50 protein-coding genes (2 of these 50 only partly in view) are annotated in these 57,671 nt (G+C 51.1%); 18 read left to right on the top strand and 32 right to left on the bottom strand.

The features are described from left to right. The 3 genes from PsAD5_RS13055 to PsAD5_RS13045 form a co-directional block, all read left to right on the top strand. Window positions 1–457, top strand: partial view of a ferritin-like domain-containing protein gene (locus PsAD5_RS13055; RefSeq protein WP_063292436.1) — the 3' portion only. The gene continues 431 nt to the left of window position 1, outside the view; 457 of the gene's 888 nt are visible here — the last part of the coding sequence; its start codon lies beyond the left edge, outside the window; it ends in the stop codon at window positions 455–457. A 154-nt stretch (window positions 458–611) separates the two neighbouring features. After that, window positions 612–1,832 carry a M23 family metallopeptidase gene (locus PsAD5_RS13050; protein WP_063292435.1) on the top strand — a complete coding sequence of 407 codons (1,221 nt, stop codon included), beginning with the start codon at window positions 612–614 and terminating at the stop codon, window positions 1,830–1,832. 111 nt (window positions 1,833–1,943) lie between these two features. Continuing rightward, window positions 1,944–2,429 (top strand): hypothetical protein, encoded by a 486-nt coding sequence (locus PsAD5_RS13045; RefSeq protein WP_063289048.1) that lies wholly within the window; start codon window positions 1,944–1,946, stop codon window positions 2,427–2,429. A gap of 38 nt (window positions 2,430–2,467) precedes the next feature. On the opposite strand, the gene prfB is transcribed toward PsAD5_RS13045, so the two are convergent. The 3 genes from prfB to PsAD5_RS13030 form a co-directional block, all read right to left on the bottom strand. Beyond that, window positions 2,468–3,599 (bottom strand): peptide chain release factor 2 gene (gene prfB / locus PsAD5_RS13040; RefSeq protein WP_153040788.1). Its coding sequence is split into 2 segments (ribosomal slippage): window positions 2,468–3,529 and window positions 3,531–3,599, totalling 1,131 coding nucleotides; the frame shifts between segments, so codons are not numbered across the junction. Window positions 3,600–3,748: 149 nt separating this feature from the next. Beyond that, the gene (locus tag PsAD5_RS13035) at window positions 3,749–6,199 is read right to left on the bottom strand and encodes a penicillin-binding protein 1A (protein ID WP_063292433.1); all 2,451 of its coding nucleotides are present in this window, start codon (window positions 6,197–6,199) and stop codon (window positions 3,749–3,751) included. Window positions 6,200–6,467: 268 nt separating this feature from the next. After that, window positions 6,468–7,721, bottom strand: coding sequence for an N-acetylmuramoyl-L-alanine amidase (locus PsAD5_RS13030; RefSeq protein ID WP_063292432.1), 1,254 nt, complete (start codon window positions 7,719–7,721; stop codon window positions 6,468–6,470). 803 nt (window positions 7,722–8,524) lie between these two features. Here PsAD5_RS13030 and PsAD5_RS13020 point away from each other — a divergent pair. Beyond that, window positions 8,525–11,545 (top strand): ribonuclease E/G, encoded by a 3,021-nt coding sequence (locus PsAD5_RS13020; RefSeq protein ID WP_063292431.1) that lies wholly within the window; start codon window positions 8,525–8,527, stop codon window positions 11,543–11,545. 55 nt (window positions 11,546–11,600) lie between these two features. Here PsAD5_RS13020 and PsAD5_RS13015 read toward each other — a convergent pair whose 3' ends face one another. Then, window positions 11,601–12,743 (bottom strand): pyridoxal phosphate-dependent aminotransferase, encoded by a 1,143-nt coding sequence (locus tag PsAD5_RS13015; RefSeq protein WP_063292430.1) that lies wholly within the window; start codon window positions 12,741–12,743, stop codon window positions 11,601–11,603. 185 nt (window positions 12,744–12,928) lie between these two features. Here PsAD5_RS13015 and PsAD5_RS13010 point away from each other — a divergent pair, with 185 nt between their 5' ends. The 5 genes from PsAD5_RS13010 (at window position 12,929) to aat (ending at window position 18,269) form a co-directional block, all read left to right on the top strand. Further along, complete coding sequence (locus PsAD5_RS13010) at window positions 12,929–14,371, top strand: M48 family metalloprotease (protein WP_057464437.1); 1,443 nt, start codon at window positions 12,929–12,931, stop codon at window positions 14,369–14,371. Window positions 14,372–14,422: 51 nt separating this feature from the next. Continuing rightward, on the top strand, window positions 14,423–15,166 hold the full coding sequence (locus PsAD5_RS13005; RefSeq protein WP_063292429.1) for a DsbA family protein: 744 nt from the start codon (window positions 14,423–14,425) through the stop codon (window positions 15,164–15,166). 523 nt (window positions 15,167–15,689) lie between these two features. Further along, entirely contained in the window at window positions 15,690–16,166 is a 477-nt protein-coding gene (gene accB, locus PsAD5_RS13000; RefSeq protein ID WP_063292428.1) for an acetyl-CoA carboxylase biotin carboxyl carrier protein, read from the top strand. 14 nt (window positions 16,167–16,180) lie between these two features. Then, window positions 16,181–17,548, top strand: a complete 1,368-nt coding sequence (accC, locus tag PsAD5_RS12995; protein WP_063289054.1) for an acetyl-CoA carboxylase biotin carboxylase subunit — start codon at window positions 16,181–16,183, stop codon at window positions 17,546–17,548. Between the two features lie 31 nt (window positions 17,549–17,579). After that, window positions 17,580–18,269, top strand: a complete 690-nt coding sequence (aat, locus tag PsAD5_RS12990) for a leucyl/phenylalanyl-tRNA--protein transferase (RefSeq protein ID WP_063292427.1) — start codon at window positions 17,580–17,582, stop codon at window positions 18,267–18,269. A 13-nt stretch (window positions 18,270–18,282) separates the two neighbouring features. On the opposite strand, the gene PsAD5_RS12985 is transcribed toward aat, so the two are convergent. Beyond that, window positions 18,283–18,828: a DUF2155 domain-containing protein gene (locus tag PsAD5_RS12985; RefSeq protein WP_063292426.1), complete on the bottom strand. Its 546-nt coding sequence runs from the start codon at window positions 18,826–18,828 to the stop codon at window positions 18,283–18,285. Between the two features lie 378 nt (window positions 18,829–19,206). On the opposite strand from PsAD5_RS12985, the gene PsAD5_RS12980 reads away from it, so the two are divergent. Continuing rightward, entirely contained in the window at window positions 19,207–21,168 is a 1,962-nt protein-coding gene (locus PsAD5_RS12980; RefSeq protein ID WP_063292525.1) for a mechanosensitive ion channel family protein, read from the top strand. A 57-nt stretch (window positions 21,169–21,225) separates the two neighbouring features. Here PsAD5_RS12980 and PsAD5_RS12975 read toward each other — a convergent pair whose 3' ends face one another. From PsAD5_RS12975 to PsAD5_RS12940, 8 genes are all read right to left on the bottom strand, one after another. Then, window positions 21,226–24,063: a valine--tRNA ligase gene (locus tag PsAD5_RS12975; protein WP_063292425.1), complete on the bottom strand. Its 2,838-nt coding sequence runs from the start codon at window positions 24,061–24,063 to the stop codon at window positions 21,226–21,228. A 208-nt stretch (window positions 24,064–24,271) separates the two neighbouring features. Beyond that, on the bottom strand, window positions 24,272–24,919 hold the full coding sequence (locus PsAD5_RS12970; RefSeq protein ID WP_063292424.1) for a PopZ family protein: 648 nt from the start codon (window positions 24,917–24,919) through the stop codon (window positions 24,272–24,274). Between the two features lie 221 nt (window positions 24,920–25,140). Continuing rightward, window positions 25,141–26,508: a TolC family outer membrane protein gene (locus PsAD5_RS12965; RefSeq protein ID WP_063292423.1), complete on the bottom strand. Its 1,368-nt coding sequence runs from the start codon at window positions 26,506–26,508 to the stop codon at window positions 25,141–25,143. 458 nt (window positions 26,509–26,966) lie between these two features. Further along, window positions 26,967–27,626 carry a protein-L-isoaspartate O-methyltransferase family protein gene (locus PsAD5_RS12960; protein WP_057464431.1) on the bottom strand — a complete coding sequence of 220 codons (660 nt, stop codon included), beginning with the start codon at window positions 27,624–27,626 and terminating at the stop codon, window positions 26,967–26,969. A gap of 1,077 nt (window positions 27,627–28,703) precedes the next feature. After that, entirely contained in the window at window positions 28,704–28,928 is a 225-nt protein-coding gene (locus PsAD5_RS12955) for a hypothetical protein (protein ID WP_063292422.1), read from the bottom strand. Between the two features lie 132 nt (window positions 28,929–29,060). Beyond that, window positions 29,061–29,384, bottom strand: a complete 324-nt coding sequence (locus PsAD5_RS12950) for a hypothetical protein (protein WP_063292421.1) — start codon at window positions 29,382–29,384, stop codon at window positions 29,061–29,063. Between the two features lie 102 nt (window positions 29,385–29,486). Then, window positions 29,487–29,780 (bottom strand): hypothetical protein, encoded by a 294-nt coding sequence (locus tag PsAD5_RS12945; RefSeq protein ID WP_063292420.1) that lies wholly within the window; start codon window positions 29,778–29,780, stop codon window positions 29,487–29,489. A 1-nt stretch (window position 29,781) separates the two neighbouring features. Then, window positions 29,782–30,558 carry a glycoside hydrolase family 108 protein gene (locus tag PsAD5_RS12940; RefSeq protein ID WP_063292419.1) on the bottom strand — a complete coding sequence of 259 codons (777 nt, stop codon included), beginning with the start codon at window positions 30,556–30,558 and terminating at the stop codon, window positions 29,782–29,784. 185 nt (window positions 30,559–30,743) lie between these two features. On the opposite strand from PsAD5_RS12940, the gene PsAD5_RS12935 reads away from it, so the two are divergent. Further along, window positions 30,744–31,199 (top strand): hypothetical protein, encoded by a 456-nt coding sequence (locus tag PsAD5_RS12935; RefSeq protein WP_063292418.1) that lies wholly within the window; start codon window positions 30,744–30,746, stop codon window positions 31,197–31,199. Here the strand turns inward: PsAD5_RS12935 and PsAD5_RS12930 are convergent. Continuing rightward, window positions 31,183–31,950, bottom strand: coding sequence for a DUF2793 domain-containing protein (locus PsAD5_RS12930; protein ID WP_063292524.1), 768 nt, complete (start codon window positions 31,948–31,950; stop codon window positions 31,183–31,185). The two genes, PsAD5_RS12935 and PsAD5_RS12930, sit on opposite strands and share 17 nt — an antisense overlap. 10 nt (window positions 31,951–31,960) lie before the next feature. Then, window positions 31,961–35,890, bottom strand: a complete 3,930-nt coding sequence (locus PsAD5_RS12925; protein WP_063292417.1) for a baseplate multidomain protein megatron — start codon at window positions 35,888–35,890, stop codon at window positions 31,961–31,963. Between the two features lie 61 nt (window positions 35,891–35,951). Here PsAD5_RS12925 and PsAD5_RS12920 point away from each other — a divergent pair, with 61 nt between their 5' ends. Next, window positions 35,952–36,311 (top strand): hypothetical protein, encoded by a 360-nt coding sequence (locus tag PsAD5_RS12920; RefSeq protein ID WP_153041381.1) that lies wholly within the window; start codon window positions 35,952–35,954, stop codon window positions 36,309–36,311. Between the two features lie 13 nt (window positions 36,312–36,324). On the opposite strand, the gene PsAD5_RS12915 is transcribed toward PsAD5_RS12920, so the two are convergent. From PsAD5_RS12915 to PsAD5_RS12890, 6 genes are all read right to left on the bottom strand, one after another. Further along, window positions 36,325–36,756 (bottom strand): NlpC/P60 family protein, encoded by a 432-nt coding sequence (locus PsAD5_RS12915; protein ID WP_063292415.1) that lies wholly within the window; start codon window positions 36,754–36,756, stop codon window positions 36,325–36,327. Next, on the bottom strand, window positions 36,731–37,624 hold the full coding sequence (locus PsAD5_RS12910) for a DUF2163 domain-containing protein (RefSeq protein ID WP_063292414.1): 894 nt from the start codon (window positions 37,622–37,624) through the stop codon (window positions 36,731–36,733). Before PsAD5_RS12910 ends, PsAD5_RS12915 begins: the two co-directional genes overlap by 26 nt. Continuing rightward, window positions 37,621–38,253, bottom strand: a complete 633-nt coding sequence (locus tag PsAD5_RS12905) for a DUF2460 domain-containing protein (protein ID WP_063292413.1) — start codon at window positions 38,251–38,253, stop codon at window positions 37,621–37,623. The genes PsAD5_RS12910 and PsAD5_RS12905 overlap by 4 nt, the downstream gene beginning before the upstream one ends. A gap of 44 nt (window positions 38,254–38,297) precedes the next feature. Next, on the bottom strand, window positions 38,298–38,783 hold the full coding sequence (locus PsAD5_RS12900; RefSeq protein ID WP_153041380.1) for a hypothetical protein: 486 nt from the start codon (window positions 38,781–38,783) through the stop codon (window positions 38,298–38,300). An 84-nt stretch (window positions 38,784–38,867) separates the two neighbouring features. Continuing rightward, a complete protein-coding gene (locus tag PsAD5_RS12895; RefSeq protein WP_063292411.1) occupies window positions 38,868–40,595 on the bottom strand; it encodes a hypothetical protein in 1,728 nt (575 codons plus the stop codon). Window positions 40,596–40,731: 136 nt separating this feature from the next. After that, a complete protein-coding gene (locus PsAD5_RS12890; protein ID WP_063292410.1) occupies window positions 40,732–41,067 on the bottom strand; it encodes a hypothetical protein in 336 nt (111 codons plus the stop codon). 270 nt (window positions 41,068–41,337) lie between these two features. On the opposite strand from PsAD5_RS12890, the gene PsAD5_RS12885 reads away from it, so the two are divergent. After that, window positions 41,338–41,703 carry a hypothetical protein gene (locus PsAD5_RS12885; protein WP_153041379.1) on the top strand — a complete coding sequence of 122 codons (366 nt, stop codon included), beginning with the start codon at window positions 41,338–41,340 and terminating at the stop codon, window positions 41,701–41,703. 335 nt (window positions 41,704–42,038) lie between these two features. Here PsAD5_RS12885 and PsAD5_RS12880 read toward each other — a convergent pair whose 3' ends face one another. The 9 genes from PsAD5_RS12880 to PsAD5_RS12845 form a co-directional block, all read right to left on the bottom strand. Beyond that, on the bottom strand, window positions 42,039–42,431 hold the full coding sequence (locus tag PsAD5_RS12880; RefSeq protein ID WP_063292408.1) for a hypothetical protein: 393 nt from the start codon (window positions 42,429–42,431) through the stop codon (window positions 42,039–42,041). 115 nt (window positions 42,432–42,546) lie between these two features. Further along, a complete protein-coding gene (locus PsAD5_RS12875) occupies window positions 42,547–42,996 on the bottom strand; it encodes a hypothetical protein (RefSeq protein WP_063292407.1) in 450 nt (149 codons plus the stop codon). An 8-nt stretch (window positions 42,997–43,004) separates the two neighbouring features. Further along, window positions 43,005–43,316: a head-tail joining protein gene (locus tag PsAD5_RS12870; RefSeq protein WP_063289075.1), complete on the bottom strand. Its 312-nt coding sequence runs from the start codon at window positions 43,314–43,316 to the stop codon at window positions 43,005–43,007. Continuing rightward, entirely contained in the window at window positions 43,313–43,456 is a 144-nt protein-coding gene (locus PsAD5_RS28040) for a hypothetical protein (protein WP_193778151.1), read from the bottom strand. Before PsAD5_RS28040 ends, PsAD5_RS12870 begins: the two co-directional genes overlap by 4 nt. Before the next feature lie 130 nt (window positions 43,457–43,586). Continuing rightward, a complete protein-coding gene (locus PsAD5_RS12865; RefSeq protein WP_063292406.1) occupies window positions 43,587–43,790 on the bottom strand; it encodes a hypothetical protein in 204 nt (67 codons plus the stop codon). An 85-nt stretch (window positions 43,791–43,875) separates the two neighbouring features. Continuing rightward, window positions 43,876–45,723 (bottom strand): phage major capsid protein, encoded by a 1,848-nt coding sequence (locus PsAD5_RS12860; RefSeq protein WP_063292405.1) that lies wholly within the window; start codon window positions 45,721–45,723, stop codon window positions 43,876–43,878. 7 nt (window positions 45,724–45,730) lie between these two features. Beyond that, window positions 45,731–47,293, bottom strand: coding sequence for a phage portal protein (locus PsAD5_RS12855; RefSeq protein ID WP_063292404.1), 1,563 nt, complete (start codon window positions 47,291–47,293; stop codon window positions 45,731–45,733). Beyond that, window positions 47,290–47,868 carry a hypothetical protein gene (locus tag PsAD5_RS12850; protein ID WP_063292403.1) on the bottom strand — a complete coding sequence of 193 codons (579 nt, stop codon included), beginning with the start codon at window positions 47,866–47,868 and terminating at the stop codon, window positions 47,290–47,292. The genes PsAD5_RS12855 and PsAD5_RS12850 overlap by 4 nt, the downstream gene beginning before the upstream one ends. 3 nt (window positions 47,869–47,871) lie before the next feature. Further along, window positions 47,872–50,001, bottom strand: a complete 2,130-nt coding sequence (locus PsAD5_RS12845) for a terminase gpA endonuclease subunit (RefSeq protein ID WP_063292402.1) — start codon at window positions 49,999–50,001, stop codon at window positions 47,872–47,874. A 268-nt stretch (window positions 50,002–50,269) separates the two neighbouring features. On the opposite strand from PsAD5_RS12845, the gene PsAD5_RS12840 reads away from it, so the two are divergent. Next, window positions 50,270–50,653: a hypothetical protein gene (locus tag PsAD5_RS12840; RefSeq protein WP_153041378.1), complete on the top strand. Its 384-nt coding sequence runs from the start codon at window positions 50,270–50,272 to the stop codon at window positions 50,651–50,653. A gap of 171 nt (window positions 50,654–50,824) precedes the next feature. On the opposite strand, the gene PsAD5_RS12835 is transcribed toward PsAD5_RS12840, so the two are convergent. Both PsAD5_RS12835 and PsAD5_RS12830 read right to left on the bottom strand, forming a co-directional pair. After that, entirely contained in the window at window positions 50,825–51,448 is a 624-nt protein-coding gene (locus tag PsAD5_RS12835; RefSeq protein WP_063292400.1) for a DUF1441 family protein, read from the bottom strand. 160 nt (window positions 51,449–51,608) lie between these two features. Then, window positions 51,609–52,235, bottom strand: coding sequence for a hypothetical protein (locus PsAD5_RS12830; protein WP_063292399.1), 627 nt, complete (start codon window positions 52,233–52,235; stop codon window positions 51,609–51,611). Between the two features lie 490 nt (window positions 52,236–52,725). On the opposite strand from PsAD5_RS12830, the gene PsAD5_RS12825 reads away from it, so the two are divergent. The 4 genes in view from PsAD5_RS12825 to PsAD5_RS28820 are tightly spaced (at most 14 nt apart) and all read left to right on the top strand, a layout consistent with a single transcriptional unit that may run on beyond the window. Next, window positions 52,726–53,964 carry a DNA cytosine methyltransferase gene (locus tag PsAD5_RS12825; RefSeq protein ID WP_063292398.1) on the top strand — a complete coding sequence of 413 codons (1,239 nt, stop codon included), beginning with the start codon at window positions 52,726–52,728 and terminating at the stop codon, window positions 53,962–53,964. A gap of 14 nt (window positions 53,965–53,978) precedes the next feature. Further along, window positions 53,979–56,426: an ATP-binding protein gene (locus PsAD5_RS12820; RefSeq protein WP_063292397.1), complete on the top strand. Its 2,448-nt coding sequence runs from the start codon at window positions 53,979–53,981 to the stop codon at window positions 56,424–56,426. Continuing rightward, on the top strand, window positions 56,423–57,367 hold the full coding sequence (locus PsAD5_RS12815) for a response regulator (RefSeq protein ID WP_063292396.1): 945 nt from the start codon (window positions 56,423–56,425) through the stop codon (window positions 57,365–57,367). The genes PsAD5_RS12820 and PsAD5_RS12815 overlap by 4 nt, the downstream gene beginning before the upstream one ends. Then, window positions 57,364–57,671, top strand: partial view of a phosphatase domain-containing protein gene (locus tag PsAD5_RS28820; protein WP_063292395.1) — the 5' portion only. Its footprint extends 145 nt past the window's final position; only the first 308 of its 453 coding nucleotides appear in the window; it begins with the start codon at window positions 57,364–57,366; its stop codon lies off the right edge, out of view. Before PsAD5_RS12815 ends, PsAD5_RS28820 begins: the two co-directional genes overlap by 4 nt.

The raw sequence follows: 57,671 nt of genomic DNA, 5'->3' as shown, positions 1-57,671 counted from the left end.
CTTGGAAGAGGCAAAACATTTCACACTCATTCAAGAGCGCCTTGCAAAGCTTGGGCATGCCTATGGCGATCTGCCAGCCCATGACGGTCTCTGGCAAGCAGCCCAGTCAACCGGCAAGGACCTGATAGCACGTTTGGCAATTATTCCACTCGTGCTCGAAGCCAGAGGCCTCGACATCACCCCATCCATGATCGAGAAGGCCAACGCCACAGGCGATGAAGACACTGCCAGCGTGTTGCATGTGATCTACCACGACGAGAAAGGCCATGTTGCCTATGGAGCAAAATGGTTCCGCTTCATGTGTGACAGGCACCGTGTACGTCCTGAGCCTCGTTTTCAACAGCTCGTAAAACAACATTTTAAAGGACCACTGAAGCCCCCGTTTAATGACAGAGCAAGATCTGAAGCAGGTCTCACTCCGGGCTTCTATCGACCGCTCATCAAATTGACCCAATGATACACTGCACTTAGACTTTATTAACCATAACTAACTTTAATTGAATTTAACAAATCATTTCCAGTAGGCAAACTGAGCAAGTGGTCATCCGATGAAGCTTTCCAGGTGCAGTGAGTTTTCTAACAATTACAACCAATTGAAATTGGATGGCCCAATGTGGCTTTCGCGCATCACATCTGAGCTGCGCGTAATTCCTCCGATGGCCTATTGGATTTCCGGTCTTGCAGCAACGGCGGTCGTCTCCGCAGTATTGGCAAGCAGCTTTCAACAGTCTCTCAGCGAGATGCGGCTTAATTCAACATTATCCAGAGAATTGGCGCTCCGTGAAAACTATGAAAGCGAAATTCGGGATCTCAAATTTCAGCTCGGCGAGATGCGCGGACGGCTGGATCAGGACACATCAGGTCTCAACGCTCCCGCTCGCAAGCAGCAAGCGCAGCTATTGCGGCAGTTTCAGGAGATCGAAGCACTGGTTACGCTGGCGGAGCAATCAAACCTTGTCCTCTCCGCTATCCCGCCCTCTCCAAAGCGCAAACCGCTACAAAGAGACGTCAGCGCGACCAACACCCACAAACTATCGTTTGCATCACAAAAAAGCGGTGCGCCATTTGATATTCTGAAAACACTGTCAAGCAAGCAGTCCACCGCGCCACAGCCAGCTGCCCCTCACAAAGACTTCTACGCAAAGCAAGCGCAAGGGCAACTCTTGCTCACCGCTTACACACAAGCGGCTATGGACGACATAAAACGTGCAAACACGCTGCTTAAGAAAGCTGGCGTTGCACAGCCTGTCTTTGTCACCCCAAGTTCATCTGCTGGCGGCATCTATCAGGACATTGGGTCTGCGGATTTGGACAGCAGTATGATTGCAGCGCGCCGGATCATTGAACAACGCATTGAATTAAATACCAAAGTGGATGCCTTGCCATTTGGCCGCCCACTCTCCAGCTTCAATATATCCAGTGCGTACGGAGCCCGAACAGACCCGTTCCTCGGCAAACCTGCGATCCACACTGGTCTGGATTTCAAAGCACCTCGCGGAACCTCAGTCAAAGCAACCGGCACCGGCATTGTCTCACTCTCACGATACAACGGCGGCTATGGCCTTTCCGTGGAAATCGTACACGACAATGGTCTCGTCACCCGCTACGCCCACATGCACAAGCTACTCGTCAGCGAAGGCCAGCGCATCAACATGGGCGATATTATAGGTACTGTCGGCAATACGGGCCGCTCAACAGGCCCTCATCTCCACTATGAGGTGCGCCTCAACGGCACGCCAGTCAACCCAATGCGCTTCATCCGCACCGGCGACAGGCTAGCAGCGATTTTCAAGCCCAAAAAACAAACCAAAATCGCACTCAATCTGCCGTAATGCTCTAAAGCAACTCCTTTAATGTCGCTTCACTTGCAATACACATGAGCTAACATAGGTTAGGTCCATACTTAGCCTATTTCTTCAACCGTTACCTTGAGTGTATTTTTCATGAGATTTAAGTTTGCACTTTACCTTGCCCCTCTCCTAATACTCGCATTACCAAACAATAGTGACGCCCGCGCGATGGTCACAACCTTTTCTAAAGCTTCTCTAAAAGACCTAAAACCTCTAATAGAAGATGGAGTGCTAAAAGCAGAAGATGTGGGGTTCATCAAAGTTCATACGACCTACTCCCTACAACTTTTTCGCATCGAGGATACAGAAAGATGCGATGGTTACTTATGCGAAGGCATTCTGGTCGTTCCGCATGGAAAAGGTAATTTCTATATCAATCTTCCGGTTTCAAACCAGATACTCAAAAGCGATCATCTGCAAGAGAACGCAAGTATCTCTGGTATAATAGACACCATATATCTGATCAGCGAAGATGGCTGCTATAAAACAACGGTTAGCTACGCACCTCGACAACCACTTAAAGTTAGGCAAAACCTTCCAGACAAACATTGCTTGCAACACAAAAAGCCCCGAAACTGAGTTCCGGGGCTTTTCTAATTCATTGCAGAAGATAAGGCTTAGTCGAGATCTTCAACCGCGGCAGGCGCGTTGCCGAATGCACGGTGCGCCAGCGTTGCTTCCATGAACTTATCCAGATCGCCATCCAGAACGTCAGAAGGCGCAGTGCTTTCCACGCCAGTCCGCAGGTCCTTCACAAGCTGATATGGCTGCAGAACATAAGAGCGGATCTGATGCCCCCAACCGATATCGGTCTTGGAAGCAGCATCCTTGCTCGCCTGATCTTCACGGCGCTGCAACTCAGCCTCATAAAGACGTGCACGAAGCATATCCCACGCAGTTGCGCGGTTTTTATGCTGTGAACGCTCACTCTGACACTGCACGACAATACCTGTTGGATTGTGCGTAATACGAACAGCAGAGTCAGTCGTGTTCACGTGCTGACCACCAGCACCAGAGGCACGATAGGTATCAATGCGGCAATCGCTTTCGTTGATCTCGATATTGATGCTGTCATCAATAACCGGATAAACCCAGACGGACGCAAAGGACGTATGACGACGTGCATTGGAGTCATATGGCGAGATGCGAACAAGACGGTGAACGCCTGCTTCGGTCTTCATCCAGCCGTAAGCATTCTCACCTTTAACAAGCAAAGTTGCAGACTTGATGCCCGCTTCTTCGCCGTCATTGTATTCCATCAGCTCGACCTTATAGCCGTGCTGCTCACCCCAACGGCGATACATGCGCAGAAGCATGCTGGCCCAGTCCTGACTTTCAGTACCGCCCGCACCGGAATTGATCTCGATATACGTATCATTTCCGTCGGCTTCACCAGAAAGCAAGGACTGCAACTGCAGCTTATTGACCTGTTCCAGCATAGCTTTCAAAGCAGCTTCAGCCTCGTCAACAACGGACTGATCCTCTTCCATCTCGCCCATCTCAATCAGTTCCTGATTGTCAACGAGATCCTGCTCAAGCTTGCGAACACCGCCAATGCTGTCATCCAGTTGCTGACGTTCACGCATCAGTTTTTGCGCATTCGTCGGGTCATTCCAAAGATTTGGATCTTCAGAAAGCGCATTGAGTTCATCTAGACGGACAAGTGCAGTGTCCCAGTCAAAGATGCCTCCTCAGCAGGCTTATGGCCTGCTTGATTTCGTCGACGATGGCCTCCATTTCGGCGCGCATCGGATACCTCACTTTTTTGAAAAACAACTGTGCAGTCAATAACACTGCGTCGGGTGCGAACATAATCGCAGCAAACGATTTCCGCAATCAGCCAGACCACAGAAACTGTGGGCTGGTCATGCAGTTAGCAAGACCAGCCCATGAAGTTTTTAGTAAAGTCCGCCTGTACCGGACATAACGGCGCGCCCGGCTTCCGGAGACAGATCCTGGCGGATACCAATCTCATCCTGGAAGCCAATGACAGAGTAACTGTCTGGTGGCGATGTGCCTGGCTTGAAGGATTCCAGAATTGTACCCGGAGCCCCGGCACCGGCCCGCAGACCAGTACGGCGGTTGATAGATACCAGACGCAATCCGTTTGGAACACGGAACTCCAATGGAGGCGCATCCTTCAGAGCATCCTTCATGAAGGCCGTGAAGATTGGCGCAGCAACCTGACCGCCAGTCGCACCGCGGCCCATCTTGCGCGGAGTATCATATCCAACAAACACACCCACTGTCAGTTCTGGTGTAAAGCCAACGAACCATGCATCACGCTCATCATTGGTGGTACCAGTTTTACCAGCAACAGGACGGCCAACAGCTTTAACACTCGTCGCCGTACCGCGCTTGACCACACCTTCCATCATGGAGGTGATCTGGTAGGCGGTCATAGGATCAAGCACCTGCTCACGAGTATCAATAAGCTCAGGTTCTCCCTGATTGCTCCAATACTCTTCGGAGCAGTCTGTGCAAACAAGCTGATCGTTCTGATAGATAGTCTCACCATAACGGTTCTGGATACGGTCAATCAGAGTAGGCTGCACTCGGCGCCCGCCATTGGCCATCATGGAATAGGCCGCTGTCATGCGCATCACGGTGGTTTCGCCTGCACCAAGAGACATGGAGAGCACCGGCATCATATTGTCATCAATGCCAAAACTGCGTGCATATTCAGCAACCAGATCCATGCCCATGTCCTGAGCAAGACGAACAGTCATCACGTTACGGGACAGTTCAATACCCGTACGCAGAGTAGACGGACCATAGAACTTGCCACCATAGTTCTGTGGCTTCCAGGGGTCCTGCCCCGGTCCTTGCTCAATCTCAACAGGCGCATCGAGCACCACTGAAGACGGCGTATAGCCATTATCCAGCGCAGCCGCATAGACGAACGGTTTGAACACAGAGCCCGGCTGACGCCAAGCCTGCGTCGCGCGGTTAAACTGGCTTTCGGCGTAGCTGAAACCACCAACCAGCGCCACAACGCGGCCAGTATTCGGGTCCATAGCAACAATGGCGCCTGAAACCTCAGGCACCTGCCGCAGCACATACTTGCCACTCGCCTGACGCTGAACGTAAATGACATCACCCGGGCTTAATACTTCCTGCACATTGCGAGGAGCACGCCCATTGACGCGAGCCCATTTCATATCACTCAGAGAGAGATCTGCACGGACACGCTCAGTAGAAAGCTTCCGGTTTGCCATGCGCTTTGGACGAAGACCTACAACGGCTTTCTGATTACTCACAGACAGAACCACCGCACTCGTCCACTCAGGAACATCGTTCAGCGTCTGAACTTTGGCAAGCGCCGCGCCCCAGTCGCTGGAGGTGATTTCAATCGTGCTGATCGGACCGCGCCATTTCCCGCGCTTATGGTCAAAGTCAACCAGGCCGTCACGCAGTGCCTTACGCGCCTTCAGCTGCATGTCAGGATCAAGGGATGTACGAACGGACAGACCGTCCTCATAAAGCTTCTCTTCACCGTACTGACCGGCCAACTGGCGTCGCACAGCCTCAGAGAAGTACTCAGAGCCTTTCACGAGGTTACCGGTTGGACGCAGCTTAACATCAAGAGGCTTAGCCTTCGCTTCAATACCTTCCTGAACTGTCACGTAACCGTTCTCAACCATACGGTCGATAACCCAGTTCCGGCGCTCAATCGCACGGTCTCTGTAGCGGTATGGGTGATAGTTGGACGGGCCTTTAGGAACCGCAGCGAGATATGCAATCTCTTCAAGCTCAAGCTCGTGAACAGATTTATCAAAAAGGATCAGGGAAGCAGCGCCAACACCGTATGCGCCAACACCGAGATAAATCTCATTCAGATAAAGCTCAAGGATCTCTTCTTTCGTAAACGCTTGCTCGATACGCAAAGCAAGAAGCGCTTCTTTGATCTTGCGCTCATACTTCTGCTCACCGGTCAAAAGGAAGTTCTTTGCAACCTGCTGCGTAATCGTGGACGCACCAACAAGGCGGCGACCAGACCCACTGTTACGAACGTTGGTGATCACCGCACGGCCAATGCCCCACGGATCGATCCCGATGTGTTCATAAAAGTTCTTATCTTCAGCAGACAAGAAAGCTTGCTTCACACGGTCCGGAATAGCTTGAATCGGAATAAACAAACGCCGTTCACGCGCGAACTCATACATAAGATGACCATCAGCAGCATGCACACGTGTCATGACTGGCGGCTCATAATCCTTCAGCGCGGTGTAGTCCGGCAGATCCTTGGTTATGTCATTGAGATAAATCCACAATCCGGCGGCTGCAATCAGCCCCAGAACAACTGAAATCCCAAAGAGATATCCAATGAACTTTAAAAATAATCTCATATTCGGGCTCGTTTGCTTTCCCGCTAAGAATGTTCGTGTCGTGAAGCCAGCATTCCAGAGCCAGTTTCAAACGCCGTTCCTGATGCATTTCCCGTTAAGGGTCAAGAGGTCTCGCCCTGAATGAATGCAGCAGAATCGAATCCAGACTTCACTGTTACAGTTTGGCACCCAATCGCTTTTCATTATGGCAAAGCTGAGGCAGGAACTTAGTCTTTATCCCACTGCAGCAGCGACATATACGCACCCGAAAAACAATCACACCAAACAGCTATTGCTGCGCAATTCTAGCCCGAAAGAAACCGTTCGTCGCTTGAACAATCGCATCCGACACGCGTTCCCGCCACTCATCAGAACCTAACATTTTCTCATCCAGATTATTGGAAAGAAATCCAAGTTCAATCAAAACAGACGGAACATCGTGGCTTTTCAGCACTTGAAACCCCGCAGAACGAAGAGGATTTTTAATAACTGTTGTGGCGCTTTTAAGTTCTTCAACCACCAACCGTGCAAAATGAATGGAAAAATTCTTGGTCTCACGGCGGGTGAGTTCAACCAAAATATCCGTAACCTCTTCAGGTTCATCAGAAAAATCGACCCCGCCAATCACATCCGAATAGTTTTCACGGCGCGCCAGCGCAGCCGCCATCCGGTCAGACGCTCGCTCTGAAAGAGTGTAGATTGAGGCCCCACGCGTCGTCTCTGCCCCATTTGTGATCGAATCCGCATGAATGGAGATGAACAGATCAGCCCCTTTCCCACGCGCCAGCTTGGTCCGGTTCCCCAAAGAGATGAATTTATCATCATCACGGGTTAGATAGACCTGATAGTAGCCAAGTTTATCCAGTTTCTCTTTCAAAAACCGGCCAAAATTCAGAACGATCGCCTTTTCAAGCGTGCCATTACTGCCAACTGCACCAGAATCAACACCGCCGTGTCCCGGATCGATAATGATCACGGGCAGATCGTTTTCAGTCGCTGCAGCTGGCTCTTGAGTGTCTTGCTTTGGAACAGACGCCGTCGCCCCTACTGGCTGCGCATGAGAGGTGGCCTGACCAACCGCAGCTTCAAACTCATCAGGAGAAGATTCGGTCAGATCAATAACCAGCCGTGTTGGTTGATCTTGTACGCCAGGCAGCAAAAAGGTTTTATCCAGAGCGACTGGAGAATTGAGATCAAGAACTACCCTGGAACGCCCTTTGGAGATGGAGCCATACCGCCAGGACCGAACCAGCCCCCGCCCTTTTGGCACGAAATCTCTTGGAAACTGGAAGGTGACAGACGGCAGATCAATCACCAACCGATAAGGGTGAGACAAGAATGAAAGGTTATATCCAACCTCACCATCCATATCCAGAATGAAGCGCGTCCGTGCCAGATCTCCGGCAACACGTGCATCAGAAACGACCGAAACCGCGTTTTGCGCCGATACAGCATTACTCATGGCAACAGTTGCAATGAGAGAAAACGCGACACAATAAAAGCTGAGAGCACAGAACCTGAATGCATGACTGATGCGGCTCACCTTTTCACTCCCCTATAGAAACACTGGCAATTTAGTTTAAATCAAGTTGAACGATTAAAACACGATTAAGCGAAAGTCACCCCGCCAAACCTATCATTAAGCATTGATTAACAACTGCAGCTTTCGTAGCAAGACATCGCCAGATCGATTTTCCCAAGCTTGCCAAGCGTCTCGAGGGATCGTAAAAGGTTTACTAGGACTTCGATTTGGAATTGTTCCGTAAAGTTGTGAGCCATATTTTTTGAAGCTGATATCCTGAGATTTTCGCAGTTTTCAAACTGATCGAAATGTTTCAAAAAGCCCATATGAGCCATTTGTGCCGTTTCCGGTTTGTTGATGAGGATACGGTATAAACCAACTGGAAGAGCAGTCTGCTCGAGAGCCAAGACAGAGTTTTGCCGTGACATTTTCGGTCATGGCGGGTTGTGAACAGATTTTCTGTCGCTTTGGATAAGTGCTTTATCCCCGAATTTTCGGAGAGATACGGCAGCTAGGCGCAGGAACAGACGTTTACAGATTGGAAGCCTGAAGAAGCGCTTCCATTTCAAGCATACCGCCTTATGGCGGTCAAAAGAGATCATTAAGGGCGAACGGTTTGTCAAAGCTACGCGCAAATACAAATGAACATGAGTTAAGAAGCAGTGCGCCGACGTGTCAGTCGGTCCCTTCTTGCCGTGGTCATGCGCGCCGCCGTCTCTCCTTTTCTACTAGCAACTTACATAACAAGTTGACCGACCTGACGATGTACAAATCTCAGCGCCACTCGCGCCGTCTTCAGTGTTTGGTCCTAAGGAACTCACTTCATGGCAAACAAGATGCTGATAGATGCGACCCACCCGGAGGAGACCCGGGTTACGGTCGTGCGCGGGAATCGGGTTGAGGAATTTGACTTTGAAGCCGCAAACAGAAAGCAGCTTCGCGGAAATATCTACCTAGCTAAAGTCACGCGAGTAGAGCCATCACTTCAGGCCGCTTTTGTTGAATATGGTGGCAACAGACACGGGTTCCTCGCCTTCAGCGAAATCCATCCGGATTATTATCAGCTCCCGAAAGAAGATCGGGAGGCCCTTGAAGCTCAGCTTGCAGCCGAAGCAGCTGCAAACCAGCGTGAACGTGCCCGCAGAGAAAAAGAAGAAGCAAAGCGTGAAGCCGAAATTCAGAAGGTTGCTGCAGCGAAAGCCGCAGAAGCCTCTGAAGATGTTGTTGCTGAGCTGATCGAAGCTGAAACCAGTGCTCTGGAAGCAGAACACGAGGCCGAAGCTCTTGCCAGCATGGATGCTCCTTTCCAGGATGACAGCATCGAGGATATCGAGGCGGAAGCTGCGGAAGAAGACGAAGCTGGCAATTCTACAGCGCAAAAAGCAAGCGCTCGTGATGCAATGGCTGCCAAGCCTTCTTCAAAAGAGCCTGTAGCTGAGGCTGATACTGCTGAAGACACAGAAGCTTCCGACAAAGCCGCATCAGAAGACGCGACTGAGGAAACTGCAGAAGAGACATCTGAAGCTGAAGAGCAGGATGATAACGAAGAGGGAGCGGAAGAAGAAGTTACCGCACGCCCTCGCCGTCTGCGCGACAACTATAAGATTCAAGAAGTCATCAAACGCCGCCAGCTGCTGCTGGTACAGGTCGTGAAGGAAGAGCGCGGAAATAAAGGCGCTGCTCTGACAACATACTTGTCCCTCGCTGGCCGTTACTCTGTTCTGATGCCAAACACCGACCGTGGCGGCGGGATTTCCCGCAAGATCACGAAGCCAACAGACCGCAAGCGCTTGAAGCAGGTTGCTGGTGATCTGGATGTGCCGAACGGCATGGGCGTTATCCTGCGTACAGCAGGCGCAAGCAGAACCAAAGCAGAAATCAAGCGTGACTTCGAGTACCTCCTGCGTCTTTGGGAAAATGTCCGCGAACTGACCCTTGATTCAGCAGCCCCTACCCTCGTTTACGAGGAAGGCAGCCTGATCAAGCGCTCTATTCGCGACCTGTACAACAAAGACATTGATCAGGTTATGGTCTCTGGCGAAGAAGGCTACCGTGAAGCGAAAGACTTCATGCGCATGCTGATGCCAAGCCATTCCAAGAATGTTCAGCCTTATCGCGATGCAACGCCAATCTTCACCCGTTTTGGTGTAGAAGCCCAGCTCGACGCAATGTTCTCACCACAGGTGACGCTGAAGTCCGGTGGCTACATTGTCATCAACCAGACAGAAGCTCTTGTTGCGATCGATGTGAACTCCGGGAAAGCAACCCGCGAACAGAACATTGAAGACACAGCTCAGGCAACCAACCTGGAAGCCGCAGAAGAAATTGCACGTCAACTTCGCCTGCGCGACCTCGCCGGTCTTGTGGTTATCGATTTCATTGATATGGAAGAGAACCGCAACAACCGCGCTGTTGAACGTCGCCTGAAAGAATGCCTGAAGTCTGACCGCGCCCGCATTCAGGTTGGCCGCATCTCACATTTCGGCTTGCTCGAAATGTCACGTCAGCGCATCCGCACCGGCGTACTCGAAAGCTCATCAGTTGTTTGCCCGCACTGCCATGGTTCTGGCATCGTGCGCTCAGTAGAATCTGTTGCTCTGCACATCCTCCGCTCCCTGGAAGATCAGCTGCTGCGTGGCTCTACTCACAACTTGAACCTGAGCACGCCAAATGAAGTGGCGATGTACATTCTCAACCAGAAGCGCCATCACTTGATGGATCTGGAGCGTCGCTTCGGTCTGGAAATCTCTATTCTCGGAGACGACACCGTCACCGAACAGCACTTCACTTTGGAGCGCGGCGAGCTTGCAACACCAAGCGAGCGTACGCAGCCTCTGCCAGCTACAGTTCAGCCGGACACCATCTTCCCCGTTGAGGAGGAAGAAGAAGAAGACATCGTTGAAGAAGCTGTAGAGGAAGAGAAGCAAGAAGCAGCTGATGAGGACGGCAATGATCGTCGTCGTCGTCGTCGCCGTCGTCGTCGTCGCACTGGCAACGAGAAAGACGAAGCTGAGCAGCAGGAGACAACATCTGCGAGCGCTGAAGAGCCGTCCGCTGAAGAAGACGCATCCTCTGAAGAAAAGTCAGCTGACGCGGACTCTACTGAGCTAACAGACGAAGAAGAAGATCGCCGCCGCAAGCGTCGCCGTGGTCGCCGTGGTGGCCGCCGCTCTCGTCGCAGAAGCGCATCTGATGAAAACGGCGAGAACGGTGAAAGCTCCGAGGAAGCAGAAGGCTCAAAAGAAAGTTCTGCGGACAGCGTTGAAGAGATCATCGCAGAAGCAAAATCTGAGACCGCAGATGAGGCAGTAGCTGTAGAAGACACTGCTACTCCTGCAGAGCCGGTAACAGAGGCTGTAGCTGAAGAAGAGCGGAAGAAAGAAACCCGCAAGCCTCGCCGTCGTCGCAGAGTAAAACCTGCACCTGAGGAAACAGCTGAAAAGGAAGCTTCTACAGAAGTAACCGAAGCCCCTGCCCCTCAGGCAGAAGAAACTTCAGACGTCGCGGTGAAAGAAGCTCCAGCAGAAGTGGCAGTACAAGCAGAGCAACCTGCGGAAGCTCCGGCAGAACCAGTGAGCAAGCCTGCAGAACCGATTGCTGAGCAGCCTAAAGAAGAAAAGCCTGCGGAAGTCGCTAAGGTTGAAGTGAAGGAAGAAGCTCCGGCTGTCGAGGCCCCTAAAGCTGCAGAAGCAGAAGTTGAGGCCGAAGCACCAGCGAAACCGAAAGCGCCAACCAAACCGGTTGTGACATCGCATAAGGTTGTTGAAGGGGAAACCGTTGCCGTTGAAGGCGATGATGACTCGCCGCGCCGCACAGGTTGGTGGCAGCGCCGCTCTTTCTTCTAAGAAGAAACAAGTTCAAAAAAAGCCCGCTCAACTGAGCGGGCTTTTTTATTGCCTGTTACTTGAGCCAGTTTTCCAACCGCTCCACCGCAAGCTTGATATCAGGCCCCTTCCCCGCAAAGGAAAAGCGCATGTATTGTTTCCCGCGCGTCAGATCGAAATCTACGCCGGGTGTTGCCGCAATGTGTGTCTCTGCCAACATCTTCTGACAGAACTCCATAGAATCGTTGGTGAGCTTTGAAACACCCGCATACACATAGAACGCGCCGTCAACCGGCAGCACATCAAAACCAAGCTGAGGAAGATGATCAAGCAGCACCTGCCTGTTGGCAGCATACCCAGCCTTGATCTTCTCATAATCCTCCGTCGCATCAAAAGCAGCAGCTGCAGTCACCTGCGCCAGCTCTGGGGGCGAAATGTAAAGGCTCTGCGCAATCCGCTCAATCGGACGTACAAGCACTTCAGGCAACACCATCCAGCCAATACGCCAACCTGTCATGCAATAGTATTTGGAAAAGCTATTGACGATGATCGCTTTGTCCGTAAAACGGAGCGCCGTCTCCTCCTCCATATCATAGGCAAGCCCGTGGTAAATCTCATCGGAGATGAACCACAAATCCATAGCCTCGCAAGCCTCAACCAATGCCTTGAGAGCATCAGGAGACATCATGGTCCCGGTTGGATTCGCCGGGCTGGCCACAAGCACGCCCTTTAGCGGCTTCTCCTTATGCACTGCCTCAAGAATCTCAGGGGTAAGCGACCAGCGCGTTTCCGGGCCGACCTCAATCTCCACACACTCCAGCCCTAACACCTCAATAATATTGCGGTAGGCCGGATAGCCCGGAGATGTAATTGCAATGCGGTCCCCTCTGTCAAACCCGGCAAGAAACGCAAGGTTAATACCGGCAGAAGAACCCGTAGTTGCAAAGATGCGAGATTCTGGAACCTCTAATCCGAAGGTTTGCTTATAGTAGCGAGCAATGCTCTTCTTCAGCAACGGAATGCCCTGTGCTTCCGTGTATCCCAATCGGCCAGAAGACAGATGGTCATGTGCAACCTTCAAAACCGTGTCAGGAACAGGCGCTCCCGGCTGCCCCACTTCCATGTGCAGCACATGTTCTCCGCTTTGCTCAAGGCGGTTGGCAGCATTCAGCACTTCCATAGCTTGAAAAGGCAGGACTTCACTACGTTTTGATCCCATTAATACTGACAAATGCATTCCCTCTTATTTCTTCTTCTCAGAGCCTGTGCTTTAATTTTTCGGGCTACCTAGCAATTTTGCCTAATAACTGCCTATCTTGGGTGGTTAAGGCTTATTTGAAAGTCTATGTAGTACTTTAAGTGCGAACCGCTCTGCGCCTGCCAAGCCAATTAAGGGGACTTGACGTGCAATTTAAGAACAATGCATTGAAACGTGTGATTGAACCAGTCAAATCACAAGCAACAAAGTTTGCGCGCAAAATTCTTATAACAGCAACCGCACTTTCACTGGTTGTACCTAATGTGGCAATCACCACAGCTCAAGCTCAACAAAAGAAGGGGCTCCCCCTCGTTCGCGATGCAGAAACTGAAGATCTGCTGCGCGAATACGCCAAACCGATATTCCGGGCAGCTGGACTTCCTGCCAATCAGGTTGAGATCATTTTGGTCAACGACAAGAGCTTTAACGCCTTCGTTCCAGACAGCCGCAGGATGTTTATCAACCTCGGCGTCATTATGGATGCCAAAACGCCAAGCGAAGTGATCGGCGTGATCGCACACGAGACCGGCCATATTGCAGGCAACCATCTGGTTCGCATGCGCCAGGCAGCGTCAAACGCACAGATCATGTCTGTTATCGGCATGATCCTGGGTGCAGGCGCTATGGCAGCAGGTGCAACCACGGGCAACAGCTCTATAGCCCGCGGTGGTGCAGCAGCCGTCTCCGGCGGCGGAGCGCTCGCCCAACGAAGTTTCTTGTCCTATCGCAGATCTGAAGAATCGTCAGCTGACCAGGCAGCCCTGCGCTACCTCGATCGCATCGGCGTTTCTGCCAAGGGCATGCTCACAACATTTGAACGCATGGCGGATCAGGCCTTGTTCTCAGCTCAGTATGTAGATCCATACGCGCTCAGCCACCCCATGCCGCGCGCCCGTTTCAACGCCCTTCAAAACAGGGCTCAAAAGGCGAAGCACTTTAACAAGAAAGACCCTGAGCGCCTTCAGCTGAAGCATGACATGGTCAAAGCCAAACTACTTGCATTCACCAGTCACAGAAACTCAGTTTATCGTGCCTATCCGGAAAGAGACAAAAGCCTCCCTGCGCAGTATGCCCGTGCTATTGCCAGCATGAGGTCCGACAAAGCGTCAAAAGCTGTTAGAAAAATTGACGCCTTGATCTCAAAAGCGCCGGAATATCCGTATTTTTATGAAATCAAAGGACAGGCGCTGCTCGAAGGCGGCAAGCCGAAAGCCGCAATTGCGCCATTCCGTAAGGCGCTGGCGCTTTATCCTGGCAATCCGCATTTTGAAATCTGGCTGGGCTTCGCAATGGTCGCATCCGATGACAAGCGATACCTGAAAGAAGCAAAGAGCATTTTGACCAGAGCTCTGCGAAAAGACAGATATTCCATGAACGGCTATGCCCAGCTTGCAATCGCGAATGCCCGTCTGGGCGATATCGCTGGAGCAGATCTGGCAACCGCTCAAAGCCATATGACCCGCGGCGATGTTCGCAGCGCACAGCGCTACGCAAAACGCGCTCAGAAAAAATTGAAAGTCGGCTCACCCGCCTGGCAACAAGCTGACGATATACTGTCAGTCAAAGTGCCTCAGCTCAGACGCCGCTAACAAATTAGACTGATAAAAATCAAGCACCCGAACAGGGTTACAGGAGACGTCATGAACAAACTCATTCGCAGAGCTGCGATCACATGTGCAGCAACGTTCGCCCTGCTGCCAGCAACTTTTTCTGCACAAGCAGAAACAGTGAACCGCGCTGAAGTCGAAACAATCATCAAGGAATACCTTGTCGCAAATCCGGAAATCGTGCTGGAAGCGCTTCAGGAACTTGATAAGCGCCGCCTCGCAGAAGAAGAAAGCGCACGCAAAGGCGCTATCTCCAGCCTCTCTGATGAGATCTACAACAGCGACTACCAGATTGTCCTCGGTAACCCAGACGGCGACGTCACGCTCGTAGAGCTGTTTGACTACAACTGCGGTTACTGTAAGCGCGCACTGTCTGACCTTGTTCGCCTCGTAGACGAAGACAAGAACCTCCGCGTTGTCTTGAAAGAATTCCCTGTACTGGGCAAAGCATCTCAGGAAGCTGCACGCGTTGCGATCGCAGTTGCTGAAGTCGCACCAGAAAAATACGAGGACTTCCACCTCGCACTTCTGGGCCAGCCTGGCCGCGCAAACCTCGCGAGCAGCCTGAAAGTTGCGAAAGATCTCGGGATCTCTGATGCAGATCTGGAAAAATCAATGAAGTCCAACCGCGCCGCTGAAACCTTCCAGGAAGTATTCACGATTGCTGAACAGCTCGGCATCACCGGAACCCCTTCCTACATTTTGGGTGAAGAAGTGATTGTTGGAGCCGTCGGCTACGACACTTTGAAGGAAAAAATTGCAGCTGAACGCGAGTAGATTGGTCCCAATCGCGCATATCAACGCATTTTCGCAGCTTTATCCTTAAGAACTCAACTCAGAGCGGACAAAGGTCTTTTCCTTGGTCCGCTCTGACCATATAAGAGGGCCAGTTATGTTTATTTGCCTGGCTACGCTTTACCAATACGTCAAGTAAACCTAGCGTATTACACAGAGTTTTTGAGAACAGATTGGTTGCGTAGGCGCAACTACATTTGTGTACTTCTGAGTAAATCAAAGCGTTATGTGCCTTTCTGCGCTAATAAACATGATATTGCCTTATGCTCAGCCTAGGCACTCCGGATGCATACTTTTTAAAAGACAGCATCTCGCAAATAGAGAATTAATGGCTATCTAAGCAGTTAATAACCAACTGCTTGCGTAGTTCATTCAGTCAGAAAGTCCGCATTTGCTCTGAGCAATTGGATTTTCACAGATTATTAAAGGCCATCCTTGCTGCACAGTCGCTTTGGGGGCCAAACCGAAGGCTCCTGGCATTAGTCAGGGCATTTCGAACTGGACGATGAAAACGATGACGAAAGAAACTAAGTTTGATCAGGAAATGATCCGCCAGCTTGCAAATGTGCTGGACGAAACCAACCTGACCGAAATCGAAGTGGAACAAAAAGATCTCCGCGTTCGTGTCGCTCGTCAGCTGACAGTGGGTGCAGTGGCACCAGTAGCAGCACCTGCTCCTGTCGCTGCGCCGGCACCAGCAGCGGCTGCACCTGTAGAGATTGCAGTTTCTGCAGATGCTGCAAATCATCCGGGCGCAGTAACTTCTCCAATGGTTGGCACAGCCTATCTGGCACCAGAGCCAGGCGCGTCAGTCTTTATTGAAGTAGGCAAGTCCATCAAGAAGGGCGACACCATTCTGATCATTGAAGCGATGAAGACCATGAATCAGATCCCTTCACCAAAGTCAGGCACTGTGACTGCAATTCTGGTTGAAGATAGTCAGCCAGTTGAATTCGGCGAACCACTTATCATCATCGAATAACAGGCGAAGTCTCTATGTTCTCAAAGATCCTCATCGCAAACCGCGGCGAGATCGCACTCCGCATCCTTCGGGCATGTAAAGAGCTTGGCATTCGCACTGTTGCGGTCCACTCTACTGCTGACGAAGATGCGATGCATGTGCGCCTTGCTGACGAAAGTGTTTGTATTGGTCCGCCGGTAGCGCGCGACAGCTACCTCAACATCCCGCAGATTCTGGCAGCCTGTGAAATCACTGGCGCCGACGCTGTGCATCCCGGTTATGGTTTCCTGTCCGAGAATGCACGCTTTGCGGAAATTCTTGAGGCACACGGCATCACCTTTATCGGCCCTACCTCAGAGCACATCCGTGTGATGGGCGATAAAATTCAGGCGAAAACCACGGCAAAAGAACTGGGCATTCCAGTTGTGCCGGGTTCTGATGGTGGCATCACTCCTGAAGACGACGTCCATGCAATCGCTAAGGAAATCGGTTACCCGGTTCTCGTAAAAGCGGCAGCAGGCGGCGGTGGCCGCGGCATGAAGGTCGCCCTGACAGCTGAAGATCTGGATACTGCGATCTCAACCGCACGCTCCGAATCCAAAGCAGCCTTTGGCGATGATGCTCTGTACATGGAAAAGTACCTCGGCAAACCACGCCACATTGAGGTGCAGGTACTGGGTGATGGTCAGGGCAATGCAATCCACCTTGGTGAGCGCGACTGTTCTTTGCAGCGCCGCCACCAGAAGGTATTCGAAGAGTGCCCATCCCCTGCGCTCAATGAAGAGCAACGGATGGAAATCGGCGAAGTTTGTGCAGACGCTATGCGTAAGCTCAAGTATCGCGGTGCAGGTACAATCGAATTCCTCTATGAAAACGGTGAGTTCTACTTCATTGAAATGAACACCCGTTTGCAGGTGGAACATCCTGTAACCGAGATGGTAACCGGCATTGATCTTGTGATCGAACAGATCCGCATCGCTGGTGGTTCTACTCTGTCAATCAATCAGGAAGAAGTTCGCTTCTCTGGTCATGCGATTGAGTGCCGTATCAACGCAGAGCATCCTCTGACCTTCGCACCATCTCCGGGCACAATCACCTATTACCACCCACCGGGCGGTCTGGGTGTGCGCGTAGATTCAGGCGTTTATCAGGGCTACAAAATTCCTCCACATTATGACAGCCTGATCGGTAAGTTGATCGTTCATGGCCGGACCCGTGTGGAATGTATGATGCGCCTGCGTCGTGCTCTGAGCGAGTTTGTGGTTGATGGCATCAACACAACTGTTCCGCTCTTCACAGAGCTTCTGGACAATCAGGATATCGCCAACGGCGCCTATGATATCCATTGGCTTGAGAAGTTCCTGGAAGCGCACATCGCAGCACAGAACTCCGAAGAAAACTGAGGAGATTTAGGGAGGTCAAAAGCAGGCCAGCATGGAATTTAAGATTACCCCACAAATTCTGCTTAAAGCATACGCTTGTGGCATCTTTCCAATGGCTGAGACTGCTGACTCTCCTGATCTTTTCTGGATTGATCCCGAGCGGCGAGGTATCTTGCCGCTCGATTCATTTCACATCCCCAAACGGCTCGCCAGAACCGTCCGCTCCGACAAGTTTGTCGTTCGAGCCTCCCGTGATTTCAAAGCAGTAATCTCTCACTGCGCGACAACCACCTCAGAGCGCAAAGAGACATGGATCAACACTGAGATCCGCAAGCTCTACACTGCACTTTTTGCCATGGGGTATTGCCACACAATCGAGGTCTATAACGCCGCTGACGAGCTCGTTGGCGGCCTTTACGGTGTATCACTAGGCGGTGCCTTCTTTGGGGAGAGCATGTTCTCACTGGAGCGGGATGCCTCCAAGGTTGCCCTTGTGCATCTGTATGGCCGTCTGCTCTATGGAGGCTACAGGTTACTGGACGCTCAGTTCGTGACAGAACATCTGGAACAGTTCGGGGCGACAGAAGTTCCCAAAGAGCAGTATGGCAAGTTGCTGGAAAATGCGCTGATGGTACTCGGAGATTTTCACGCTCTACCGCAGGAAAGCTCTGGCAAATTAGTGCTGCAGATCATCGAGGATATGCGCCCTGCTCCACCTAAAACCAAAAACGGCCTCATCTGAGAGGCCGCATCATTTACCGCAGTGTTGCAACAACCTTCGGTCGTGGCACCGGAATTTCCCCTGAAGAAACAAAGTCTTTCCCAGCTAGATCATCCTCTTCGGAAACAAGATCAACAGCAGGACCAGCGTATCCTTCTGGTGGCGGTACAGAAGTCGTTTTCTTACAGTTGATCAGCCAGATGTCATAGACGCTGTGCTCAACAGCGTGCACACCAGGGTTACTTGCGAACATCCAGCCACTGAAAATCCGGCGAACTTTACTGTCAAGCGTAAGCTCGTCAACCTCAATAAACGCAGTGGTTTGAGAGGCTTCTGTCCGAGGCCGGGAATTACAAACGCGCGGCGTTACCTGAAGTGCGCCAAACTGAACTGTCTCATCAATATAGACATCAAACGTGGTAATGCGGCCGGTGATTTTATCCAGCCCTTTGAACACTGCAACCGGGTTTTTAATTGGTGTCTGAGCTTGTGCAGGCAATGCCAATGCTGCCCCACCGATCAACGCAGCAAGTGCGCAGGATGCAGCGCGCCCAAGATATTTACGCATTGTAAAACCCATAAAACTTTCCAGCAGCTAGTGATTCAAACGCCCAAGCTGTAAAGGGCTTAGCACTGGAATGCTACGGGGAAAAGGCCAGAACGAGGCAAACACGCGGCAATCGCTGAGGAATCTCAGCTAACCCACAGGCGTTGCGCGAAAGCCACGATAACCCACCGGCAAATTTTACTTAAATAACAAGGCGTGGATTGTCCAAATGGTCTTGAGTGGCTGGTTTCATAGAGCAGGAAGCAGCCAACAACCGAGACCTCAATGCAAGCAGAGCAATCGCACTCGATAACCCAGCAACAACAGCCACACCGGGCCTCCAGTGTACTATGCGTTGGTTTGCGTTATTTGTGCGTTACACGCGTTTTTGCTGCGTTTTTTTGCGTTCTTTTGTTCCTGGCACTCTCGAGCCAGGCTCCCGCCCAGTCCCTCTACCAGAAGTACATCAAACAGCAGCAAAAGGAGATCCTGAAAGCTCCCTCAGAAAAGCCAGAGATGCCATCTGACGAAAACGGCATGCCGGAGACACTACGCATGCCGGCAATGCCTTTGATGGAGTTTCGCGCAAAAGACATCATCGGCATGTTCCCTCTCGCACCTGCCGACACCAGCTCTCCAAGAGCAACGCTGGACAGCTTCCTCGATATCATGGAGGAAACAAACCACCTCATTCAGGAAGCTTACGAAGAAAACACAGGCATGGGTGCGTTCTCCATGGAAACGCTCGGTATGAGTAAAAATCATGAGCACATCCAGAACCAGATCCATCTCGCCGAGATTCTTCTGGAGCGTGCCAGAGGCTGCTTTGATCTTTCCGGCCTCCCGAGCGCAACACGCCAGCAAACGTCACTGGAACTGGTCCTGCAGCTCAAAGAGATTCTGGACCGCATCCCACTTCCCCCCTTCCCGGATATCCCCGGAACAGCAGCAGGCACCTACGACTTCAATCAGGCCGATTTGGAGAGCTCCTGGACGATCCCATTCACCCAAATCGTCATCACCAGGATGACTGAGGGGCCGCAGCAAGGAGACTATGTCTTCTCAGCAGAAACAGTGGACCGGATCCCGGAGTTTTATGAGGAAGTCAAAGCACTCCCGTCCCGCTCCTCCATTCCGCAAGACCTTTACCACTTCTTCGCCAGCAGTCCCGGGCACCTGCTTCCGCCAGCCTGGTTCTCGTTGATTGAAAGCCAACCTCCATGGCTACTGGAGCTGTATTATGGACAGGCCGTCTGGCAATGGTTCGCGCTGATCCTGATCACTGCAATTGCGGCAGTCATTCTTTTCTTCTTCGTCACCACCATGCGGCGCTTACCAGATCGCAAGAAGCCGGTTCGGCGGCAAGTACTCAGCATCATCACCTCCGGCGTCATTGTCGGCTCTCTCATTTTCCTGCGTTATCTGGCTGATTATCAAATCAACATCGGTGGCCCGGTTCTGCAAGTCTATGACCTGACCATCGAAACGCTCGTCTGGATTGGCGGCGCAGTCATCATATACAAGGTCCTCCGCCTCATGAGCGAGCTGGTGTTGCTCAAGAACCGCGGCGTTGCCTCCATCGACCGCAGCATCATCCGCACAGCAACGCAGTTCTTCGCCATCCTGTGCGCTCTCATTTTGCTCACGTACGGCGCGACCCGCCTGAACATCCCGCTCTACGGCATCATCGCAGGTATCAGTGTTGGCGGCCTCGCCATCGCCCTGGCCGCTCAACCCACGCTCGAAAACCTTCTCGGCGGCCTGATTCTCTATGCAGACGGCATTGTCCGTGTCGGAGATTATTGCGAGTTCAACAAGGTCCGCGGTCACGTAACATCCATCGGCATGCGCTCAACCCGCATCAGAACAACGGACAGAACGCTGGTCACCATCCCCAACGCCGACCTTGCCAAGATGAACTTCATGAACTTCACACTGAAGGACCATTTCCGCGTCGTTCTCAGATTTGCATTGAAGTACGACACCAGCGCCGAGCAACTGGAAAAGCTCATCTCCAAGATCAAACGGATGCTGGCCAAACATCCGCTGTCTCAACCCGATGCAGCAAAAGTGAGGCTGGAGAACATTGATGAAAACGGCATTGTGATCCAGATCGAAGACAGTGTTCAGGCAGCAACCCGGGATGAGTATCTCGCTATTCAGGAGAGCATCATCATCCGCACCCTGAAACTCATTTCAGATCAGAACATCGAAGTCGCCCACCCCTTCGTCACCAATTACGGTGAAAACAGCAGCCTCCAACCGCCCGAAACTCCAGTTGCCCCGGCTGTGAAACCTAAGCAAGAACCCAGCCCAAAAGCTGAGGACAAACCCAAAACTAAAGCCCGGAAAACAAAGAAAAAGAAGGCTTGAACAAAAAACGCGGCCCAGAAGAGCCGCGTTTTGCAAAATTCAAAAGATGAACAAGCCTTAGCCCAAAGCTGCGAGGCGCTCCAAAGCGGCATCCATCTTTTCCTTGCGCTCAGCAAGTTCAGCCACTTTTTCTTTCTCAGCAGCAACGACATCTTCCGGAGCTTTTGCAAGGAAGCGCTCGTTTTCAAGCTTCTTGGAGATCTTGGTGAGTTCACCAACGATCTTGTCCAAAGACTTGCCAAGACGTGCCTTTTCCGCATCCAGATCAATGACACCAGCAAGCAGCAGGCAAACGGTCGCTTCGCCAACAACAATCTGAGCAGAGCCCTGTGGGATCTCATCAGCAGTGGTGACCGTTTCAGCACGCGCGTTCTTCATGATCGCCGCTTCGTGGATTTCCAGACGGGCTTTGGTCTGCTCAGAAGCACCACACAGAACAACAGGAACCTTCGCTCCAGCTGGAACGTTCATTTCAGAACGAACAGAGCGGATCTGGACAATCATGTCGATCAGCCAGTTGATCTCAGCAGCAGCCTCGCCATCTTCACCAATGGAGGTCGGCCAGGCAGAAAGCGCCAGAAGCTTCTCGCGCTTGTTCTCGCCATCTTCAACCGTACGCATCCAAAGCTCTTCCGTGATGAACGGCATGAACGGGTGCAGAAGCTTCAGGATCTCATCACGAGCCCAGGCTGTTGTGGCACGAACTTCTTCCTTGGCCGCTTCATCATCGCTGTAGAAGATCGGCTTGGTCAGCTCAACATACCAGTCACAGAATGTATTCCAGACAAAGCGGTATGCACCACCAGCCGCATCGTTGAAGCGGTATGTATCAATCGCCTCAGAAACTTCGCGAATAGCGCGGCTGGTTTCAGTCACGATCCAGCGGTTCACGGTCTGCTTAACAAGCGCAGGGTCAAAGCCATCTACAGCATGACACTCGTTCATTTCCGCAAAGCGGCAAACGTTCCAGAGCTTGGTTGTAAAGTTGCGATAACCAGCAACACGAGACGTCGCCAGCTTGATATCGCGGCCCTGTGCAGCCATGGCAGCAAGCGTGAAGCGCAGCGCATCTGCACTGTATTCTTCAATCAGCGCCAGCGGATCAATCACATTGCCCTTGGACTTGGACATCTTCGCGCCCTTCTCGTCACGGACGAGGGCGTGAATGTAAACCGTGTCGAAAGGCTCAGTCTTCATGTAGTGCTTGCCCATCATCATCATACGGGCAACCCAGAAGAAGATGATATCAAAGCCGGTCACAAGAACAGACGTTGGGTAATAACGTGCAAGCTCAGCGGTTTTATCCGGCCAGCCCATAGTCGAGAACGGCCACAACGCAGAAGAGAACCAGGTATCCAGAACATCTTCATCGCGGTACATGGCAACAAAATCAGCGTCTCCGGCATCATGCGCAGCAAGAGCGTCGTTCTGTTCCATCAGCTTAACAGGCTTGCCGTAAAATTCTGCAGCAGCAGCCAAAGCTTCTTCTTCGCTCTTTTCAACGAAGAACTTACCTTCCGGGCCATACCACGCAGGAATACGGTGTCCCCACCACAACTGACGGGAAATACACCACGGCTGGATGTTTTCCATCCACTCGTAATAGGTCTTGTCCCAGTTGGCAGGAACGAACTTGGTACGACCTTCACGAACAGATGCAATAGCAGGCTGGGCCATGGTCTTGGCATCAACATACCACTGGTCAGTCAGCATAGGCTCAATCGGAACGCCGCCACGGTCCCCATGTGGAACCATGTTGACGTGATCAACAACCTCATCCAGCAGACCGCGCTCTTCCAGCATGGAAACAATCAGCTTGCGCGCCGCAAAGCGCTCAACACCTTCAAGTGTTTCCAGTGTTTTGCTCAGCTCATCGGTCAGTTCCAGACCATCCATAAAGCCTTCTGCTTCACGCAGAACAATGTTGGCTTCACGGTCCATGATGGAAATCTGACGCAAGGAATGACGCTTACCAATGTCAAAGTCATTGAAATCGTGCGCAGGCGTAACCTTCATCGCGCCTGTGCCGGTTTCAAGATCAACATAGTCATCAGCAAGGATTGGAATACGACGGCCAACCAGCGGCAGGATAATATCTTCGCCCTGCAGCTCTTTAAAGCGCTCATCATCCGGATGAACGATAACAGCCGTATCACCCAGCATGGTTTCCGGGCGAGTGGTCGCAATCACGATGTAATCACGCGTCTCAAACTCGGTCGCCTTGCCGTCTTCATCAAACGCAACAGGGTGCTGGTACGTCACACCATCCGCCAGCGGATAGCGGAAATGCCACATGTTGCCCTGCATTTCCTTCTGCTCAACTTCCAGATCAGAAATCGCAGTCAGAAGTTTAGGATCCCAGTTCACAAGGCGCTTGTCCTTGTAAATCAGATCCTCTTTGTAAAGAGAAACAAACACTTCCAGAACAGCCTTGGAAAGGCCTTCGTCCATGGTGAAACGCTCACGGGACCAGTCACAAGACGCACCAAGGCGCTTAAGCTGGTTAAAGATCATCCCGCCGGACTCACCTTTCCATTTCCACACACGTTCAATAAACGCTTCACGGCCAAGGTCACGACGCGTGACATTGCCGCCGTCAGCAGCCATCTGGCGCTCAACGACCATTTGTGTCGCAATACCTGCGTGGTCCATACCCGGCTGCCACAAAACGTCGCGACCACGCATACGCTGGTAGCGAACCATAATGTCCTGCAAAGTGTTGTTGAGAGCATGGCCCATATGCAGAGAGCCTGTCACATTCGGCGGCGGAATCACGATTGAGTAGGTCGCAGCTCCATCTTCTGCGCCCGCACCTGCCTTAAAGGCCCCTGCCTGTTCCCAAGCGTCGTAAATCCGCGGCTCAACAGAGGCCGCCTCATATGTTTTATCCAGCATACCTAAAAGCTCTTCCACTTATGGAGTTTGTCTGGTGTAAATCGGATGCACTCGCCTAAGTCAACCTTTCATGCAGTTACAGAGCATATTTGAGCGACAAATACCCAAACAGCCCACACCACAGATCAGTTTTGACACGGTTTTCTTAGAAAGAGTAGCAGAGAGCGGATGTGTGAAGGGGAGAGCTTCTCCCCTCACATCCAGAGGATTATTTGCGTGAGATGCGATCGATCTCTTGGCGCACAAGCCGCTCCACCACGCTTGGCAGATGCTGGTCGAGCCAGCCTTTCAGCATTGGGCGCAGCATCTCAGCCACAAGGTCTTCCAGTGTACGGGCGTTCTTGGACAGCACCGTGTTGGCAAGACCGTTAAAGGCGCTGGACACAACTTCGTCCGTCGCGCTTGAGATAAGTGTTTCCGCCGGACTTTTTGCAGCTGAAGGCTCAAGAATGTCATCTTGCCCCATGCTGCCCAGCCCAAACGCTTCAGGACCCGGCTGATCAAGAAAAGCGATGTCTCCATCCTCTTCCTTGTCTTCATCAGCAAGACCTTCGATAATTTTCAATGAGGAGGATTGCTCGTCGATCTGCTCTTTTTGCGTCAGCTCCAGAACGTCTGGTTCCGCATCCTTCACCACTTCTGGCTCAGGAGTTGGAGCAGGCTCCATTTCCGCTGGCGCATCATCAAAGAGTTTATCTAGATCGTCCTGTGATAATTCGCGACCCGCGTCCGCGTCACTCAATGCAGCATCTGTCATCTGTTCTGCGCCACTTGCTTCGTCATCCGAAATAATCTTGCGGATCGAGCTCAGGATATCCTCCATGGAAGGCTCGTTACCCTGTGAGACAGCTCCCATGTATGTGCTCCACTTCTAATCGCGTCTAATCCGCCGGCTTTCCGACTCAGTTCATTAATAAATACTTACTTAAATATAAGAGAAAAGCGGTCCCGCCTGACACCCGCATATTCTGCAAAATGCCAATTCCCACAAGGAAAACGAGCAATTTTGAAAATGCGGCAACAAAAAAGGGAGCCCGTGAGGCTCCCTTCTCCAAAATTTCATTATATCAGAGGAGCTTAACGCCCATCCGGGGTCCGCAGACCAATCCACTTATCACGTACCAGACGGTAGTGTTCAGTTGGGTCATAACGCGCACCGGTCAATGCCAGGCTGTTATAGTCGAGACGACCAACAGAGGAAAGAACCGCATAAGCAGCAACCACACGGTCACGCTGCGCTGTCACCAATGTTACACGCGCATCCACCAGATCACTCTGTGTATCCAGAACATCAAGCGTGGTCCGCTGACCAACACGCTGCTCTTCAATCACGCCTTCCAAAGCAAGACGAGCCGCAGCAACCTGTGCTTCAGCTGCCGTAATGGAAGCGATCGATGCATTCAGCTGCCCCCAGGAGGAGATCGCCTGAGCACGGATGCTATCACGGGACACATCAACCAAAATCTCGGTGCGACCCAGATCTTCTTTAGACTGGCGCACAACAGAGTATTCGCTACCATTCTGGTAGATAGGAACAGTCACACGACCAAAAATAGATGCTGTTCTGGTCGGCTTTCCAGACACGCCAGGAAGGTTGTTGTCGCTATAGGACAATGTTCCCTGAACATCAGCAGTCGGAAGCAATACACCCTCAGCAGTTTTCACTGCAAACTGAGCGGCATCAACCAGAAACTGAGAAGACTGGATCGCAGGATGCTCTTCCTGACCAATAGAGATTGCAGAAGAAACAGTCTTCGGCAACAAGCTTGTCACATTGGTGCGAGCGCTCAGGTTTTTGGGATCAATGCCAATCACCTGACGGAAAATCGCACGACTTGTGTTCAGGTTTGCCAGCGCTGTGTTCAGTGTGGACTGCGCACGAGCACGACCTGATTCAGCCTGAGAAACATCCGTCCGCGTACCTTCGCCCACATTAAAGCGATCTTTAGAGGCCCGAACCTGCTCTTCCTGGAATTTCAAATCACTCCGACGCAAAGACACAAGCGCGGTATCGCGAATGACGTCCATGTATGCGGTCGCAGCTTGGAAAAGCGCAGTCTGCTCTGCTGTACGCAAATCTTCACGCTGAGCACGAACAATAGCTTCAGCCTGACGGGTAGAGTTCACAGTCCGGAAACCACGGAACAGCGGCTGAGTAACCTGCAAGGATGCTGTATACTCATTACGGTTTCGGTTAGTGCCCTGTGTCTCCTGCCACTGGTAACCATAATTACCACTGGCAATAATGCTTGGGCGCCATCCGGCCAAAGCCTGTGGCACACCTTCATCTGTCGCACGAAGCTGAGCGCGTGATGCGTTTAATGTCGGGTTATTCTGATAGGTAGCAGCCAATGCCTCTTTAATTGAAAGAGCATTCGCGCCTTGAGCACTCACAAGCAAGCCGACTACTGCAACTGCACCCGTTAACGTTTTCCGAGAAACCACTTTATATGCCTCAAACAGGGTCAATCTTACGAACCGCAAACCCAACACACTCGCCGAAATGTATATCTTATTCGGCGTTTTCCGAAACCGGCGATCAAGCCGATTTTGGAAAAAAATAAATACTGCGACGAACAGGCAACATCTTATCGATACAATTACCTAGACCAATCACAGAATATCATTCCCCGGAGGCACACTAATAGAACCATTAAGTTTTTACTACCGTTTTTTCACCCAATGATTGAAACGTGGATATCTCTACATCATTGATAGAAAAGACAGCAGCAGCAACCAGTTCTCATTTTACCCCACCAGAGTCTGAAGTGCTTTAAACCAGCATTGGGACAAAACTGTAATTCACATCACGAAAACGGAAATTCATCACAACACTTCACAGAAAACAAAAAAAGGCGAAGGTTGCCCCTCGCCTCACATCTCAGTACCTGCATCGCAAGCGTTTAGAATTCAAAGACTTCCGGCTTCTCAAAACCTGGAAGCGCACATGCATGCGCATTAAACGCAAACACAGAACTCACATTGCCGCCAGACTTGGTGTAAAGCCGCGCAACGCCCGCATTGCTCTCCCCCTCAACCACAACAAGACGCCCCTCGTCTTTCAGCTGAGCAGTCAAGGCTTCCGGCAGCTCTTCAACGGAACCGTTCACCAGAATAACATCATAAGGCGCATCAGCCGCATAACCCTTGGCCAGATCGCCATCAATCACAGCAGCATTTTCAATGCCCAACTGTTCAAGATTCGCTGAAGCCGCCTCAGACAGCGCCACATCAACTTCCAGACCAACAACAGCCTCAGCAAGATAGGAAACGATCGCCACGCCATAACCAGAGGCAGCACCAACCACCAGAACTACATCCTTGGCAGTGATATCAGCCAGCTGAACAAGACGACCAAAGATGTGCGGCTTGAGCATTTTACGCTCGCCTTTTTCATCAACGGCTACATCTTCATCAATATAGGCCAGCTCCTGCAGGTTTTCCGGAACAAACTTTTCGCGAGGCACCTTGCCCATAGCACCAATAATGCGCAGGTCTGTAATATCATTGGTCCGCAGCTGATTGTCGACCATCAGTGTTCTTTGTTCCGCGAAGTTGACCATCCTGTCCTCACTGTCTCGCAAGATTCTTTGGCTGAGAAATATCGCTCATGCACCACAAACACAAGCTGCCAGATCCGTAAAAATAAACAGTTCCCTCTGTTGTTTTTCTATTTTTGAACTTTACGGTGCAAATACGAGCTTTTTCTCCATGCAGGAAGAAAAGCCGTGCCTCATCCAGAAAGCTACTCACTTAGGTAAACCCCATAGATTTCGGTGTTTTACACAAGAGTGATCGTGGAAAGTGAATTTGCCCGCTTGACTATCCGCCCCAAATATCAGAAAAGCCCCTCACACCACAGCGGGGCCTCTTGGCGGAGTGGTGGCGCAGCGGATTGCAAATCCAGCTCAAAAATCTCCCAACTAATTCAAATACATACTCTTTTTTAGTTACATCGTGTGTCTAAAGATGCATGAAATTTGTGCTTTTCAGAGTCTATTTGCCTAACTTTTATCACTCTCAATTTTCCAAGATATTCACCGCTTTCACGCCCATCATGGCCGGTAAACAGACACCACATCTGAATCGCGCAACCAACCTGTTTCTATTTGCATTCTAAAGTTGAAAAACACCGCCCTACATAGTAGCGCGCGAACACCAAGCTTATAAATGCCAAGAAAAAGCTCCAGCCTGCAGTGGAGATATCAGAGCGGCTAAGCGCAGGCACAATTCGCAAACCTGCAACATACGCCGAGTAGACACATAGCAACGCTGGGATCAACCACAAGAACCTGCGGATGCTGAGAACACACCAATACCAACACGGCATCACAACAAGCCCATTGTTTTTGTTAGTTTTCAATTTCATCGCCACTCCTCCGGATATTTGACAATCCAATCTTGAGGAGCACCGCCTAGCAATGGAATCCTTGAATATTCAAGACGCACACGAGCACGGTGAATAACACTGAATACTATTTGTCGTTTATCAACACGATTCACACGTGAGAATATTAGAACCACCTAACAAAATATAAGTAACACCCAATAAAATTTCGTTGGCAAAACTATGGACTAATTATAATAACTTAATTTTACGCATCAATTCACTCCACCCCCGCCGCTGGGTGGATTTATTACTATAACGACCCGACTTCGCCGTTGATTACTTTTAGAGAAATACTTTCCTTATATATAATCTGATTGCAAGCTTGCTCAGTAATTGGCCTTATCTGTAAGTGGCTGGCAATGTGAGTGCTCTCCTCATTTGACAGTCCTTTCAAAATACATAGCGCCTGGTTGATAGCTTCCTCTTCATCAACACCCAAGCTTAGAATTGAAGTTCGATAAACAGCCACAAACATGAAATTCTCCTAATAATTACGTGTAATTAATTTCACACATATGCATTAGGAACCGAATTCATGCCCTGAGTTACTGGTGAGAATAAGAGGCAGGTTGTGCAGGATACAGTTGTAGCTCTTTATCTTGGACACTCACCTGAAGCCTTTCCAGATTTTCAATATCATCCCTGCCGATTTGAACGGATCCCGAGAAAGCCGCAACACAAACACAGTCATATTACGCCCACTCATAGCAAGCACACCAGCCGTCGCGTCACTAAACGCAGGCCTCAGTTCAAAGAAGTCCAGGAGCGGCTGAGTGAAGGTTACGGCCGCAGCAATTCCGATGAAGAATGTAAGCACGCGTTGCCAGAAGCCAGCCTCTTGAAGCAAAGCGCCAATAAGAGCAAAAGCAACAATGACGGCCGTTTTCCAGAACGGTAAATGATAGAAAATCTCCAAGATAAAATCCGTCATTTCCAGCAGCCCTGCCTCTGTCCGTTCCTGTCATTTGCTGCAACTCTGTTTGCCCCCGCCCTGTCCACTTGAACCAGCACCACAAAGCCTTGGGGGCTTAGATTATTCTTTGTGAACCCACTGCAACTGCTCGCACTCTGCAACGTTTCGCAGCCCGGAATCATCAAAGTACTCAAGACACAAGCGGTAATCTTCAAGACCTTGCAAATAGGCATCATCTTGCTTCCTTTGCTGTTCCGCTTTCACAGTCCCTTGCAAAGCTTCACGCTCTGCCTCGATAAACGCTCCCTGCCGGATCTGGTGCCAGGCAACGGCCGCAAGTGCACAAAGAAGAAGGGCGGCCACCAATGCCCGCCCTATCTTCGTTTTAATCAGGAAGGGAAGAACCGCCCCCATCTCAGGCGGCCCGCTCTTTATTGATCAGCAAATAACCAGCAACGCCCACGCTTAAAATCAGAGCGACTGCAAAGCCCCACTGCACCGGCCCGGACCCCGCCAGAATGCCGGAGAAGCCAGAAGCGGCCATTGCGCCCTTAGTGATCCCGTCCGGGCTTAGCCATGCGCTGAGTGCGCTGGTTTCCTCATCAACCGCCTTGGAACCTTCCTCATTTTCATGAGGTTCCAGATTTGGAGTTGGTGCACGTTTAATCATGGCATTGCCCACCAGCTCTAGGGAGCGCTCCTGCACATGACGTACACGCCGCGTCCAGCCGGTCTTGTTGTAGGGCCAGTTTCTCAGCCGCTTCATGAACTTCAGGCGAGCGACTGAGAACAGGTTGATTAAGGCCGTGGCAGAATGCGCCTTCACTGCACCCAACGTAATCAGGCCCAACACGCCATCTACTTTGACTTTGAGGATCTTCTGCAGGATCTTGACGGCCCGCGCCGGGCCGGAGTTTACGGCACAATCAAAAACGGCATAGTCCAACCCACGCGGCAGCTTATCGCCTTTCACAGCATCCCAGTATTGCGCCCGGTAGATATCAATTGCCTCTTCACGGCTCAGGCGCTTCACTTCTTCCACGCTCACCGCACGTCCGCGCCAAGCCGACAAAGTTCTTTGAGTGACGCCAAGATTAGTTGGGCCGCCCGGATCTGCTTTACGCGAACGGTTTGCAAACCCGCCTTCAGTCCCAAGTAAGTCTAAAATAATCAGTCGAAACGTCTCTTGCATGCTCTGCCCCTAACAAAAAACGGGAGCTGAAAGCTCCCGTGCAGGTACAAAAAAAGCCGCTCTTGCGGCCGGTGAAACGGTTGAATTACAAAGAAAACGAATGAAATTTATTCATTTGAGCCTCTCATCGATTAGCCTTATTTTCCAAGTCAAATTTTTGAGATGTTTGTAAGGACGCGGAGTACATGAAGTTTCTTTTTATTGCGCTGAACCTGTTCGTATTCTGGTGTTCATCAGTGTACGCAGAAACAGGGAAACTCGATCTCGCCAAGCAGTACGCCGAGAAACTAAATTTCATGCAACACTACAGAGCCCATACAAGAAAAGAACTACAACCACTCATGATGGAAGTTTACAGTGCTGAAAACCTTTCAAACGTTCACGAAAGGGTCGAGAATGATCTCTCTAAAATTGACGAGCAACTGCTCTCAATGACAGATCAATTGCATGAGCAAATTGCTTTGGGATTCGCTGATAAACTCACAAAAGAACAGCTGAAGGAACGTCTCTCACAAGAAGTACATATTGAAGACATCGCAGGAGCTTTAAACTTCAAATGGAACTACGATCCAAGCGAGAAGCGTTTTGTTTTATCCCAACCCGGTGGAGACCCCTATCGCCTTCTTAACTCTGCGGAGTAACTGGCAGGAAGTAATGCAAGGCAATGCGCACCTTGCCCCCGGTGAAGTCGCCGCCATTGGCTGTAAGCCGCACGGCCGTATCACTGTAAAACGCAGTCGGACCGATCACCCCGGCATTGTTTGAGCCAACGGCTGCCCCCAAAGATCCGCCGAACTTGGATTGCTCACCAGCAAGGCCACAATCATAAGAGGCTGCCCCTGTCACAGCTTCCACAGTGCGTGCTGAGACACAAAACACGATTGCCCGGTTAGGGATTAAAACCGAGCTATCAACGCTGCTCCCCGCAAGGCTTAGCTCTTCATCCACGGTTACAAACTGGCTTTGCGCTTTGCTGTCCGTTTCACTTAAAACGGTTTTCTCTTGCTGGAAGGCAAGGCCGCCCGTGTTCGGATCTGTGCCCAGACCGACCACAGAAGAAAAGCTGCCCCATGCCCCACCAGAAAAAACCTGCATACTTTCCACGCTTTCGATCCAAGCAGCCCACCCGGTGCCAGGTGTAAGAAACGCCCAAGCCCCGGCGCTAAAGGCCGCAATCTCGTTTTCATGCCCGGCAAAAGCACCAGCCGCTCCTGCAGGTACTATGTAACGCGCCCCCTCTTCTGGATCTGCAGGCGGATTGGTTAGGCTGTTTGAGATGACTGAGAGCTGCACCACCACATCAAGCAGCGCTAACGCCTCATTATGGGTCACATGCTTTTGCGATTGCGCAGCTGCAATCATCGGCAGGTTCAAGTGTGCCGTAGTGCTCATAGCTTCCCCTTTACGTCTCGAAGTGAGCAACGGCAGGAACACCGCGCCCATAGACCTCTGATAGTTGATAAACCCACACATCAAAGCTGGATGCAGGGCCGCCAAAGTCTTCCGCCTGCATGGCGGCCGTGTAGAAAACAAAGCCTTTGGAAGCAGAAAGGGAGCGCTTTAAAACGCCCCCTTCACGGATCTCAACACTATAACTTTCTACAGTCTCACCAAGAGGCACCTCTGCCACCTCCCAGCTATCCCCGCCCGTTCGTGTGCGCCTTATCCAGCTTATTGCAATACTGCCATCAGCTTGCGCACGGGCGTTCAAATGCTCAGGCGAAAGTGGCCGCTCTCCACGGCCGGTGAAGGTCTTTTGGTAACTGGTGTAATCCTGCGATCCCACACCAGCCCCGGCCCGGCCTGCTTGCCAGTTAAGCGGCAAACCCAACTCAGAACGAGAAAGCCCGTTTTGTGTCATGCCGCCATCCAGCACCACCACACGCGCCCCTGCAGGTGCACCCATGCCCGGCTCACTGCCCCGCTGCCCGCGTAACAATTTGCTTAAGGTATAGGTGCGCGTGCCGGTTAGCTCAGCATTGGCAAACTGCAACAGCTCCCATTCACCGCCTGCCCCTTCAATCAGCATGGCATTGCCACCAGAGAAAACCAGATCCTCTTCAAGAGAAGCCAGCGCCCCGTTGTAGAGCTTGACCTCTACCCGGTTGCCTTTGTCCCAGCGGTGCAGCGACCCTGCAGGTAAGGGTGCCTGCAGCTCCCCAAGCACACCTTGCTGATTAAGGGCGGCCCGCAGCTCATAGCCACTTGTCACCGGGCTGGATAAGAACGCCATGCCCTTTGAGAACGGCAACTGATAGCCGGTCAGGTAGCCTTGCCATGGTGTGTCCTGATCACGCAAAAGCGGTCCATCAATGAACACCCCCAAGGCGGCCGCCTGCAGCACCTGCCCTTTTGAGACAAAGGCCCGTGTTGCTCCCTTGGTGGCTTCATACACCGGTGCATCATAGGTCACCGCTTCAATCATGCGGGCGTCTCCATCCTTGACGGAAAGCACCCGCACCGCGAACACACGGCCGGAAACGGTTAGCTTAAGATAGTCGCCCGGTTCTATGTGCAGGTCCGTTGGAGGCAGCACATAGCTTAAGCGCTCCCGTGACGCCCAAGCCTCCTGCAGCAGACTTTCAGCCATGCCCTGCAGGCGCTCATAGTTGGTCACGACAGGCAGATCAGAAGTCACAACCCTTTCAGTTGAAACAGCCCCTTTCAGCGCCTCAGCAGTTGCTGTGTTAAAATCCTTCGAGCTGTCATAGGCCGTTACCCGCACCACTGCAGGCAACTCGGTTTCTTGCGCTCTTGTAATGGAAACCCGCTCTTTGTCCTTGCCCTGATCAACCAGTTGCTCTGCTTCAATCTCAGCTAAGGGATAGCGGGAACGACGCGGGCGAAACGCCACCCGGCCGCCCGATTCCACCGCATCAAAGAAGAAAACAGCCCCAAGGGTTTCCAAGACGCTGCGGGCACTGGTGATGGAAGAGATAAGGAAGCCATCAGCAACCCCATCCGCCCCGGCAGTTTCAAAGTCTATGCCTTCACGCAAGCCCGCCCGCTCCATTAAGAGCCGGGCAATGCCATCAACTGAGACACCGCCCACACGGCCGGAAAGCCAATGCCCGGTGGTGAAGTTGCCCCAATCCGCCCAGGTATCGGATTCCACCGGAAACGATGGAAACGGCCGCACATCCCAAGCCCATGCAAACATGTTCACAGGGTCCACCATAGGCCCGCCATAAACCGGGCTAACTGGATTGTTGCCAGCCTCTACAGCCCAGTATTCCAGCATGGCGCGAAGGTAACGCCGCTGTATCAGGTCATCACGCACCCCGGAGGAAAAATAGGGCACCTGACTTTCTGAGGATTTGGGATCATAAAACACGTTTGGCTGATTGGTGCCTTTGTCGATCGCGGGGCAGCCAAACTCTGTAAACCAGATAGGCTTTGATTTTGGCACCCAGTTAGTTGAGGTATTTGAACGCACCCCGCCCGGCCGGTTGTGGTGCGGGTTTCCCCACCAGCCCCGCAAATCCTTTTGACGAAACACCCAGTGCTCACCATGGTCCTGATCTGCAATCAAGGTGCGGTTCTGGTTGGTCCGGTCCTCATCAGAGGCATAGTAGAAGTCAAAATACTCCCGGCCCTCGATGCCAGCTTTCAGATAGTCCAGATCATGGATCGATTGCGCACCTTGCCCGTGGTCCTCATGGTTTTCATGATCGCGCCAATCGGTCAGCGGCAGATAATTATCTATGCCAATAAAGTCAATATCGTCATGAGCCCAAAGATAATCGAGATGAAAGAACACATCGCCGCTGCCATCATTAGGCCGGTGGCTGTGAAACTCGGACCAGTCAGCAGCATAACCTATCTTTACATCCGGCCCCATGATCTTGCGCGCTTCCTCGGCGATATATGCCATGAAGTATGCAAACGGAAAGTCATCAAACCCCCATGTTAGAGCCGAAATGCCCGGCATTTCCGTTCCAACAACAAAAGCATCCACACCGCCCGCTGCCTTTGCTAACATCGCAAGGTGCAAGGCAAAATGGGTATAACTCCATCGATAATCGCCAGTGTAGATAACTTGATCACCATCCCAACTAACATCAAAATGGTCAGACTCCCCGAAGAATGAAAAAAGTTGCGGTTCGATTTCAAACGTTCCATCCGGGCTGCCCGGCTGCCCCGCTGCCGGGTGACAAGTGATCCGGCCGCGCCACGGATAAGCCTTTTGTTCTGCCTCCCCGTAAGGATCTGGCAGGCCGTTGCCTTCTGGAATATCCATCATGACAAACGGATAAAGCATCACCTTAAAGCCGCGCTCTTTCAGATCCTTGATTGCTTCAATGACAACACTGTCAGAAGGCGAGCCACCATAGGCGGGCTTCCCATCGACATAAGAGACAAGCCGCGCTTCATCCCGGCTTAGTCCGGCAACGCGCCATTCAATCGGGCTGGTGGTTTTGCGTGCCTCCACACGAGGCGCAATCGTGCACTCTCCCGCTCGCAAATCATCCCCAAACCACGCCACCACCAGAGAGACCGTTTTGCATTCCGGGCAGGTGCTCTGCAAAAGATCTATGGAGTGCTCCCAGTCAGTTGCTGCGGAAAGTGTGTGCCGGTTGTTATAGGCAGTGGTGGGGCCGTCCTTGCCATCCTTCACGGGTGTTTTGGAATAACCGAACTCAGTAGAGCCGGGAATAAGAGAGACAGCCGTCAGCTTTTCTTCCTCATAGCCAACGCAGCGCACCACTTCAAAAGTCAGTTGTGGCAAGCGGTTTCCAAAGTCTGCAAGGGGCAGTTCTTCAAACACCACATAGGCAAGGCCGCGATAGGCTGGCACATCCGGGCTGCGCTGTTTGGCAGCAATCAACGGATCGGCTTCCTGTTCCTCATCACCCTTGTAAATGCGCATGGTGATTTTGGTTGTGTCTATTTCCTTACTATCCGCCCACACCCGCAAAATGTCAGAGATTGGCCCCTCACAGATCCCAACCGCAAAGTTGGCATAGTAGCTGTAAGTTGTTTGCGTCACCGTAGAAGACGAACCACCGCCCGCCTTACCGCCATGTTTTTCCGTTGTGGTGGTCACAACCTCATGCAGATTTGTTGCCCAGATCACCTGCCCGGAAACACGCGCACGCCCGGCGACAAGAGGAACCACCGCCCCTTCACTGGACCCCATCACCTGCAGGTTATCCAGCCGCTGCCCTTCCACATGGCTCTTGCTGCCCGGAGTGAAGGCAGAAACCAACATGTTGTCTAGGTAGCTCCCGGCAATGCTTGCCGCTGCAGAAAGAGCAAAGGCCGCAACCTGCCCTGCACCTGTTGCCCCTGCAATCGCAGTTGCCGCCGCTGTTAAAACAAGCGTTGCCATTGTTTTACCCTGTAGCTTGTGTCAATTACCGATGAAAATCGAAAGAAAAATGGAGATAAATTTGGAGTTGTTGAGCATCGCAATCGGCACCATTGCGCTCTTCAGCGGCGCTCTTTGGTACTTTGAAAGGAAGAAGAGAAGAGATCTCTCGATTGTACTCGTGATGGCCTATTGGCCCGCTGTACTTCTTTCAATTGAGATCTTGTTTTTGGGATTTGCGACTGTCTATTGCGAACCAGTCTACTCAACCAAGCCTTCTCCTGCTTGCAACATTCTGGGAATTGATGCGACAGCGCATCTCACTATGGGGTCCCAGATGTCCTTAATGATCATCTATGCAATTTTGTATTGTCTTCTCAGCTCATTCATCTGGGCTATCGCGGCTCTGGTTGTGTTCATCCGCCGCCGCATGAGCAGATAGTTGCAGAGTTCTTTCAAGGAAACCCAAAAGCAGCTACCGCCCGGCGCTGCCACCACCCCGAATAGGGCACCTCAACAACTCCCGCGCCCTCTTGTGCGTGGATCATCACACCCGGCCTGCTGATCAGGCCCGCGTGTTTTGCAATCGCTCCGGATCGCACCCGAAACACCACCACAGCCCCAAGGCCGGGCGGGTCCAGCTCTGCCCGCTGGAAGTACTTTTCTCCGGCCTCCAAGAGCGTTTCACGTGTTCCAACTTCTCCCCAATCCGGGGAATAAGCCGGAACCGTTTGCGGCTCAGATCCGTAAAGCTCCCGCCAGATCCCGCGCACCAATCCCAGACAATCACAACCAGCCCTTTTGACACTGGCTTGATGATGGTAAGGCGTTCCAAGCCAACCACGGGCAAGCGCAACAACCTTATTTGACATAGGAGGAACCGTCATTTTTCTGCTCATCCTGTTCAGCGTAGGACAAAATAAAGTCAGGGCCGGGCATGTGCGGAAAGCCGCGATAGTTCACCGCGTTTGCAAACTTGTCTTTGCAGGCCGCAAAGGTATGAGCACACCCGGCAAACACGTCAAAGCTATCCCCGGCAACAATCGGCTGCACAGGCGCTTGCCAAAGGGTCAGCTCTGCAGCCCCGCCCTCTGTCAGCTTGTGCACCTTGATTTTGACGCGAGCACCTTTGTTTGCCCCGGTGATCCAGTGAAGCTGCCCCCATGAAAACCGGTCAGCTGGGAACCCACCTATGCCGGCACAGGTAAACACCCGGTCTTTTACCGCTGTTACACTGCCCGCCCCATTGTTCTCCGGTGCCTGCAGATCCACACCACAGCGGCTATCCCCCAACTCAGCATCGCAGCCATACTGGTAAGTGCGGCCGGTGTTCTGGTTGAGCCGGTGGGCAAGGCTGCGCATCTCTGCGTTAAATGCAAGCTCGCCTCTGCTCACCTCGCCAATGTTGCCGCGCTGCATAACTTCCCGCTGAGACGTATCCTGCCAGTTCACCCGGTAAAGCACGATTTCCGCATCATCATAAAGCCCGGCCGCAATGTCTGCTTCCGTGATCTTGTCAGAAGAAAACGCGCCTTCCACGTCCATATTGTTAACCGCAAGGCCAAGGTTCGCCTCTACATCCGTTCCGGTAAAACCAGCGGCTGCCTCAAACACCACACCTAAAAAAACCAATTGCCGGTCATGGTCCGTAAAGCCCTGCTTCACGCCATCGCGCCGCGTGACCCGCCAGCACCAACACAAGGTGGTGCAGTTGCCCTGCAGGTGCTCTGCAAGGGCTGGATTAAGCTGCTTCATAACAGCACCTCAACAATTGGAATATTGGTCACACTGCCCTGCACATGGGCGTTTAGCGTCAATTCCAGCATATCGGTATCAAAGCGGGCTGGAACATCAAACTCAAAGCCCGCTGTAACGTCCTCACCAGCAGGCGGGGCAGAAGCAAATGTGATCAGGCCGGAAGTCTCATCAAGCACAAACCCCACGGCCGGAGCACCGCCCACGGCCACCACAACCGGTGCAGTGTCTGCAGGCAAAAGGATCTTGCGTGTATACGGCTGGAAGGTTGCGCCGTAGGTCTTCACAAGTTGGAATTCCTTTTGCACGCCATCCCCAACACCTAACACCTGGTCAGTGGCGCTGATTGCATCACCGGGCGGGCAACTCTTAAAATCTGCCCAATCCTTCCAGCGAAACGCAAACATACGCCCGCGCCGCTCTTCAAAGAACTCCACCACCTTATGCAGATCATTGACAGAGCGAACACCCTTAGCCGCGTTGTATCTCCTCCGGCTATCCGCCCATTGCTGGTTGCGCGTTTCCCGGCCGTTGGCACGCACCACAACTTGCGTTTTACGTTCCGGCCCACCGCGTGCCCCTAACGAGATATCTGGCGGAAACCGTGTGTCATGAAATTCTTCCAGCATGTCAGCCTCTCTGCGACAAACACAGATCGAACTTCACAGCAAGCTTAGAGTTCAAACCAAAACACGATGCGATCTGCATTACAGGCAGTCAAAGCATCCAAGTCCAGAAAGAACTCAGCCCCGAGAAATTCTCGAAGTGTCATCTGTTCACCTTTACCAAGTGCAACTGTATTGTTTGTTTGGTAAAAATCGGCTCGATCTGAGCCAACACGGCGTTCGCGCCTGTCTTCGATAACTTCGCAATAGTCGACTTCTGCCAACTCTGAGACAAGAAACCAGGACGCAGAATGCAGCACGTCAGGATAGCTGTAGTATCTCTTCGAGACACTTTCCCGAACATCATCAGGCAATCCGCGAGGCGCGGACAACGGTGTAATTCCTGCATAATTTCGAACACCTGCTAAAAATGCATAGACCCCATAATTTGGGGGAGCAAATGGCTCAAAGGATAGAAACAGGTCTGGTCTATCAATCTGCTCATACTTTCCTCCGGATCTGCGTTCTACCCAGGATGTTAGTCTCGTTCCCATTTTTATGACCTACTCTAGATTGCATTTCTATTCATATGCATATCTCATTAATGGAACCGATTAAACTCACCTCCTGCTCTTCTTCTAGCGGTTGCGCCGCCCACGGCTCAAAGCATCAACCAGCATTCCAGATACTTGCCCTTGTGACTGGCGAAAGCTCTCAACATCAGGCGTTTGGATGTACTGATTGACCACCACACCGCGCTCAGAGCCTCCAAAGGCGTCTTTGTTGGAAATGATCCTGGCAGGCCCCAGAACCGGCTCAGGGCCGTTTTCTCCTGCAATGCCCCACTGCCCGGCACCAAGCACACCACCACCTGCGAAGAAGCCTTGAAACGTACTCATGAGCGCCGTTGATAGGTTCGATTGCTGCGATGTTCCAAACATCCCGGCAAGCGGCCCTTGTCCCATAAAGGCAGCTTGTGCGGCCGCCTCTGCCAGCGTTGCCACCAGCCGCCCGGCTGCCGTGTCAGCAATCCGCAGAGCGTCAATAAATTGCGACATGGAATCCTGTGCCATCCCGCCAAGCAAACTCACAACTTCATTGTGCTTCTTCTGAACTTGGGTTTGCGCGTAGATCTCATCTGTAACTTTAATCAGCTCCTGCCCCTGCTTGCTGGCAGCCTCCACACCGGCAAGGCGCAGCACATTGGCCCGCTTTTGTTCCTGTGCGTTCATGCTCAGCAGATCACGTTCAAACTTAAGCTGCTCTAAAACACGGGCGTAAGGGTCCACCTTTGTCTTGGAAGACCCACCGCCCCCGCTGCTATCCGTTTTCTTGTCGGGAATGATTGTTGGTTTCTCAGTTTTCCGCCCACGACCACCACCACGCCGGGTTGGTCCTCCTGTAAAACCAGTGTGGCGTAACTGACGTTCGCTCTGAATACCTGCAAGGCGGGCGTTTACCGCATCAATTTGCTCTTGAATTTCAGCAATACGGGCTTCATCACCAAGCGTTTGTGCAAGCGACAACTCACGGTTAAGCCCCGGCAATTTGCGCGAAAACTCTACCTGCAAATCCTTGAGGGTTGGCTCTGCAACCGGTGTATTAAATGCAACGTCCATTGCATTGGCAGCCGCCAGAGTTGCCCGCTTTGCACCAATTTCAAAGGTGCGCCACATCTTTGCAAATTCATCATCAATCTTTTCTGCCTTGCGCAGAAGCTTTTCATCCAGAACCCCGCCCGCTTCATCTGCCTTGCCCATCAACTCATCAAGGCCCTTGGAACCGTTTTTGAGTGCCAGAACCAACCCGGCCCCTTCCCGGTCAAACGCCTTAAAGCTCAGCAAAAGCCGCTCTTGTTCCGAGCTGGCGTTTTTAATCAGGTCTGCATATTCGCCCAAAATCTGACCTTGGGTTTTCATCTTGCCGCTGGAATCGCGAAGTTGGACGCCATTTGCTTTCAGGATCTCATAAAGAACACCAGACCCGTTGGCAGCCTCACCAACACGCCGGGAAAAGCGTTGCAAAGCTGTATCAGTCGTGCCAGCCGCAACACCAGTCAGCTCAAACCCATAACGCATGCGCTGCAGCTCATCGGTCGTTACGCCCACCTTATCGGCAACCTTGGCAAGCTTGGAGCCTTCTGAAACAGCGCTTTTTATTGCAGCTGTCAACTTGGCAACCGTAGCTGCCGCAGCTGCTGCCGGGAGAAACCGAATTGCCCCCATAGATTTACCAAGTGATCCCATATCCATGTTGAGCAACTTGGTTTCCCGACGCGTCTTTTGTAACTCGCGCCGGTTCCGTTCAAAGGTTGCACGGGATTTATCATTGGCCCGAACGTTGTAGACAAGATCCGGCACGGTCATGGGTTTGGCTCCCCGGCAAATTTTAGGTAGATAGACCATTCTAAAAGTTCGGATTCCGGCCAGTCTTCAAGATCCGCAACCCGCATGTGCAAGCGATCCGCAAGCTTAAATAAGAACATGCGCCACGGATCGCCTCTTAGTTTTTTTCAATTTCCCTGGCATCGCATGGGCCAAGCATCTGCACGGCAATCCGGCCAATGATCGCGCCATCTGCTTCCGTTAAAAGCTTGTGTTTGTCATCGGCATTAAAGAGCTTTTCGCCGTTTTCATCCTGTGCTTTCATCACAAGCACATCCACAAAGGCTTCCGGGTCCAGTCCCTCATTTTCGTCATTCACGCGCTTGCGCTGGTTTGGGGTCATCGGGTCATAGTAGATCTTAAAAGGATGATCTCTTGCCCCCCATTCAGGCACGTCAATAATCTGATTTTTTGCCCGTTTGTAATGGCTCTTCACACGCTCAATCGCACGCATTTTGATCCTTTCATCATGTCAAGAAAAAGGGCCGCTGGATCTTTCATCCAACAGCCCTTAATGCGGTTTATGTTATCTGATCTATTGCGCATATCGCGCTATATCTGCCTCAGAGTTCCTGAGACAGAACTCGTGATATTGTAGTAGCTTATTCCAAACACTCTTTGGTGCATCATACCTGAGGAGATAATAATCATAGTAACTAGGATCAGGTATCAGCGAGCTTCGACCTTGACAGTGGTGGAGGAACGAAAAACTCCGAAGGTCTTTTTGCTCAACAAACTCTTCCACCTCATCATAGAGCCGATCAATGAATTCATTGTCATCCCGCTTTGTATGGAGCCGCTCACGGTTTATTTTCTCAATCTGTTTGGTTCGATAATGCTTGTAGAGTTTCTCTATGAGATCCCCCGTTTGATCTCGCAGTTTTCTGGTGCGCTCATTGTAATTGAACTCAAGCTTATAGTTGTGCAACGTGATGTTGCCCACTTCTCTCAGATTTATCGTAGTCTGCTCACCACGGTTTTGATGGATATTGCGGCAGCCATTGTTGAAATGATTACTGATCTGCACAACGCAAGCATCAAGCGTGACATCTACAAAGTTTTTGCCAGTAATCCGCCGATAGGTGTTTAGGTCAGCCTTAACTTTCGCCTGAAGCGAATAGAACTGCTCCACCTTTCTCACACTATCAATGGTGTATTTCGTTGCAGTATCTTCAGAAAAAAGCCGAACTACCAGAAAGAACAAGATCGGCAAACAAATTGCCAAAACAACAACGACCTTCCAGGTCGAGGAACTAAAAAGCCGAGAAACCACGTTCATGCTACACCAAAACAAAACGCGCCTGATACTTCTTAGGAGCCATCTAAACGCACATCACAAACGCCCTACCTACTCTAACAATGGCTCACATCCAAGTACTTACCGCATCGCATAATCACTTAGGATACGGCAAGTACCGCATTGTTTTAAGCCACCGCCTCTTCTGTCAGCGGGCCGTTGCCGGTAAACTCAAAGGTCATATCAATGGTTTCAGAACGGCCCTGCGCATGCTGTACGCTGGTAACCGTTGCAGTGCCGGAGGCGTAGGTTTCACCGCTCTCATTGCCGCTGTAATAAAGGTGCAACACCACAGAAGCCCCGGCGCTAAGCTCAGCTTGCCCCGTGTCGCCTTTCACCCGCTTGGCGCTGATAGACCCGGACCAGCGTTTTGGTGCGCCTTCCAAGTGGGTTTCCCACTCTTCACCCATTGCCGTTGCATCCGAGATTGGCGCTTCTACCGAAAGATTGAAGCTTTGAACCTTGGCGACATCTTCACCGCCAGCAGTCACACTGCCCTTATTGCCGTGAATTAAAGGCATGCTCTGTTCTCCTGATTTGTTGGAAAGTTAGTTCCTCAGCCGCACGCTTAAGCGCGGCTACCGTGTATCGCCGAAAAGTGGGCACCGGTTTTCGGATGAAGATACGCAAGCAACTTTAGTGCGCGGTTTCCGGGTCATTTTCCGGGGCAATGGCAAGCGCCATATACCGCAGTGTCAAAATCCCTTGGCGCTTCTCGCCCCGGTCCCGGCGCACTGCTATATCCAGATTGGTTGACTGCAGATAAAGCTCTTTCACCAAGCCACCTAAGAAGCCGCTGCCAGCAAGTGCGGTTTCAACTTCCACCGCAATTTGGTCCAGCTCATCATCAAAGCCCTTGCCATCGGCCGTGGCTTCAACAGTGACGCTCATTTGCCGTTCAATGTCGCGGTCTGCACCCATCTCTGCAGGCTGGCTTTGCTCATCCAGCACATAGACAAGCAGCGCAGGCAGTCGCTTGTGATCCAGCGGAAAGGTGCGCGTGACAAAGCAGCGATCCTCTGTAGAAGGAAGCCCTTTTAAAGCTGCCTCTACAGCATCGCGCACCTGCGTTCTTATGTGTGCCATGGCTGCCCCTATTCGCGCTCTAGCAGGATCTGGCTTAAGCCTGCCCCGTCACTCATGGGGCTGCTTGCCGCCGTGAAGCGTTGCCCGTCAATCAGCAGCTCTGCACCCTCGCCAAACTCAGCCGGAATATCTGAGCCCTTCACCGCAAACACTGGTTTGGAAGTGAGCATGCCAACTTCACCAAAGGAGGTTTCCTCCCCCTCATTGGTAAAAATCCCGGTGAGGTGCCCGGTGTCCCCGTTCTGCAGCGCGTAGGTTGCCGTTGTTGCAAACTCATCAGTGCGCAGCATCTCATTTAGATCATCGTCAAAATCAATCATTGCCGCTTCACCATTGTTTGCCCGCCCTGCACACCAACCGCCCGGTTTACACGGGTGCTGCCCATCACCCGCGCAAGCTCGATGGGTGTGAGTGGTTTGGGTGGTTTCAGGCTGGTGGTGCTCTGTAGTTCTTTTTTCACTGGTAAATCCTCGCCTCCAAGGCCAACGAAAAACGGGAGGCAGAGCGTATCCCCGAAAAGTGGAAACTGGTTTTCGGATAAGGATACGCTACAACAAAGCCCCCCGTTTGCTTCTCATATGAGCCGGGTTTTAGTCCCCGGCTGGATTGTCTTCTTCTTTTGGCTTTTCTCCCGCCTTAGCCTTGCCAACCCGCCTTGTGGTTGTTTCTGCTTTTTTCATATTGATCAGGAATTTTGCATCCTTTTCAGAAGCGTTCACCACATCACCCGGCGCAACCGGTTCACCACCGCAAACCGTGCGTTTCAAAATTTCAATCTTCATCTTTGCAGCCATGATCTGCCCTCTTGAGAGTTGATAAGAATATGAGAAGTCCAAATAAAAACAGCCGGGCGAACCGGCTGCTTAACTGGCGTAAAGCTTAAGCTTTGAAGGAGTGACAGAAGCTCTGCGGGTGACGCACTGCAAAATCTACATCCTGCATGGCAACCACGCGCACGGTCCCACTGGTGGATTGAGTGAACGGATCAACCGTCAGATCTACACCCGTCCAGAGCGCAATCAGAAGATCCGCCCAGTTGCCAAAGAAGCCGTTGTGATCCAGCACCTGATTAGAAATACCGGTGTTGTAACCATTTACCGTGTTGCCTTGCTCCCAGATAAACTGGGCAGTCCCAGCAGCTTTTTCCGTGGTCTTGAAAGATCCACGCATCGCAGCATTGAGGACATAGCCCAGGGCTCCAATGTCTGCATCATCCGTTGCAACAGCCGTTTCCATTGCAATCACTTCTTCAAATGTTGGAGCATTTGCCGCAAAGGTGGTGGAGTTAATGCCAGTGGTGGCAGCGATCCCCTTTGGAGTTTCCCCAGAGCCGTCACTATGCAGCGCTGCCCGGCTGATCTCCAAACCAATCACCCGCGCCAGATCATCCCGCACCATGGCTTCCACATCCAGCGAGGATTGAATAAGAAGTCTGCGGGAATAGTCGGTAAACGCACCCAGAGTATGCGGGCTTAGTTCGATCTGATCAAAAGCCTCTGCGCTTTTGGTCACATCATCGCTTTCACCTACCCAATAGGCGGTGGCTCCACCCACCATACGTGGGATCTTAAAGTTGCCTTCCAGGTCATGCAGCATGCGGGCGCCCATGCCCATCACAACTGCACGCTTGCGCAGCAACTCAACAAAGCTGCTTGCAAGCAGGTTATCAGAAACCAGAGCACCACCAGCTCCGATTGTGCCCGTTGACAGGTTACGGGTTTGCCCGCTCATATCCGCCCGCATTACATCAGAAGGAACAAGAATGCCTTCCCCCTGCTTGCCGCGTTTTTTGCCAGCCTCTTCCGAGCATTCAAACTCGAACTTAGCAGCTTCACGGTACTGCGCATTAGTCGGATTTCCCAAAGCATTCAAAGCACGCACAAACGAGAATTGCTTGCGTTCTTTTTGGCTCAAACCAATATCAGCGGCACCGGAGATTTTCTCCTGCCCACGCTCGCCTTGAAGCATCAAGACTTTGGTTGAAAAGTCCCCGGAAGACATGCCGGAGCGGATCGCTTCCGCCGCAATGTCCCGGCAATTCCATTCCGCTGCAGTCGCCTCAATTTCGCGAATGCGTTTGGCCTCATTTTCCGCAGTTTTTGAGCGGATCTGTGCCAGCTCTTCTTCAGAAGGGCCGGTCTTTGGGGTCTCGGATTCATTAGGTTTGGGCATTGCATCAGCCTTTCTTTCAAGTGCAATGGAAACAACAGCCCCCTCAGGCTTTGAGCGCCCAACACCAACAGAAGGATCTGCCGGGACTGAGACGATTGAGATTTCATGAGGGGTCCAACGGGTGATGCGATAGACGTTTAAGTCATCGTCATGCTCTTCTTCCAAACGGGCTTTGCGGATCTGATAGCCCACAGAAACATTGGTTAGCTCTCCATCTAAAACGCGCTGTTTGATCTCTTGAGCCAACTCTGATTTGCCAAAGCGAACCCAAGCCCGGCCCTTGCCGTTCTTGATCTCCACGCGCTCAATCACGCCCACCTGATTTGCAACGGTTGCCCGGTGGTCAATCAGTAGGGGCGCACGCCCGCTTCCAATAAAATCAAGGTCAATCTCGCTGGTCTCGTGACCCAGAATTTCAACGCCCCAATAGGTGCGTATGGGTGCATCACTGGAAAACGAAAGCTCTAAAAGATCCTCTTCCGCGCCCTCGCTAGCGCGCACGAAAACACCCTGCCGGAACAACCGCTCCGGCAGCTTCAATTCATGTGTTGGCATGGTGTGATTAGTCCTCTTTAGGCTGCTCTTTTTCAGCAGGCGGAACCGTTTTCATGAAGGCAGAAAGCACCGCGTCAAGATCTATGCCGCGATCCTTGGCAAGTGCCCTTGCCTCTTCAAAATCGTCATAGATATCTTCAAGAGTGCGCCCACGCTCTGCAGCCACTTCCTGCGGGCTTTTAATGCGGGATTCCATATTGGTTCTATTGGCGGCCGCATCGTCTTTTGGATTGACCGATTGCCAGCCCCGACCGGTCCATTCCACCGCCTGAAACCGGGCAAGCTGTGTCATAGGCAAACGCACTTGCCCGCTCAGCATCGCCATGCGCAACCAGTCAGGAAAGATAGATCCGCAGTAATGATCTGCAAGCCAGCCCTGCAGCACGCCCCATTGTTCGCGCTCTTCACCAAGCCCGGCCCGCAATGACGAAAAGTTGGCCTTTTCCAAGTCGCTGGACAAAGACGAATAAGCCACATCAAGCCCGGAACACACACCGCGCAGCATGATCTTGATGAAAGGTTCCATCTCCCCACTTGGATAGGCCGGGTCAAAAGCTTTGAAGTCATAGCCCTGTGGCAGCTCTTCCAAAACACCAGCTTCCATTTCTTCAAGCCGGGGCCGTTCCTGCTCATCAAAGAACTCTTCTTCTTCTACGTCTTCCGCCTCACCATTGGTCCCGGCCGCCTGACCACCGCCTAATTCTTCATCCGGGTCAGCATCTGCAGAGCGGGTGTAAAAGCCCATTTTCTGCGCACCATAAACAGCGTTCGCAAGGGCTGCGTCTTCAAAGCTGTTCATTTGCGCCAAGCGCCGCAAAGCCGTGTGCGCCCATGGAACACCAATCACCGGGGCAGTTTGATCAAAGGGCAGATAAAGGTGCACGATCTCATCTGCAGGTATGCGAATACGCTCGCCACGGCCGCCGTAATAAGAGCGGTTGTGCTTAAACATGTGATAGGCAACCGGGCGATCCACCGCGTTACATTCCACCCCGGCAAGGATGTAATGCCCGTGGTCCAGTTCTTTGTTTAGCTCCACATCCAGCATGGTGATATCAAGGTGCTGGATCTGGAAACCAAACCTCCCGAACTCCGGCCCAACATACTTGCGGGCAAGAAAGTTCCCATCACGAGCAGCGGCTGTAAGCGCGATGCGCTGGCTATCAGCAAACGAGAACTTACCGCAGGTGGTGCAGATCCCCTTGCGGCTCCATTCAAGGAAACCATCGCGGATAAGCTTGTTGCTGTCCCGGTCAAGATTGCCATCACCAAGCCGGGCAACTGGCTTAATCTGCAAGCCATTGCGACCCACAACATTGCGCCGCAAATGGGAGTAAAAGCCTTTCAGGTAATCGTTGTTCTGGCTTTGCTCCCTGCTATGGGAAACCAGCCCCAACAAGTCTTCCTGGGCATCCCGCATCAAGGATGAATTGAGCCCCATCAACTTGAACTTTACAAGACGATCCGGGCGGGCCGCTTTGTATTTGCGCACCGCCCCGCCCGGCTGTTTAACAGGCAGCTCTGCAGGCTTGTTACGTCTGCCAAAGATTTTGGAAAATGCACCCATCATCTAAACTCCACCTTCCGCAAGTGGTGACTGCCCCGCCCCGTGCGCTTGCGGTCTTCTATTCTGACCAGCTTGCGGTAATGGGTGTGCCAGTCGGCAAGCTCTTTTGGGGTTAGCTTTGTCAGCTTGCGCCCTGCAATCTCATAGGAAGCAACGTTAGATTTTGCTCGCCCTTCCAGAAGAGCTTCAATCTGTTCCAGCATGCGCCGGTTATGGCTGCGCAGGTCTATAGCGTCCCCGCTTGCCAGATCCGGCAGAACCTCAAACCGGCCGCTGCCCACGGTCTTCCGCGCCCCGTCACTGTCCCGCGTGATGAAGGCTGCCCACTGGTAAACCCCGGAGGTCCAATCGCCGTTCTCATCAGCCCCAAGGCTCACAAAAAAACCACCTTCAAGGGCGGTTGCTGTAAACTCAATTTTTTCCGGGGCTTCCCCTTCCAATGTTCCCACATAGGAAAGCGTGTGATCATCTGGCGGGAATGTCTGCGCCAGATCATCCCGCCGCCATGATGCAAAGTCACCTGCCCGCATCACCTTAGGTTCTGCGCTTAAAGGCTCTTCAAATCCAATTACTGCCATGTATCACCCCCGCAGCCCGGCCACTAAACCGTTGCCTCTGCGCCTTGGTTTTCGGCGCGCCTTTTTAGGTGGTGCCCGTTTCGGCTTCACCGTTGTTTGCACTGCCTGTTTTTCGTCTTCCGCTTGCGTCTCCGGCGCTTCAGTTTGCGCCGGTACTGGCAGATTTTCAGGCACACTTTCCCCGGCAAGATCCTTTGAACCCGCATCACGGATTGCCTCTTGCTTTGGCCTGAGTGCTGCAAAACTATTGGTTTCCATTCGCCGCGCCCAAATGGGCGGGCGCTTCCAGTTGATTTTTTCCGCCCTAAGAACCAGCACCAACGCCAGCCCATAAACGCCCAAATCAAGCGCCTCGTTTCTCTTGCGCCCTTTGCGAAGCACCCAGCCTTTCGGGGTGCGCCGCTCTGCGCAAAACTCTTCAAACACTTCACTTGGTAGGTTGCGGGTCAGGTGATAGGCATCTGCACCGGGATCTTCACGGGCAAGGCTGGCGGTAATTTCGGATTTAAGCCGCCATGTGCCCACACGAACAATTCTCAAATCAGAACGCTTTTTAACGCGCTTGCCTTCTTCCTTTTCTGGTGTGACTTCCTTTGCCCGGTCCCGGTCCCAACGATCCAGCCCCTTGGCAAGAAACACACGCCTGCGCAGGCCAAGCTTGCGCGATTTACGAAAAAAAGCATAAGCGTTCTTCGTCACACCATCTGCGCCGCCACTGTCCACGATCAGCGCAGCCGGTTTGATCTGGTAGCCACTGCCCGCAACCGGGTAGTACTTTTCCAGCAAGGGCAAAAGCGCGTCCCAATCTTCCTTGTACTTTGCCGGGTCAATCGCGCGTGCGTCGGCGCTTGGTGCACCTGCAGGCGGGGCGTGAAGATCAAAACGATCAATCAACCAGCGCTCCAGCCCCGGCCCCCAGGCATCCACTTGCACAACAAAGCGACCCTTTTGCACGTCAACAGCGATGGTAAGAAAGCGGGTTTCCGGTGGTGCGACCTTAAGCAGATATTGCTCTGCCTTGTCCTTCAGTTGCTTCACGCTCAAATCGTCTTCATCTTCCACCATGCGCGAGGAATAAGGCTTGCCCTGATCAACGTTCACAGTGGTCTTTAATGAGGTTTCATCTCCGGTTTGCTGGAACTCCTGCCAAGCAGTCTCATATCTGGAAACCAAGGACGCCCACGGCTGGAAGGCAGCGGCCGCCCCTTTCAGCCAGTAAGTGACAAGATCCGTTTCCCGCAAAGCCTCATCATGAACGCTCACCAGCTCCCCGGTTTTGCTTTCATGAAGCCAGCGGCCCGCCCGGTTTAGCTCCACCTTGTGCCGTGGTTCAAAGATCGCACCGCAATGCGGGCACGCCATCACAGCAGCAAGGCCGCGCTCTTTCGGGCTGCCCTCATCTGGAAAATGCAGTAACTCATAATCTGGTTCAAAGACCTCGCGGCAATCCGGGCAAGTCCAGTAATAGCGTCCACGGGTGCCCCTGTTATAAAGCGCTAAAATGCCCGTTGCCGGTGGTGCCATATGCGGCGCACCCTCAGGCGGCAAGAAGTCATTATCTTCAATCAGGCGGCCCGGAGAACTTTCTGCAATCGCCATCCCACGAGAACCGAAAGTTTCCGTACGCTTCAAGGCAAGGTCAAACAGGTTGCCTTCCCCTTCAATGTCTTCCGGCGCACGGTCATAGTCAGTCAGCAGCATTAAAGGCAGGTCAGAAGCAGACACTTTGGAGACCACCGGCCAACCGATATCCAGCGTCATGCCACCCTGAAAACGCTTGTCTAATATGTTGTTGTCGAACCGGCCCCGGCCTAAGCGCCGCTTGATTGAAGGCGTGTAGTTGATCAGCGCCCCTACTTTTTTCAAGGCAAATTCACGCGCCGCGTTTCTGTCCATATGAATGACACGCATGTCGCACGGCTCACAGCAGATCGCCTGCCCTATGCGGTTGATTATCAATGCATCCGTTTTGCCAGTCCGCGCAGGCCCGGCAAACACCGTCCCCCGGAAACGCCGTGACGCACTCATGTCCATAGGCTCCACCATGTAAGGCGTTACCTTGTTATCCCACGCAATGATTGCCCCATTGTCCCGCAGCTTGCGCTCACCACCTGCCCAACTTGAAACCGACATACGCCGCACCGGCGCAAGAATAGGCAGCGCATCAGCAAGGCACCCGGCCGCACTCGCATAAGCAGGCGGCCGCCACCCGTGCGCACGGGGCGGAAGGTCGAATGAGGGCATGGCGGGAACACCTAGTCAGGTAATAATACCGTCAAGAAACTTGCACGGGTCGAGCCACATAGCATCACCGCAGCATAAGGTACTTTATTTGTTCGCTCACGAATAACGTTCTTTCTCGTCTAAGTAAGGCAATAAAAACAAAACAAAGGCATTCAATATGAATAAGCTTACTTACACTTATATGCTAGCTGCAGTTATTTTACTAACTCCGAAGGCAGCGATATCATCAGATATACTCGAATCGGCCTGTGCCTACACACAAGATTCTTTAGAAGTTGTGGTGGCAGTTTGGGAAGAAGGCGCGCCAATTCCAACAAAAATTGACGGCTATGTACTTGATGACACAAATTCAACCGCTTTTAGAATGCGTGGCTTATGTGAAGAAGCAGAGCCCGAAGGAGCTCTTTTCATCTGCAAAGCTTTGGCAGGCCAGCCAGTAGGTTTCATGCCTGACCGTTTTCATTTCGACATTCTCGCCTCAGGGCGTCATGCAGACGTTCCAATCGACAGTGGCCGAGTAGGTTGTCTCCCTCGAAAGTAAAATACAATTCGCTCAATAGACCAAGAACCAATCTGAAAGTTAGCCAACATTAAAGGTCTATACATTTCAACATTATAGACCTTTAATAAGCAAGTATAGTTATCCATTACTTGCTCTCAGACACAGCACATGCAAACGTTATTGTATTTGTATCAAACTAGTTTTAGGCAACTACTCCGCCGCCTCGAGTAAAGCAGTCTGTCCAGTGTCCTCCTCCGCACTCATAGCCTGCATGAATTCAGAAAGCTCCCGGTGAAGTTCTGCCAGCAGATCATCAGCAACCACAACCGCCGCCTCTGACTGGCGACCATCCAAACCAACATCGCGGGACAACCGGTCAGGCATGCCGTTCACCGCATTGCGAACCGCTGAGAAAGTCCGTTCCAGCATCGCCACCACATCGGCACGGGCGATCAGCTCACCACGCGATTGTGCAAGCTTGTTATAGGCCGCCTCAGTCTCATAAAGTTCCTTGCGCTGCCTTGGCGTGAGCGCCATTTCAGAGTTGCCAGACCCACCACCCAACAAAGCCATCTGCATTTGGCGGATATTGCTTTGGATCTTCTCTTCTTCCGCAGCCTCTACAGCCTCTCTATCTTTCTGCCATGCATAGCAAACAGACAACCGGAACTCGTAAGCCTGCCCATTGGTGCCCTTGCTCTCACAAGGCATCCCCTCGCAAATCCATTGATCAATGGTAGGCAGGCTCTTCTTAAAAGCTTCAGCAAGGTGGCGCTTATTCACCACCACATCTTCCACACCATCAGGGAGCGGATAGCGTTCAACATTCTCCATGCACGCCCCCTTTCATCTGGAACAACAACAGAAACGAAAACACCAAGTACTCCCGCACACCACACAGACCAAAGTCCCGCAGTTCCGAACTACCCGCAGGCCGGGGCAGGCCCAGGAAGGACCCAAAGCTTTTCAGAATATGGAAACACGCCCCCAAGTTTTAACGGGCAGTTTTCAGAGTCTTCTGCATTGCACGCCGGAAGTTGCGTTTCATCCGGGCATCGGCAGTCTTTCGAGCACCTTCTTCAAACCGCAGGCGCGGTTGATAGTCTGCGCTTTTCTCATAGGCAACCAGCAGCTTTAAACCCGTGCGGCCCTTAGTGCCTCGTGAGCTATCCCGGCGCTTGCCACGCTTAGGGCGCTGCCAGATCCCCTCAACCCCATTGATCTCACCTTGAAACACATCCGGGCGTTTCAACAGCCGGTCAATACTGCGCCGTGGGAGGTTGCCGTACTTGTTGAGCCGCTGTGAGAACGGAACCGCCAGCGCCTTCCGCTTTGGCCTTCTGGTTCCACCCTTTTCCTGCAGCTCCAAATAGTCCGCCTGCCTGTCCTTGAAGAAGACCAGTGCCGAAAGGTTGCGCTTGCTTGCCCGCTTCAATGCAAGGCCGCGTTTGGTGAAGGGTGTAGGACGGTCAAGCCGCCTGCTTAAAGCTTTCTCGCTATTGGTCTTGATATCCTGTGCAGTCTCATTCAGCGCCAGGCTGATCGCATAGGGTACCTGCCGCTGTTCCGCTTTGGTCAGTCCTTTGGCAACATCATCAAAATTCGCGGAATAGCGGAACATGGCAGCTCCAACGAAAAAGCGCCCTCAGGCAGCAACCTGAAAGCGCATTTGTTCATCATGGCTGAATCATGCCGATTAGTGCAGCATGTGTCAAGCAAGAGCGACCGAGCGTCAGCTTTGTCAGTGGTCCGCAGGTGCCAGTGTCACCTAATTATTCCAATCAACTCATTTAGTTATTCAATATTCAGAACCCTTTTGCAGCGCCTGTGCACAAGCAAATTTTACAGTGTCTTTGCCGCTCCAGTAAACATGCGGAGATTGATAATAATTTGAGGTGCGCATCTGGAACTATCCTCAGCAAGCCGTTATGCAGCATGCTAGTTTGAATCTTCAACAGATTCTACCGAGAACCAGCTTGCGCATTGCAACTTAGGGGTTTGAGAACTCCAGTTTTTTGTTAGAATGCACCTGACTAACTGGGTACAAATCAGCTAGGTTGTTTTCTCTAACTATTTGATTTTTCTATAAGGCGAATCTCAAACGCCTGAACATGGGTGACGTTTCAGTGCGGTTCATAGATCTATTTGCCGGATGCGGAGGGCTTTCACTTGGGTTGATGAAGGCTGGATGGCAAGGTGTGTTCGCGATTGAAAAAAGTGGCGACGCTTTCCAAACCTTGACCCATAATCTTTGCTCAAAGCGCAAAACCACATTTGAATGGCCTGAGTGGCTGCCTCAAGAAGCGATGACGACAAGAGAGCTTCTAGATCAATTCCCAAGGGAGTTAGAGGCAATGAGAGGGCACATCGATTTGATCGCTGGTGGTCCGCCTTGCCAAGGTTTCTCTGTAGCAGGAAGACGCAATCCTGAAGACCCTCGAAATAAACTCAAGGATGAGTACGTAGAAATTGTCAATATTCTACAACCAAAATTCCTCCTGTTTGAAAACGTAAGAGGATTTGCATCTGCATTCAAAGGCGAAAATAAGAAATCTCATGCAGATCAGGTCAGAGAGGATTTAATGGGTTTTGAGTGGGGTGGATATCAGGTATTCAGTCGCATTTTAGAAGCGTCGAACTTCGCAGTACCCCAGCCTCGAGCTAGGTTTATTCTCATGGCCGTTCGTGCAGACTTGATTACAAGTCAGGCAGAAATAGATCCCTTCGATGACATCGATGCATTTTGCGCCTCTTTTAGAGACAAGCGTAGTCTAAATGGGCATAATATCACTGTCAAAGAAGCAATCTCAGATCTTGAAATCAACCTACACGACCTTGCCCCCTGTCTGGATACTAAAGGCTTCAACCGCATAGACTATCTGCAGCCAGAAGAACTCTCTCAATTTCAAAAACTGATGAGAAAAGGACTTCGAAAGACACAAAGCCCTAATAGCCTGCGACTACCAAATCACAGAGCAGAAACGGTATTACGCTTTCAGGACGTTCTCAGAACATGCCCAAAAGGCCGATCTCTTTCAAAAGAAATGCGTGAAAAATATGGCATGAAAAAGCAATGTTTCACTCCTCTGGATCCAGATCGCCTATCGCGAACAGTGACAACGTTACCTGACGATCTACTTCACTATAGTGAACCTCGCATCTTAACTGTTCGCGAGAATGCGCGACTTCAGAGTTTCCCCGATTGGTTTGAATTTCAGGGAAAATACACAACCGGAGGCTCAAGACGTAAGAGCGAATGTCCTCGCTATACTCAAGTAGGCAACGCCGTTCCTCCCCTGATGGCAGAGGCACTCGGAGAGCTATTGCGCAAGCTTGAGAATATTCTTTAAGTAGAGATAGATAAATGAGTGAACAGGTATATTTTAAAACCAGTGCTGGCGTAAAAGATATTGTCGGAAGAGACCTTATTACAAACGACTTTGTCGCCGTCTTCGAGCTAGTAAAAAATTCATTTGACGCTTTAGCTTCTCGCGTCGACGTTGTTATTGAAGATGAGGTAATCTACATCGTCGATAACGGGAAGGGAATGACACGCGATGAGTTGTTGGGAAAATGGTTATTTCTTGGATATTCCGCAAAACAAGACGGCCAAGAAGCAAAAGCAATTAGAAACCTCGACAGTATACCTGAAGATTTTCGTAGCCGCATAGACAAAAACCGCTCCGCCTTCGCAGGGAACAAAGGTATTGGCCGTTTTTCATGTGATCGATTAGGGTGTCACCTCGAATTATTTACGAAGTCAGCTTCAACAGATAACAATGAACTGCTACTCCTATCCGTGGATTGGCGCGACTTCGAAGATAAGCTCTCACGACGGATAGAAAACGTCCCGCTCAATTTGGATATTTGTGAACCCAATGAGCTCCCACTGATCGACAACGTTCCGTTTGAGTATGGTACTATAGCTAAAATAACGGGAGTAAGGTCTGAATGGGACAGATCAAAAATTCTAAAACTAAAAACGTCCCTAGCCAAACTCGTTAACCCGTTCGGCTCTCACAGTGAGTTAAATATTTTCCTGCATTCTAAAAAAGAATTAAGTCAGGATGAAAAATCTATTGCAGCGGCAGAAACGACCGAATTCATCTCAGAAATGAGCATAGCTGAGTTCGGCGAAAGCAACTTCCAAGAGAGTCAAATCCCTCGCGAGAATAATGAAGTTGTCAATGGTGAAGTTAGGAATCTAGTACTAGATCGCATTTCTCGACACACTACCAATATTCAAGTCACCCTTGAGGACAAAGGGCGACTTATAAGAAGTAAAATATTTGATAGAAATGAATTAATCGTAGAGTATATTGAAGTTAATAAGTATGAAAAACTCTTTGGATTAGACGCTTACATTGAAATACATTTTTTAAATAAAGCAGCTCGAAACGTATTTACCAGATATATGGGGCAACCTTCTACGCAGTTTGGGCACATTTTCTTACTGAATGATGGTTTTCGAGTGTATCCGGTAGGCGAACCAACCGACGATACTTTTGGTCTAAATCAGAGAAAAACACAAGGTTATTCTCGTTTTCTAGGAACCCGAGAAATAATCGGTCAAATTAACATAAAAAACGGCAAAAAAGAAGATTTCCGGGAAGCTAGTAGCCGCGATGCAGGGCTAGTCCGTACACCTGCATACACGCAACTGGAAGACTTATTTTCTCAAAAGTGCCTTCGGCCATTGGAGCGGTATGTAACAGGTGTACTATGGGTCGACAAAGAGGACAATGATCGCCTCGATCTTTCTGGTATGCAATCAGATAACGCCCGCGCAAGAATAATTAGCACAGTAGCGAACATTACGAAAAGTAAAGACATTAACATTGAGAGGTATTCTGAAAATTTTCTGAAGATTATCGATGACAACTCTCAAAGCTTTTCTGATGCAATGGACGCCCTTGAGAAGGTCGCTGCAAAACTTGATAACAAAGCCTTATCGAAAGAGTTGGCTGTTGCAAACAAAAAACATCGTGAAATTGAAAGAAAGAGACGCGAAGCAGTTGCTGAGGCTGAGGCTCATAGGAAGGCTCGCAGATTAGCCGAAAAAGAAGCAAAACAAGAAAAGGAAAAGCGAGAATTTGCTGAGAAGAGTGCAATAGAAGCACAAAAGAGAGTAAATTTTTTCACCGCGCTTGATACCAACGACTTTGATAGCTTGGTTGCCTATCATCATCACGTTGGCACGTATTCTAGTGAAGTCACTAAGCACGTCATCCTGGCGCGCAATAAGATCAAACGTAACATTTTCAAAGAACATGATATCGAAGATTTTATTGAAAGCGTTGAGCTAGCCAACTCGAAAATACAATCAATAGTTAACTTTGCTACAAAAGCCAATTTTATCCTCGATGGAGAAGAGACAAAAGCAGATTTGTCTCAGTTCATGCCTCAATACATTAACAAAATTTGTTCGGTATTTTCCGGATCTGGCTTGGAATTTGAGACGATAAACTATGCAGATGAGTTTGTTAAAGAATTCAAACCCATTGAATTATTTGTGATAATTGACAATTTAGTTCACAACGCCAGCAAAGCGGGCGCAAGTAAACTAACTTTTAAACTAACCACCCCTTCGGATAAATTACTATTAGTTGAAGTAACAGACAATGGAAGTGGACTAGACACTTTTGTTAGAGATATTAATACTATTTTCGAAAAAGGTTATACTACAACTACGGGCTCTGGTTTGGGCTTGTTCCACGCCCGAGATTTGATGGAAAACGAATTAAATGGTCGAATTGATGCAGTCATGGGTGATGGACGTGCAATTAAATTTCGATTGGAGTTTACAAGATGAATTTGGATTATTCTATCCTATGGTTTGAAGACAAACCTAAGTGGTTGAAACCAGTAGAAGAGAATTTGGGGATGGAACTTTCTGATTTGGGTTTTAGATTAGAAGTTCAAAACGAATTGAATGGCACCCAAGTAGCAAAGTTAGCTGGTGATAGTAGATTTGACTTAATTCTGATGGATTACGATCTTAAGGCAACAAATGGTGACAAGATTAATGGTGATGAGTTAATTAAAGAAATTCGTCAAAAGTACAATTACTTTACTGATATTATTTTCTATTCCAATAAACCTGTCAACGAACTTCGAAGCGCTATCTTTAAAAACGGAATGTCAGATGGTGTTTATTGCCTCAACCGAAGTAGTAAGCAGTTTGAGGATGATATACTTAAAATTGTGAGCAGGACTATCAAGAAAGTACTTGATGTAAACAATATGCGTGGAATTGCAATGGCATCAGTTGCAGACTGTGACCAAATAGTAATTTCCTCGATTGAAACACGCTGGAACCAACTAGAAGGCGAAAATAAAAGCGCTCTGACCGCTAAGGCATTGGAAAAATTAGAGAAAATTAAAAAGAGCTTGGAAAAAAAGATAGCTAACCTTAGTAAAACTGATGATATTGGCAAGATTTTAAAGGATCACGACTTTCCTTCGCGCGCTCGTTTTCACGTTTTGAATAGCATTGTAAAACACAAATCAAAATGTGAGCTTGTCGGGCCCGTAAGAACAAACATTCAAGCTTACGAAGAATTGCTCCAACATCGGAACCGTTTAGGGCACGCAAAAGCAGTTAATCAAAAAGGGTTAACCGTATTTGTGGGGCATGATAATGTAAAGTACGATGACAGTTCATTCTCAGCTTTAAGACGAATGATGATTGAACAAGAAGCTGAACTCTCCAAAATGTTAGGTCTCATCACAGATGGAAAACTCGATAATTGATTAATTATGGATCTACTATCCTCTTCGATATAGATGGCACTCTTGCTGACATTAACCACCGGAGACCCTTGGTTACCCCTCCGAAGTCTGACTGGAAGAGATTTAATGACTTGATGGGCGATGATACGCCCAGCAAGCCTATGGTAGACCTCTACAAAACCCTGTGGGACAGTAACCAATACGATTTGATCCTCGTTAGTGGTCGAGGTGAAGAAAGCAGGAAACTTACTGAAACTTGGCTAACGTGGAACAGCATACCCTTCTCGCGATTGATAATGCGGCAGGAACACGACAACCGTGCCGA

It is taken from the genome of Pseudovibrio sp. Ad5 (genome assembly GCF_001623095.1).
Classification (GTDB): domain Bacteria; phylum Pseudomonadota; class Alphaproteobacteria; order Rhizobiales; family Stappiaceae; genus Pseudovibrio.
This window is presented reverse-complemented; position numbering and strand designations above follow the sequence as displayed.

Excerpts from the sequence above, each read along its gene's own strand:
- PsAD5_RS12945 (WP_063292420.1), bottom strand. The coding sequence starts at position 29,780 with ATGGGGGCGGTTCTTCCCTTCCTGATTAAAACGAAGATAGGGCGGGCA.
- PsAD5_RS13005 (WP_063292429.1), top strand. The coding sequence starts at position 14,423 with ATGAACAAACTCATTCGCAGAGCTGCGATCACATGTGCAGCAACGTTC.
- PsAD5_RS12955 (WP_063292422.1), bottom strand. The coding sequence starts at position 28,928 with ATGTTTGTGGCTGTTTATCGAACTTCAATTCTAAGCTTGGGTGTTGAT.
- PsAD5_RS12985 (WP_063292426.1), bottom strand. The coding sequence starts at position 18,828 with ATGGGTTTTACAATGCGTAAATATCTTGGGCGCGCTGCATCCTGCGCA.
- PsAD5_RS12830 (WP_063292399.1), bottom strand. The coding sequence starts at position 52,235 with ATGTTCCGCTATTCCGCGAATTTTGATGATGTTGCCAAAGGACTGACC.
- PsAD5_RS12915 (WP_063292415.1), bottom strand. The coding sequence starts at position 36,756 with ATGACGGTTCCTCCTATGTCAAATAAGGTTGTTGCGCTTGCCCGTGGT.
- PsAD5_RS12970 (WP_063292424.1), bottom strand. The coding sequence starts at position 24,919 with ATGGGAGCTGTCTCACAGGGTAACGAGCCTTCCATGGAGGATATCCTG.
- PsAD5_RS12855 (WP_063292404.1), bottom strand. The coding sequence starts at position 47,293 with ATGATGGGTGCATTTTCCAAAATCTTTGGCAGACGTAACAAGCCTGCA.
- PsAD5_RS13035 (WP_063292433.1), bottom strand. The coding sequence starts at position 6,199 with ATGAGATTATTTTTAAAGTTCATTGGATATCTCTTTGGGATTTCAGTT.
- accB (WP_063292428.1), top strand. The coding sequence starts at position 15,690 with ATGAAAACGATGACGAAAGAAACTAAGTTTGATCAGGAAATGATCCGC.
- PsAD5_RS12935 (WP_063292418.1), top strand. The coding sequence starts at position 30,744 with ATGAAGTTTCTTTTTATTGCGCTGAACCTGTTCGTATTCTGGTGTTCA.
- PsAD5_RS12860 (WP_063292405.1), bottom strand. The coding sequence starts at position 45,723 with ATGCCAACACATGAATTGAAGCTGCCGGAGCGGTTGTTCCGGCAGGGT.
- PsAD5_RS13045 (WP_063289048.1), top strand. The coding sequence starts at position 1,944 with ATGAGATTTAAGTTTGCACTTTACCTTGCCCCTCTCCTAATACTCGCA.
- PsAD5_RS12815 (WP_063292396.1), top strand. The coding sequence starts at position 56,423 with ATGAATTTGGATTATTCTATCCTATGGTTTGAAGACAAACCTAAGTGG.
- PsAD5_RS12820 (WP_063292397.1), top strand. The coding sequence starts at position 53,979 with ATGAGTGAACAGGTATATTTTAAAACCAGTGCTGGCGTAAAAGATATT.
- PsAD5_RS12875 (WP_063292407.1), bottom strand. The coding sequence starts at position 42,996 with ATGGCACACATAAGAACGCAGGTGCGCGATGCTGTAGAGGCAGCTTTA.
- PsAD5_RS13050 (WP_063292435.1), top strand. The coding sequence starts at position 612 with ATGTGGCTTTCGCGCATCACATCTGAGCTGCGCGTAATTCCTCCGATG.
- PsAD5_RS12895 (WP_063292411.1), bottom strand. The coding sequence starts at position 40,595 with ATGACCGTGCCGGATCTTGTCTACAACGTTCGGGCCAATGATAAATCC.
- PsAD5_RS12840 (WP_153041378.1), top strand. The coding sequence starts at position 50,270 with ATGAATAAGCTTACTTACACTTATATGCTAGCTGCAGTTATTTTACTA.
- PsAD5_RS13020 (WP_063292431.1), top strand. The coding sequence starts at position 8,525 with ATGGCAAACAAGATGCTGATAGATGCGACCCACCCGGAGGAGACCCGG.
- PsAD5_RS12890 (WP_063292410.1), bottom strand. The coding sequence starts at position 41,067 with ATGCGTGCGATTGAGCGTGTGAAGAGCCATTACAAACGGGCAAAAAAT.
- aat (WP_063292427.1), top strand. The coding sequence starts at position 17,580 with ATGGAATTTAAGATTACCCCACAAATTCTGCTTAAAGCATACGCTTGT.
- PsAD5_RS12950 (WP_063292421.1), bottom strand. The coding sequence starts at position 29,384 with ATGACGGATTTTATCTTGGAGATTTTCTATCATTTACCGTTCTGGAAA.
- accC (WP_063289054.1), top strand. The coding sequence starts at position 16,181 with ATGTTCTCAAAGATCCTCATCGCAAACCGCGGCGAGATCGCACTCCGC.
- PsAD5_RS13015 (WP_063292430.1), bottom strand. The coding sequence starts at position 12,743 with ATGGGATCAAAACGTAGTGAAGTCCTGCCTTTTCAAGCTATGGAAGTG.
- PsAD5_RS12845 (WP_063292402.1), bottom strand. The coding sequence starts at position 50,001 with ATGTCGGTTTCAAGTTGGGCAGGTGGTGAGCGCAAGCTGCGGGACAAT.
- PsAD5_RS12975 (WP_063292425.1), bottom strand. The coding sequence starts at position 24,063 with ATGCTGGATAAAACATATGAGGCGGCCTCTGTTGAGCCGCGGATTTAC.
- PsAD5_RS12850 (WP_063292403.1), bottom strand. The coding sequence starts at position 47,868 with ATGGCAGTAATTGGATTTGAAGAGCCTTTAAGCGCAGAACCTAAGGTG.
- PsAD5_RS12940 (WP_063292419.1), bottom strand. The coding sequence starts at position 30,558 with ATGCAAGAGACGTTTCGACTGATTATTTTAGACTTACTTGGGACTGAA.
- PsAD5_RS12865 (WP_063292406.1), bottom strand. The coding sequence starts at position 43,790 with ATGGCTGCAAAGATGAAGATTGAAATTTTGAAACGCACGGTTTGCGGT.
- PsAD5_RS12880 (WP_063292408.1), bottom strand. The coding sequence starts at position 42,431 with ATGCCTTTAATTCACGGCAATAAGGGCAGTGTGACTGCTGGCGGTGAA.
- PsAD5_RS12930 (WP_063292524.1), bottom strand. The coding sequence starts at position 31,950 with ATGAGCACTACGGCACACTTGAACCTGCCGATGATTGCAGCTGCGCAA.
- PsAD5_RS12870 (WP_063289075.1), bottom strand. The coding sequence starts at position 43,316 with ATGATTGATTTTGACGATGATCTAAATGAGATGCTGCGCACTGATGAG.
- PsAD5_RS12825 (WP_063292398.1), top strand. The coding sequence starts at position 52,726 with ATGGGTGACGTTTCAGTGCGGTTCATAGATCTATTTGCCGGATGCGGA.
- PsAD5_RS12960 (WP_057464431.1), bottom strand. The coding sequence starts at position 27,626 with ATGGTCAACTTCGCGGAACAAAGAACACTGATGGTCGACAATCAGCTG.
- PsAD5_RS12900 (WP_153041380.1), bottom strand. The coding sequence starts at position 38,783 with ATGGGAACGAGACTAACATCCTGGGTAGAACGCAGATCCGGAGGAAAG.
- PsAD5_RS12925 (WP_063292417.1), bottom strand. The coding sequence starts at position 35,890 with ATGGCAACGCTTGTTTTAACAGCGGCGGCAACTGCGATTGCAGGGGCA.
- PsAD5_RS12905 (WP_063292413.1), bottom strand. The coding sequence starts at position 38,253 with ATGCTGGAAGAATTTCATGACACACGGTTTCCGCCAGATATCTCGTTA.
- PsAD5_RS12910 (WP_063292414.1), bottom strand. The coding sequence starts at position 37,624 with ATGAAGCAGCTTAATCCAGCCCTTGCAGAGCACCTGCAGGGCAACTGC.
- PsAD5_RS12835 (WP_063292400.1), bottom strand. The coding sequence starts at position 51,448 with ATGGAGAATGTTGAACGCTATCCGCTCCCTGATGGTGTGGAAGATGTG.